The 51,438-nt window shown below is 73.3% G+C and carries 36 protein-coding genes (1 of these 36 running past the window's edge); 12 read left to right on the top strand and 24 right to left on the bottom strand.

All coding sequences use genetic code 11. The features are described from left to right. From sucC to ACF09J_RS22310, 5 genes are all read right to left on the bottom strand, one after another. Positions 1-902: ADP-forming succinate--CoA ligase subunit beta (gene sucC / locus ACF09J_RS22330; protein ID WP_392307174.1), on the bottom strand; the 902-nt coding region annotated here is incomplete at its 3' end. Between the two features lie 432 nt (positions 903-1,334). Further along, positions 1,335-2,447: a hypothetical protein gene (locus ACF09J_RS22325; protein WP_392307173.1), complete on the bottom strand. Its 1,113-nt coding sequence runs from the start codon at positions 2,445-2,447 to the stop codon at positions 1,335-1,337. Positions 2,448-2,552: 105 nt separating this feature from the next. Further along, the gene (locus tag ACF09J_RS22320; RefSeq protein WP_392307172.1) at positions 2,553-3,737 is read right to left on the bottom strand and encodes a VWA domain-containing protein; all 1,185 of its coding nucleotides are present in this window, start codon (positions 3,735-3,737) and stop codon (positions 2,553-2,555) included. After that, positions 3,734-6,145 carry a DUF5682 family protein gene (locus ACF09J_RS22315; protein WP_392307171.1) on the bottom strand — a complete coding sequence of 804 codons (2,412 nt, stop codon included), beginning with the start codon at positions 6,143-6,145 and terminating at the stop codon, positions 3,734-3,736. Before ACF09J_RS22315 ends, ACF09J_RS22320 begins: the two co-directional genes overlap by 4 nt. Positions 6,146-6,259: 114 nt before the next feature. Continuing rightward, a complete protein-coding gene (locus ACF09J_RS22310; RefSeq protein WP_392307170.1) occupies positions 6,260-7,411 on the bottom strand; it encodes an AAA family ATPase in 1,152 nt (383 codons plus the stop codon). A gap of 133 nt (positions 7,412-7,544) precedes the next feature. Here ACF09J_RS22310 and ACF09J_RS22305 point away from each other — a divergent pair, with 133 nt between their 5' ends. After that, positions 7,545-8,900 carry an SWIM zinc finger family protein gene (locus ACF09J_RS22305; protein WP_392307169.1) on the top strand — a complete coding sequence of 452 codons (1,356 nt, stop codon included), beginning with the start codon at positions 7,545-7,547 and terminating at the stop codon, positions 8,898-8,900. 254 nt (positions 8,901-9,154) lie between these two features. Beyond that, entirely contained in the window at positions 9,155-10,783 is a 1,629-nt protein-coding gene (locus ACF09J_RS22300; protein ID WP_392307168.1) for a DUF5691 domain-containing protein, read from the top strand. A 104-nt stretch (positions 10,784-10,887) separates the two neighbouring features. On the opposite strand, the gene ACF09J_RS22295 is transcribed toward ACF09J_RS22300, so the two are convergent. Beyond that, positions 10,888-11,304 (bottom strand): cobalamin B12-binding domain-containing protein, encoded by a 417-nt coding sequence (locus ACF09J_RS22295; RefSeq protein WP_392307167.1) that lies wholly within the window; start codon positions 11,302-11,304, stop codon positions 10,888-10,890. Between the two features lie 491 nt (positions 11,305-11,795). Between ACF09J_RS22295 and ACF09J_RS22290 the strand changes: the two genes are divergently transcribed. Together ACF09J_RS22290 and ACF09J_RS22285 are read left to right on the top strand one after the other, a co-directional pair. Continuing rightward, the gene (locus ACF09J_RS22290; protein ID WP_392307166.1) at positions 11,796-12,662 is read left to right on the top strand and encodes an esterase/lipase family protein; all 867 of its coding nucleotides are present in this window, start codon (positions 11,796-11,798) and stop codon (positions 12,660-12,662) included. 77 nt (positions 12,663-12,739) lie between these two features. After that, on the top strand, positions 12,740-14,338 hold the full coding sequence (locus ACF09J_RS22285; RefSeq protein ID WP_392307165.1) for a M23 family metallopeptidase: 1,599 nt from the start codon (positions 12,740-12,742) through the stop codon (positions 14,336-14,338). A gap of 12 nt (positions 14,339-14,350) precedes the next feature. On the opposite strand, the gene pcrA is transcribed toward ACF09J_RS22285, so the two are convergent. Beyond that, on the bottom strand, positions 14,351-16,831 hold the full coding sequence (pcrA, locus tag ACF09J_RS22280; protein WP_392307164.1) for a DNA helicase PcrA: 2,481 nt from the start codon (positions 16,829-16,831) through the stop codon (positions 14,351-14,353). A gap of 259 nt (positions 16,832-17,090) precedes the next feature. Here pcrA and ACF09J_RS22275 point away from each other — a divergent pair, with 259 nt between their 5' ends. Continuing rightward, on the top strand, positions 17,091-18,341 hold the full coding sequence (locus ACF09J_RS22275) for an NlpC/P60 family protein (protein WP_392307163.1): 1,251 nt from the start codon (positions 17,091-17,093) through the stop codon (positions 18,339-18,341). A 98-nt stretch (positions 18,342-18,439) separates the two neighbouring features. Then, the gene (locus tag ACF09J_RS22270; protein WP_392307162.1) at positions 18,440-19,402 is read left to right on the top strand and encodes a tellurite resistance/C4-dicarboxylate transporter family protein; all 963 of its coding nucleotides are present in this window, start codon (positions 18,440-18,442) and stop codon (positions 19,400-19,402) included. Between the two features lie 3 nt (positions 19,403-19,405). Here the strand turns inward: ACF09J_RS22270 and ACF09J_RS22265 are convergent, their stop codons facing one another. Then, on the bottom strand, positions 19,406-19,759 hold the full coding sequence (locus ACF09J_RS22265) for a hypothetical protein (protein WP_392307161.1): 354 nt from the start codon (positions 19,757-19,759) through the stop codon (positions 19,406-19,408). Between the two features lie 397 nt (positions 19,760-20,156). On the opposite strand from ACF09J_RS22265, the gene ACF09J_RS22260 reads away from it, so the two are divergent. Beyond that, on the top strand, positions 20,157-21,221 hold the full coding sequence (locus tag ACF09J_RS22260; RefSeq protein WP_392307190.1) for an NlpC/P60 family protein: 1,065 nt from the start codon (positions 20,157-20,159) through the stop codon (positions 21,219-21,221). A gap of 24 nt (positions 21,222-21,245) precedes the next feature. On the opposite strand, the gene ACF09J_RS22255 is transcribed toward ACF09J_RS22260, so the two are convergent. Next, positions 21,246-21,965 (bottom strand): LuxR C-terminal-related transcriptional regulator, encoded by a 720-nt coding sequence (locus ACF09J_RS22255; RefSeq protein ID WP_392307160.1) that lies wholly within the window; start codon positions 21,963-21,965, stop codon positions 21,246-21,248. Continuing rightward, the gene (locus tag ACF09J_RS22250; protein WP_392307159.1) at positions 21,965-23,254 is read right to left on the bottom strand and encodes a PspC domain-containing protein; all 1,290 of its coding nucleotides are present in this window, start codon (positions 23,252-23,254) and stop codon (positions 21,965-21,967) included. Before ACF09J_RS22250 ends, ACF09J_RS22255 begins: the two co-directional genes overlap by 1 nt. A gap of 222 nt (positions 23,255-23,476) precedes the next feature. On the opposite strand from ACF09J_RS22250, the gene ACF09J_RS22245 reads away from it, so the two are divergent. Together ACF09J_RS22245 and ACF09J_RS22240 are read left to right on the top strand one after the other, a co-directional pair. After that, positions 23,477-25,180, top strand: coding sequence for a PspC domain-containing protein (locus ACF09J_RS22245; protein ID WP_392307158.1), 1,704 nt, complete (start codon positions 23,477-23,479; stop codon positions 25,178-25,180). Then, complete coding sequence (locus ACF09J_RS22240; RefSeq protein ID WP_392307157.1) at positions 25,167-25,406, top strand: hypothetical protein; 240 nt, start codon at positions 25,167-25,169, stop codon at positions 25,404-25,406. The genes ACF09J_RS22245 and ACF09J_RS22240 overlap by 14 nt, the downstream gene beginning before the upstream one ends. A gap of 1 nt (position 25,407) precedes the next feature. On the opposite strand, the gene ACF09J_RS22235 is transcribed toward ACF09J_RS22240, so the two are convergent. The 3 genes from ACF09J_RS22235 to ACF09J_RS22225 form a co-directional block, all read right to left on the bottom strand. Continuing rightward, entirely contained in the window at positions 25,408-25,935 is a 528-nt protein-coding gene (locus ACF09J_RS22235; RefSeq protein ID WP_392307156.1) for a DoxX family membrane protein, read from the bottom strand. Between the two features lie 251 nt (positions 25,936-26,186). After that, the gene (locus ACF09J_RS22230; RefSeq protein WP_392307155.1) at positions 26,187-27,458 is read right to left on the bottom strand and encodes a hypothetical protein; all 1,272 of its coding nucleotides are present in this window, start codon (positions 27,456-27,458) and stop codon (positions 26,187-26,189) included. A 217-nt stretch (positions 27,459-27,675) separates the two neighbouring features. Continuing rightward, the gene (locus ACF09J_RS22225) at positions 27,676-28,476 is read right to left on the bottom strand and encodes a class II aldolase/adducin family protein (protein WP_392307154.1); all 801 of its coding nucleotides are present in this window, start codon (positions 28,474-28,476) and stop codon (positions 27,676-27,678) included. A gap of 195 nt (positions 28,477-28,671) precedes the next feature. Here ACF09J_RS22225 and ACF09J_RS22220 point away from each other — a divergent pair, with 195 nt between their 5' ends. Next, positions 28,672-29,145, top strand: a complete 474-nt coding sequence (locus ACF09J_RS22220; protein WP_392307153.1) for a pyridoxamine 5'-phosphate oxidase family protein — start codon at positions 28,672-28,674, stop codon at positions 29,143-29,145. A 12-nt stretch (positions 29,146-29,157) separates the two neighbouring features. On the opposite strand, the gene guaA is transcribed toward ACF09J_RS22220, so the two are convergent. Then, positions 29,158-30,738: a glutamine-hydrolyzing GMP synthase gene (gene guaA, locus ACF09J_RS22215; RefSeq protein ID WP_392307152.1), complete on the bottom strand. Its 1,581-nt coding sequence runs from the start codon at positions 30,736-30,738 to the stop codon at positions 29,158-29,160. A 376-nt stretch (positions 30,739-31,114) separates the two neighbouring features. Here guaA and ACF09J_RS22210 point away from each other — a divergent pair, with 376 nt between their 5' ends. Further along, positions 31,115-31,426: a chorismate mutase gene (locus ACF09J_RS22210; RefSeq protein WP_392307151.1), complete on the top strand. Its 312-nt coding sequence runs from the start codon at positions 31,115-31,117 to the stop codon at positions 31,424-31,426. 524 nt (positions 31,427-31,950) lie between these two features. Here ACF09J_RS22210 and ACF09J_RS22205 read toward each other — a convergent pair. The 8 genes from ACF09J_RS22205 to ACF09J_RS22170 all read right to left on the bottom strand — a co-directional run bounded on the left by ACF09J_RS22205 (position 31,951) and on the right by ACF09J_RS22170 (position 47,876). Continuing rightward, positions 31,951-33,747, bottom strand: a complete 1,797-nt coding sequence (locus ACF09J_RS22205; RefSeq protein WP_392307150.1) for a GMC oxidoreductase — start codon at positions 33,745-33,747, stop codon at positions 31,951-31,953. A 104-nt stretch (positions 33,748-33,851) separates the two neighbouring features. Beyond that, positions 33,852-35,465 (bottom strand): succinic semialdehyde dehydrogenase, encoded by a 1,614-nt coding sequence (locus ACF09J_RS22200; RefSeq protein WP_392307149.1) that lies wholly within the window; start codon positions 35,463-35,465, stop codon positions 33,852-33,854. A gap of 124 nt (positions 35,466-35,589) precedes the next feature. After that, a complete protein-coding gene (locus ACF09J_RS22195; protein ID WP_392307148.1) occupies positions 35,590-37,299 on the bottom strand; it encodes a serine/threonine-protein kinase in 1,710 nt (569 codons plus the stop codon). Between the two features lie 54 nt (positions 37,300-37,353). Further along, the gene (locus ACF09J_RS22190) at positions 37,354-39,027 is read right to left on the bottom strand and encodes a protein kinase (protein ID WP_392307147.1); all 1,674 of its coding nucleotides are present in this window, start codon (positions 39,025-39,027) and stop codon (positions 37,354-37,356) included. Positions 39,028-39,100: 73 nt separating this feature from the next. Further along, positions 39,101-40,726, bottom strand: coding sequence for a protein kinase (locus ACF09J_RS22185; RefSeq protein ID WP_392307189.1), 1,626 nt, complete (start codon positions 40,724-40,726; stop codon positions 39,101-39,103). 162 nt (positions 40,727-40,888) lie between these two features. Then, positions 40,889-43,549: a protein kinase gene (locus ACF09J_RS22180; protein WP_392307146.1), complete on the bottom strand. Its 2,661-nt coding sequence runs from the start codon at positions 43,547-43,549 to the stop codon at positions 40,889-40,891. A gap of 177 nt (positions 43,550-43,726) precedes the next feature. Continuing rightward, on the bottom strand, positions 43,727-45,835 hold the full coding sequence (locus tag ACF09J_RS22175) for a serine/threonine-protein kinase (protein WP_392307145.1): 2,109 nt from the start codon (positions 45,833-45,835) through the stop codon (positions 43,727-43,729). A gap of 334 nt (positions 45,836-46,169) precedes the next feature. Next, positions 46,170-47,876, bottom strand: coding sequence for a glycerol-3-phosphate dehydrogenase/oxidase (locus ACF09J_RS22170; RefSeq protein WP_392307144.1), 1,707 nt, complete (start codon positions 47,874-47,876; stop codon positions 46,170-46,172). A gap of 300 nt (positions 47,877-48,176) precedes the next feature. Between ACF09J_RS22170 and ACF09J_RS22165 the strand changes: the two genes are divergently transcribed. Continuing rightward, entirely contained in the window at positions 48,177-49,385 is a 1,209-nt protein-coding gene (locus tag ACF09J_RS22165; protein ID WP_392307143.1) for a nucleotide sugar dehydrogenase, read from the top strand. Between the two features lie 506 nt (positions 49,386-49,891). Here the strand turns inward: ACF09J_RS22165 and ACF09J_RS22160 are convergent. Then, the gene (locus ACF09J_RS22160; RefSeq protein WP_392307142.1) at positions 49,892-51,016 is read right to left on the bottom strand and encodes a GuaB3 family IMP dehydrogenase-related protein; all 1,125 of its coding nucleotides are present in this window, start codon (positions 51,014-51,016) and stop codon (positions 49,892-49,894) included. A 105-nt stretch (positions 51,017-51,121) separates the two neighbouring features. Next, positions 51,122-51,438: the 3' portion of an IMP dehydrogenase gene (guaB, locus tag ACF09J_RS22155; protein WP_392307141.1), read on the bottom strand. It continues 1,186 nt past the right edge of the window; the window shows 317 of its 1,503 coding nt (coding positions 1,187-1,503); the start codon falls outside the window, past its right edge — the gene reads right to left on this strand; its stop codon occupies positions 51,122-51,124.

Raw genomic sequence — 51,438 nt, 5'->3', positions numbered from 1 at the left:
TCCAGACCGTTCGCCATCACCTCGGCGGAGGCACCACCGCCGATGTCGAGGAAGTTGGCCGGCTTGACACCCTTGTGGGCCTCACCCGCGTAGGCAACGACGTCCAGGGTCGACATGACCAGACCCGCACCGTTGCCGATGATGCCGACCTCACCGTCGAGCTTGACGTAGTTGAGGTTCTTCTCCTTCGCGGCCGCCTCCAGCGGGTTCGCGGCAGCCTTGTCGTGCAGCTCCTCGAACTCCGGGTGACGGAACTCCGCGTTGTCGTCCAGCGACACCTTCCCGTCCAGGGCGATGACGTCACCGGAGGCGACCTTCGCGAGCGGGTTGACCTCGACCAGGAGGGCGTCCTCCTTGACGAAGACCTCCCACAGGCTGACCAGGACGTCGGCGACCTTGCCGGCGACCTCCGCCGGGAACTTGGCCGCGGCGACGATCTCCTCGGCCTTCGCCCGGTCCACACCGTCGATGGCGTCGATCGCGATCTGGGCGACGGCGTCGGGGCGGGTGGCCGCGACCTCCTCGATCTCCATGCCGCCCTCGACGGAGGCGATGGAGAGGAAGGTGCGGTTGGCGCGGTCGAGGAGGAAGGAGACGTAGTACTCCTCGAGGATCTCCGGAGCGGTCTCGGCGAGCATGACCTTGTGGACCGTGTGGCCCTTGATGTCCATGCCGAGAATGTCCGTCGCGCGCGCGACGGCCTCGTCCGGAGTGGCGGCCAGCTTGACGCCACCGGCCTTGCCGCGGCCACCGACCTTCACCTGGGCCTTGACGACCGACTTGCCGCCCAGCCGCTCGGTGATCTCGCGCGCCGCCTCAGGCGTGTCGATGACTTCACCGGCCAGCACCGGTACACCGTGCTTGGCGAAGAGGTCCCTCGCCTGGTACTCGAACAGGTCCACGCGCTTCCGTCCCTATCAGTGATCTCGCGGTTCGTTGGATGCGTGGGCGTGCCGCGAAGGGCAACGTGACGTCCGCTCTGGGTCACAGGGAAGGCGCACACGGTGTCCGAGCGCGCGGCATGTCCGTCTCGCAGGTTATCCCCGCTTACGGGGGTGGCCTAAATCGAGGGTCACACCTGAGCGGTGATACCTGTCACATGATGCCGCGCACTCTGGCACGGCGTGCCGTTGAAGCGGGGGCCTCACCGGGCTGGGGTTGACCGGGTGAGGCCCCCTCGTACAGCCCCGAGGGGCCGAGGGCGGGTGATCCCCACCCCTATGGGGACCGGCCTGCCCTTCCGCGAGGTCCCGTGCGGCACGGCCGGACGGACCGACGGCTTTCAGCCGTCCGGGCCCACCGGGCCCGCGGAGTCGGGTACTCTCCGCGTCCGGTCAGCCGGGGAAGACGGGGACGGCCTGGTACCGGTCCCGGGTGCCGGCCGCGGCAGCCCGGGCGGCGGCGCCGGGCACCAGCCGCAGCGGGGCCCGCTCGGGCAGCGTGACGGCGTGCCCGTCACCGTGCCGCGGGGTACCGGAGTCGGCCGCCGCGTGGTCACCGAGCACGCCGTCCGCACCACCGGCGGGGCCGTGCTGCCCGGGGAACCGGGCGAGCGGGGCGACGAGGCCGGCCCGGGGCGCGGGACGGGGCTCGACGCGCACGGTGGCGCCGCTGGTCCCGACGGTCGCGCCGGTCCGGACGGCCGGCCCGCCGGCGCAGCGAGGGCCGTAGGGAGCGGAGGGCGCGGAGGGCGCGGCAACGCCCTGCGCCGTACGGTCCTCGGGCGTGCCGGTGTGCCCACCGGACGTGGACGGGCCCGTGCTCCCGGCCGGCTGCCGCGGCTGAACCTCCGGAGCGGGGGCAACGGGCCCCGCCTGCGGCTCCCACGGCAACGGCAGGTCCGGCACAACAGGCAGATCGGGCACGACGGGCAGGTCGGGTACGACGGGCGCCGCCGGCGCCTCGGGCACCCCGCCCACCACGGCACCGACCACATCCCCGACCGGCTTCACGACCGGCCGGACCACGGACCCGACCACCACGCCCACCACTGGCTCGACAGGCTCGACGACCGGCTTCACGACCGGCCGGACCACTGACTCGGCGACCGGCTCGACCACCGGCCGCACGACACCTTCGACGACGGGCCGGACAACCGGCCCGGCGACCGGCTTCACGACACGCTCGACGACGGGCGCGGCGAGGGGTGCGGCGACGGGTGCGGCCACCGGCCGCACCACACGCTCGACGACTGGCTTCGCCACCCGGTCGGTCACGGCCGCGAGGCCGCCGGGCGAGGGCGAGGACGCGCGCCCCGGAACCGAGGCGGTCACCGTCCCGGTCAGGGGTGCCGCCGGTCCGCCGTCCGCCGCTCCCGCCTGCTGCCCGCAGACGAGTCCGAGGGCGAAGAACAGCCCCATCAGCAGCCCCAGTTGCAGCGCACGCCGTCCGGCCGCCGTACGCATCGCGCGTAGAGCGGTACCGGGCAGGGCTGCTGACCAGGTCAAGACAGGACGGTTCTTCCCGTACGGCGACAAGGATGTTGGGGCGTCGATCCTCGCACGGTGCTCCCAAGAGTGCGCAAGCCCTCTCCGGCCGGTGGGCGGCCAATGTCACACGGCATCCGGTATCGGAAGCGGCCGCTTCTCGATCGCCGCCGCCATCACCTCCGGGAACAGGTCGGGCGTGCAGGCGAACGCCGGTGCCCCGAGCGCCGCGAGAGCCGCCGCGTGCTCACGGTCGTAGGCGGGCGCGCCCTCGTCGGAGAGCGCGAGCAGCGTCACGAACTGCACGCCGGACGCCTTCATCGCGGCGACCCGCTTCAGCATCTCGTCGCGTATGCCTCCCTCGTACAGGTCGCTGATCAGCACGACAACCGTCTGAGCGGGCCGGGTGATCCGCGACTGGCAGTACGCCAGCGCCCGGTTGATGTCCGTGCCGCCGCCCAGCTGGGTGCCGAAGAGCACGTCCACCGGGTCGTCGAGCTGGTCGGTGAGGTCGGCAACCGCCGTGTCGAAGACGACCAGCCGCGTGCTGACGGACCGCATGGACGCCAGCACCGCCCCGAACACGGAGGCGTACACGACGGAGGCCGCCATCGACCCCGACTGGTCGACGCAGAGGACGACCTCCTTCTTCACGGACTGCGACGCCCGGCCGTAGCCGATCAGCCGCTCGGGCACGACCGTCCGGTACTCCGGCAGGTAGTTCTTGAGGTTGGCCGCGATCGTGCGGTTCCAGTCGATGTCGTGGTGACGCGGCCGGCTGATGCGCGCGCTGCGGTCGAGCGCGCCGGTGAGCGTGGCCCGGGTACGGGTGGCCAGCCGCTTCTCCAGGTCCTCGACGACCTTGCGCACCACGGCCCGGGCCGTCTCCTTCGTCGTCTCCGGCATCGCCTTGTTGAGCGAGAGGAGGGTGCCGACGAGGTGGACGTCCGCCTCCACCGCCTCCAGCATCTCCGGCTCCAGCAGCAGCGTGGCCAGCCCGAGCCGGTCGACGGCGTCCCGCTGCATGACCTGCACCACGGAGGAGGGGAAGTACGTCCGTATGTCCCCGAGCCAGCGCGCCACCGAGGGCGCCGAGCCTCCCAGTCCCGCCGCACGGTCCCGTCCCGTCCGTCCCGCCGACGGCTTGTCCCCCTTTCCGTAGAGCGCGGCGAGCGCCCCGTCCATCGCCGCGTCCCGCCCCGACAGCGCGCATCCGGTGCCGTCGGCCGGGCCGCCGCCGAGCACGAGCCGCCAGCGCCGCAGCCGTTCCTGGACCGCGTCCGTCACGTCGTGCCCCTCTTCCACGGTCATCCCGCCACCCCCGCGAGCTCGTTGCCCGGCCTCTCCCCGCCGGGACCGGGGCCGTCAAGGCCCAACAGCATCCGCAGCACGGGCAGTACGGCGTCCGCGCGCTCCTGGTCGAGTTCTGCGGCGAACCCGGGCACCCCGCCCGCCGGGCCCCCGGCCCCGCCGCCCTGCCCCGGACCGCGCCGGACCAGCTCCCCGAGCGTTCTGCGCACCCCCTGCTCGTACGCCGAGAAGGTGCGCCGCAGCAGCGGCAGCACGTCCGTGAACGCCTGCGCCGGCACGCCGGTCAGCCAGTCGTCGACGAGTCCGAGCAGCCGCTCGTCGTGCACGAGCAGCATCCCGCCCCCACCGCCGACGAAGCCCTCGATCCACGCGGCCGCGTCGGCCGGCGGCGTGCCCGGCGACAGCGCGAGGCCCATGAGCCGCGCCGCTCGCTCCTGCTCGACCTCCCCGTCGTCCAGCAGCAGGCGTACCGCGCGTCCGCGCAGCACCCCGGGGACGGTGTCCCGTCCGGACAGGGTCCGGAGCACTGCGTGCCAGCGGGCGCGCACTTCACCCTGCCCGGTCCTCGGGGTGTCGTCGAGCAGGGCGACCGCGCCGTGCACCGCGTCGACATGGCGCCGCATCTCCTCCGCCGCGCCCGCGTCCAGTGCGATGCAGGCCGGGGGCAGGCCGACGAAGATCCGCTCGGCCAGGCCGGCCGCCACCCCGGCCAGCGCCTCGGTGCCCGTGCCGCGCACGTCCCCGTAGCGCAGGGAGCGGACCAGGGCCGGCAGCGCCTGGGCGAGGTGCCCGACGTCCGCGTCGAGCGCCGCCCGGTCGGCGAGCACGCGCATGACCACGGGCAGCGCGTCGGGCAGTTCGGCGAGCAGGCAGCGCTCGGCGAGCGCGGTGACCTCGGCGAGGGCCTGAGCGGCCACGGCGTCCGCCTCCGCCCTGGCGGTCGCGGCGGCCGGCACGGTCGTCCCCCACACCCCGGCCTCGGCGACGCGCACCGACAGCTCGGGCTCCCAGCGCAGCCGCCAGCTCTCCCGGAACGTGCCCGTGCTGCCCCGCGAGACCACGGGCTCGCCCCAGCCCACGCCCAGCAGCCGCAACCGGTGGAGCAGCCTGCTGCGCCCGGCGTCGGTCTCCTTGCGCAGGTCGAGCTCCAGCTCCCGCTCCAGAGCCTCCGGTCTGAGCCGCAACCGCCGTTGCAGCCGGGCCAGATCGCGCTGCAACGGCACCGCGGGCGCCGCCTCGGGCACCGCTCCCAGCACGTCCCCGACCACCAGCCGGTCGTGCACCAGGGCCAGCGGCACCTCGGAGCCGTCGCACATCACGGCGCGCACCGCGTCCGTCGTCTCGCTCAGGCCCGCCAGCGGGCGGCCGCGCATCGCGGCGAGCGTCCCCGCCAGCCGCACCGCCTCGATGACATGCGCGGAGGAGACGATCCGGTCCTCCTCGCGCAGCAGTCCCGCCACCTTGGTCAGCCACCGCTCGACGGGCCGGTCCGGCACGTCGAACAGATGGGCGTACCAGCCGGGCGACTCGATGCCCGCGCCGTAGCCGGAGGCCCGGGACAGCCGCCGGTGGGTCCACGGCACCCAGGTCATGTCCGCCTTGACCTTGGGCAGTCCCTTCAACAGGGCCCGGTCGGCGGCGACGGTCGCCTTCCTCCGCAGCGCGGGCACGTGCCACGCCCCGCACACCACGGCGACGCCGTCACCGAACTCGCGCCGCGCCGCCCGCACTTGGAGTCGCATGTACGCCTCGCGCACAAGGTCCCGGTGGTCCTCCCCGCTGTCGTACGCCTCCCGCAGCGCGCCCATGGCCTCCTCCAGCACCAGGAACGGGGCGAACGCGTCCTCGCCGGCGCCCCGGTGCTCGACCACGTCCTCCCACCAGCGCTCGGGGTCGTCGTACCCGGCGGCCTCGGCGAGCGCGGCGAGCGGGTCGACGCGAACCGGGGCCTCGGGCGGGCACGCCCCCGCCGGGGGCTCCGCGGTCCCCTCCACCGCGGAGCCCTCCGCGTCGGCGCCGCCGTCGGCGGGCGGGCCGGCGTCGTCCCTGCCCCACGCGAGCGTGTGCGTGGCCGGCAGGTCGATGAAGCGGGCCGGGACGTCGTGCTCCAGTGCCCAGCGGACGGCGATCCACTCGGGCGAGAAACCGGCCAGCGGCCAGAACGCCGAGCGGCCGGGCTCGTCCACGGCGTGGGCGAGGAGCGCGACGGGCGGTCGCATGTCCTGGTCGGCGGCGAGCGGGATCAGCGCGTCCGCCTCCGGCGGGCCCTCGATCAGCACCGCCCGTGGTCGCGCCGCCTCCAGCGCGGCCCGCACCGCGCGCGCGGATCCGGGCCCGTGGTGCCGGACCCCGAGCAGCAGCGGCCCCGCGCCGGGCGGCCGGCCCCCGGCTTCCTCAACTTCCCTCACGCCGTCCCCTCCTCCCTCGTCCTCGCCCGCCGGTCCAGCTGGGCTCGTCGTCGGCTCGGGCCCGCGCCGTGCCGGCCGGCGGGTGTCCACCGCGGGTGGGCCGTCCGGTGCCGCTCACGCGCTCACCTCCCGGCAGGCCCGGTAGAAGTCCTTCCAGCCGTCGCGCTCGCGGACGACGGTCTCCAGGTACTCCTGCCAGACGACGCGGTCGGCCGCCGGGTCGCGGACGACGGCGCCGAGGATGCCGGCGGCCACGTCACCGGCCCGCAGCACGCCGTCGCCGAAGTGGGCGGCCAGCGCGAGGCCGCCGGTGACCACCGAGATCGCCTCGGCGGTGGACAGGGTGCCGCTGGGCGACTTCAGCTTCGTCCGGCCGTCGGTGGTGACGCCGTCGCGCAGTTCGCGGAAGACGGTCACGACCCGGCGGATCTCGTCGGCCCCGTCCGGGACCCCCGGCAGGTCGAGGGAGCGGCCGATCTGGTCGACGCGGCGCGCGACGATGCCGACCTCGGCCTCGGGGCTCTCCGGCAGTGGCAGCACCACCGTGTTGAACCGGCGGCGCAGGGCGCTCGACAGGTCGTTGACGCCGCGGTCGCGGTCGTTGGCGGTGGCGATCAGGTTGAAGCCGCGGACCGCCTGCACCTCCTCGCCCAGCTCCGGTATCGGCAGGGTCTTCTCGGACAGGATCGTGATCAGCGTGTCCTGCACGTCGGCCGGGATGCGGGTCAGCTCCTCGACCCGGGCGGTCATGCCCTGCGCCATGGCCCGCATGACCGGGCTGGGCACGAGGGCGTCACGGCTCGGGCCGTGCGCCAGCAGCCGGGCGTAGTTCCAGCCGTAGCGGATCGCCTCCTCCGGGGTGCCGGCCGTGCCCTGCACCAGCAGGGTCGAGTCACCGCTGACCGCCGCGGCCAGGTGCTCGGAGACCCACGTCTTCGCGGTGCCCGGCACGCCGAGCAGGAGCAGGGCGCGGTCGGTGGCGAGGGTGGTGACCGCGACCTCGACGATGCGGCGGGGGCCCACGTACTTCGGTGTGATCACGGTGCCGTCCGGCAGCGTGCCGCCGAGGAGGTAGGTCGCGACGGCCCACGGCGACAGCTTCCAGCGGGCCGGGCGCGGACGGTCGTCGTGTGCGGCGAGCGCCGCCAGCTCGGCCGCGAAGGCCTGTTCGGCGTGCGGGCGCAGCGTCTGCGCCTCCGGTGTGTTCGCGGGCGCGGAGTGGTTCTGGCGCACTTCGACGGGTGTCGGTTCGACGGACACAGACATGGCTGAGGCCCCCTCCAGCTCGGCCGGTTCGGATCTGTCACCAACCGTGCACCACGGCACTGACAATGCGTTCTGACCTGCGCGGACACGCTCGCCAGGCCGATTGTCAGTGGCAGGACCTACCGTCGACGACATGACTCAGCAGGGGGTGCGCTGGAGCGCGGACCAGGTGCTGGCACTGGCGCCTGACACCGCGTCGCGCAAAGCGGGGAGCAAACTCGGCGCGGCCGGGCCGTGGTCCGAGGCGGGGTGTTCCGAAGAGGGGGCGGTGTGGGGACTGTGCAAGGGCAGTGGCAGCACGCCGTACCGGACGGTCGTCGACCTGACGGGCAGTGCCGGACCGGTGTACAAGTGCAGTTGTCCGAGCCGGAAGTTCCCGTGCAAGCACGCGCTCGGCCTGCTGCTGCTGTGGGCGGGCGGCCACGGCGCGGTGCCGTCCGGGCAGGCTCCCGACTGGGCCGGGCAGTGGCTGGCGGCGCGCGGGGAGCGGACGGCGCGCGAGCGGTCGGACGGGGCCGCGGGCCCGGCCTCCGGTGCCGCTGATCCCCGGGCGGCGCTGCGCAGGGCGGAGCGCCGGGCCGAGCGGATCAGCGCGGGAGTGACGGAGCTGGAGCAGCGCCTGGCCGACCTGCTGCGCGGCGGTCTGGCCCCGGCCGAACAGGCGGGGTACGGGCTGTGGGAGGAGACGGCGGCCCGCATGGTCGACGCGCAGGCACCCGGGCTGGCGGGACGGGTACGGGAGCTGGGGGCCGTGCCGTCGTCGGGACCGGGCTGGCCGGTGCGGCTGCTGGAGGAGTGCGCGCTGCTGCACCTGCTGGGCCAGGGCTGGCTGGGCCGCGAGCGACTGCCGGAGAGTTTGTCGGCGACGGTCCGTTCCCGGGTTGGGCTGCCCGTCGCCGCGGACGGGCCCGCGGTGCGGGACCGCTGGCTCGTCCTCGCCCAGTACGACACCGAGGACGCGAGGCTGACCACGCGCAGGATCTGGCTGCACGGCGCCGGCTCCGGCCGTACGGCTCTGCTGCTCTCCTACGGCGCGGCGGGCCGGGCCCCGGAGCTCGCGCTGCCGGTGGGCCTGGCCCTGGAGGCGGACGTGGCCTCCTATCCGGGCGCGGGACAGCCGCGGGCGGCCCTGGGCGAGCGGTTCGCGCCCCCGGCCCCCACCCGGGTCCGTCCGCCCGGTGTGACGACGGCGCAGGCGGCCGCCCGCTACGGCGCTGCGTTGCGGGACGACCCGTGGGTGGAGTCGGTTCCGGTGACGCTGGCGGAGGTGGTGCCGATCCCGGACGGCGAGTCCTGGCAGCTGGCCGACGCCGCCTCCGACTCCGCGCTGCCAGTCACTCGCGCGGCCCGTGCGCGTCCGGGTCTGTGGCGGCTGGTCGCCCTGTCGGGCGGCGCGCCGGTCACGGTCTTCGGCGAGTGCGGCCACCGGGGCTTCACCCCGTTGACCGCCTGGCCGCAGGGCGAAGGAGGGATGGTGACGCTGTGCTGACGTTTTATCAACCATCCGTGACATCACCCCTGGCAGCAGGCTTGGAATGTCCGGCAAAGGAGTGACGTCACCGCACTACCCGGGGCACTGCGGCCACAGCGGGAACCTCTCACCCAAAAGGCGCAAAATGTCAGAGAGTATCCCATCTGAATATGTTTTCTCTTCAGCACCAGGCATTTGTTCCACCCCAGGGGAAACCCGGTCCATGTGACCCTTCAACCACTCCCGGGCAGCCGGCCACGGAAAGGAAGCTCATGATCAGGACCTCCACCCCGCCGGAGGCGCCCGCCACGGGCGCCTGGGAGGAGTTGGTCACCACCGCCCTGCTCGGCACGGACCGGCGCACGCCCCCGGTCGGCGCGCCCGGACGGACGGCGCCGGTGGCGCTGCTCGACGCGGCGGCCGTGGAGACCGTGCGGCGGCGTGCGGGGCTGCGCCCCGCGCCGGCGGGCCGGCGCCCGGAGCCCGCACCGCAGGATCCGCGTCCGCCGCTGCCCGCGGCCGCGGCCCGCAGGCTCGCCATGCTGCTGGCCGACCGGCCCGGTACGGCGGGCGGCCGCAGGGGCACGGCACCGGACCTCGTGGAACTGCTGCCCCAATGGCTCGCGGCGGCGAACGCCCACGGGTACGCCCCACCCCCGGAGGCGCTGCCCGCCCTGCTCGACGCCGCTCGCGGCCGTACGGACCTGCGCCCGGCCGCACTGGCCTTCGGCGGACCGCGCGCACTGTGGCTGGCGGGGCTGAACCCGGACTGGCGGTTCGCCCTGCGAGCGGCCCAGGGCTCCGCCGCCGCGCCGGCCGGCCCCGAGGGCGCCGACCGCGTCCGCAGGCTGTGGGAGGAGGGCCTGTTCGCGGAGCGGGTCGCACTGCTGGCGTCGATACGCGCGCGCAGGCCCGGGGCCGCACGCGAGCTGCTCGCCGGCTCCTGGGCCGGTGAGCGGGCCGAGGACCGGCTGATGTTCCTCGACTCACTGCGGACAGGGCTCGGCCCGGACGACGAGGCGTTCCTGGAGCACGCCCTCGCCGACCGCAGCCGCAATGTACGGTCCACGGCCGCGGAGTTGCTCTCGGCGCTGCCCGGATCGGCGCTCGCCGCGCGCATGGCGGCCCGGGCCGGCTCCTGCGTGGCCGTCGACCACATGCGCGGGACCCCGACGCTCGCCGTCGAGGCGCCGCACGAGTGCGACTCGGCCATGGAGCGCGACGGGATCGCCCCCAAGGCTCCGGCGGGGCGAGGTGAACGATCTTGGTGGCTCGGCCAGTTGGTGGAGGCGGCACCGCTCGGCACCTGGCCCGGACGGCTGGGCGGGCGCACACCGCGGGAGATCGTGGCCCTGCCGGTCGCGGACGGATGGCAGGGCGAACTGCACGCCGCCTGGTGCCGGGCGGCGGTGCGGCAGCGGGACGCACAGTGGGCTCGGGCGCTGCTCGGTCCGCCCGCCGCCCCCGACGCCGGCGGTCCCGGAGCGGTGTCCCTGGCCGAGCGAGCCAAACTGCTCGGCACGCTGGACGCCGCCGAGCGGGCCGACTGGGTGGCCGGATTCATCGCGGCGCACGGGCTGCCCGAGGCGTTTCAACTGCTCGGGGTCTGCGCGGTGCCGTGGGCGGCACCGCTCGGGCGGGCGGTGGTCGACGCGCTCAACATCGCGCGGGACGCAGGGAGTTACCCATGGAGTTTCAGTGGAGTGATGGGGCTTGCCGAGCGGTGCCTGGATCCCGCGGAGGCGAGTCGGCTCGACGGGCTGCTGGCGGTTCCGGACGAGGCGGAGGACGCGTCGCCGGGGGCCGGAGGGTACTGGGCGGAGGCTTTCCAGCGGCTGGTGACGACCTTGCGGCTGCGCTCCGCCATGGCCGAGGAACTGGAGGCGGCGCGGGCCGGCTGAGCACCGCTCCGGGTGACGGCGGGTCTCCCTGGGGGCCGTGCCCCCAGGACGGGCCGCTCGCACCCGGCCCGAGGCGGGAGATTCCGCGGGAGCCGCCGGGGCCCCTACGCCTCGGCGGGCTGACGGACGTTCGCCCTGACCCAGTCGACGATCGACTGGGTGGTCGCGCCCGGGGTGAAGATCTCGGCGACACCCTTCTCCTTGAGCGGCGGGATGTCGTCCTCCGGGATGATGCCGCCGCCGAAGACGACGATGTCCTCCGCGTCGCGCGCCCCGAGCAGTTCGATCACCGCGGCGAACAGCGTGTTGTGCGCGCCCGAGAGGATGGACAGACCGATCGCGTCGGCGTCCTCCTGGATCGCCGTGTCGACGATCTGCTCCGGGGTCTGGTGGAGCCCGGTGTAGATGACCTCCATACCGGCGTCGCGCAGGGCCCGCGCGATCACCTTGGCGCCCCGATCGTGGCCGTCGAGCCCCGGCTTGGCCACCACCACGCGGATCGGACCGGCTGCCACACCCATCACTGCCTCCATGAAGCGACTACATCCATCCGTACCGACAAGTACCGCACTCGCGGCACGGACACCCCGCACCACACCGGCCGGGGAAGTGAACGAACGTTATCGCCAGCATCCCGCACCCGGCAGTTTCACGACGCAGAGGGAGGGGGAAATCACATGGTGGGACACTCCCCCGAGTTCACCGGGCAGGGGGGACCCGCAGGCCGCGCATCGTTCCCCGTCCGCGCGGCCCGAGCGCCGCTCTCCCGTGCCGCGGCGCGCGGACCACTGCGGGAGCAGACACGACGGGAGCCGCAACGAGGTCGCCGCACCACCGCGCCGCAGGCCGCGCGCCGCGGTGGTGCGACGTATCGGCGAGGGCAGAAAGGGCACCCGGTACCGGTGGGGCACGGCAGCGCGAAGCCCGCCCGGCCGGCCGCACCCGCCGCGACTGCCCACGAGGGCACACGGGGGACAGGGCCGTCCTCCAGCGTGCCGACAGGAGGTCGGCCATGAAGGTCACCAGGGTCGCGGACCCCATTCTCCCGCTCTGCCGGTGCCTGCTGCCGTGCAGGCTGGCGGGGCTCTCACTGGCTCTGCTGAAGGCGACCGCCCTGGAGCTCGCGATCCTCGCGGGCCATCTCCTGCTCTATCCCTCGGGCATCGTCCAGGAGCGCCGCGGCGCCTCCGGCGCGGTCCCGAAGCCCGGCGGCGCCGCCCAGCTGCCGACCGAGGCCAAGCCGCCGGTCGTGCTGCTGCACGGGTTCATCGACAACCGCTCGGTGTTCGTCCTGCTGCGCCGCAGCCTCGCCCAGCACGGCAGGCAGCGGGTGGAGTCCCTGAACTACTCGCCGCTGACCTGCGACATCCGCACCGCCGCCGAACTGCTCGGCCGGCACATAGAGGAGATCTGCGAGCGCACCGGCAGCAGGCAGATCGACGTCGTCGGGCACAGCCTCGGCGGACTGATCGCCCGCTACTACGTGCAGCGGCTCGGCGGCGACCTGCGGGTCCGCACCCTCGTCACCCTCGGCACCCCGCACTCCGGCACCCGGGTCGCGCCGCTGGCCAACGCCCATCCGATCGTGCGGCAGATGCGCCCCGGTTCCGAGCTGATCGAGGAGCTGTCACGCCCGGCGCCGGGCTGCAGTACGCACTTCGTCAGCTTCTGGAGCGACCTCGACCACCTGATGGATCCGCTGGAGTCGGCCTGCATCCACCACCCCGACCTGAAGGTGGAGAACGTCCAGGTGAGCGGAATCGGACATCTCGCCCTGCCGCTGCACCCCGCAGTGGCGACCGGGATACGGCAGGTCCTCGACACCGCACGGCCCGGCGACCCGACCGCCGAGCGCGCCGGCGGAGTGACCGTCGCCTGACGGCCGACCTCCTGAGATCGAACGAAACTCGAACACAAAGTTAAAGCCGTCTCCACACACCGCCGAAACACGGCTGAATGCCCGTTTCCCGCCTCGGGGAAACCAGCGGAAGATTGTCGCGCCCTCGTACCGCCGGGTACAGTCGCCGCACTGCTCTGCCAGCCCCTGTTGTCGAGGCGAAAGAGAAGTTGGTGAACGACCGTCACCCGCCGGGGAGCGCGACCGCCCCGGCTCCGGCCTCCGATGCCGCCTCGACGCCCTACGCGTCGTACGACGGACAGGAAGCCGCGTACGGCGACTTCACCACCTACGGCGACTACGGCGCCACCGGTTTCCACACCGGCACGTACGCCCCGGCGAACTACGCCGCCGACCCGCTCCACGACGGCTTCACGGCCGGCGAGGCGCACACCACGGGTTCGTACGACACCGCCGGCTGGTCCGCGAACGGCCACCAGAGCGCGAACTACGACCCGTACGCGGCCCAGCACCACACCGCCTACGACACCGGCGCGTACGACACCGGCGCGTACGACACCACCGCCTGGGCCACGGGCTACCAGCAGCAACTGGCCTTCGTCCCACCGCAGTCCGCACCGGTCGACACCAGCGGCCAGTGGGACGCGCACACCTGGCTCCAGCCGGAGCAGACGCCCGCCGCCGACGCCACCCAGCAGTGGGACTGGAACGCGCAGGCCTTCGACACTGGCGCGTACGACGCCACGCAGTGGAACGGCGACGACACCACGACCGTCACCGAGAACGTCGACACGTCCGAGACGCACGAAACGCACGAAACGCACCAGCCGCAGGGCGACCTGGCCGAAGAGGAACCGGCCGTCACCGTCGAGCCGGACGCGGCCCCGCCGCTGCTCGACGACGAGGAAGAAGTCACGCCCGTCGCGCCCCCCGCCCCGCGAGCGGCCTCCCGCGCCGCGAGCCGTTCCCGGCGCCGCAGCCCGGCCAAGCGCTCCGCACTGCTCACGGTCGCCGTGCCCTCGGTCTGCGTGATGGGGGTCGCCGGAATCGCCGCCGCCTCCGTGGGCGGACTGACCGAGGACGGCAAGGACAACGCGGCGGCCATGCCCGACGCGCACCCGGTCAAAGCGTCCACCGCCAACAACAAGCTGGACACCCAGTTGCAGAGCCTGTCCGCGGGGGCGAACGACTTCGCCGACCGGGCCAGCCGGTACCAGGAACGCATCGACCTCAAGGCACAGCAGGACGCCGAGAAGAAGAAGGCGGCGGAGGAGGCGGCCCGTCTGGAGCGGTTGCGCCCCAAGTTCGCCGTCCCCGTCCTCCAGAGGGGCCTCAGCGCCTACTACGGCCAGGCCGGCGTGAACTGGATGTCCGTGCACACCGGTATCGACTTCCCCGTGTCGTACGGGACTTCGGTGCTGGCCGCCACCGACGGCACGGTCCGCACGCAGTGGAACAGCGCCTACGGCAACATGATGATCGTGACCGCGATGGACGGCACGGAGACGTGGTACTGCCACCTCTCCAGCTACCGGGTCCCCTCCGGTACGACGGTGAAGGCCGGAGAGCCCATCGCGTACTCCGGGAACTCCGGCAACTCCACCGGCCCGCACCTGCACTTCGAGGTCAGGCCCGCGGGCGGGGCGCCCATCGACCCGCTGCCGTGGCTGCGCAGCCACGGCCTCGACCCGACGTAGCCCCCGCTCCAGCTACAGCTTCTCCACCGGCGCGTACCGCAGCAGCAGCCGCTTGGGCTTGTCGTCGCCGAAGTCGATCGTCGCCTGTGCCTTGTCGCCCGTGCCCGCGACGGCGACCACCGTGCCCAGGCCGAACTGGTCGTGCGTGACCCGGTCTCCGACGGCGAGGGCCGCCACCGGCTTCTCCGAGGTACGGCGGGTGGCGAAGCCCGAGGCGCCGGACGCCGACGAGCGGGATCGGGACGAGGACAGCGAGGCCGCCACCGAGGACGCCGGACCGGAGGACGCGAAGCCCGAGCCGCCCGTACGCTTCCAGTCCACGTGCGTCGTCGGGATCTCCTCCAGGAACCGGGAGGGCGGGTTGTACGACGGCTGGCCCCAGGCGCTGCGCATCGCCGAGCGGGTCAGGTACAGCCGCTCCCGCGCGCGCGTGATGCCGACGTAGGCCAGGCGCCGCTCCTCCTCCAGCTCCTTGGCCTGGCCGAGGGCCCGCATGTGCGGGAAGACGCCGTCCTCCATGCCGGTCAGGAAGACCACCGGGAACTCCAGGCCCTTGGCGGTGTGCAGGGTCATCAGCGTGATGACGCCGTCGCCGTCCTCCTCGTCCGGGATCTGGTCCGAGTCGGCGACCAGGGCGACCTGCTCCAGGAAGTCGGACAGCGCGACCGGCTCACCCTCCCCGCGCTCCTGCTCGAACTCCAGGGCGACGGCGGCGAGTTCCTGGAGGTTCTCGATCCGGGTCTCGTCCTGCGGGTCGGTGGAGGCCTGCAACTCGCCCAGGTAGCCGGTGCGTTCCAGGACCGCCTCCAGGACCGTGGCCGGTCCGGCGCCCGATTCGACGATCGTGCGGAGGTCCTCCATCAGCGTGTTGAACCGCTTGACCGCGTTCGTGGAGCGCGCGGCCATGCCGTACGCCTCGTCGACGCGGCGCAGCGCCTGCGGGAAGCTGATCCTCTCCCGCTGGGCGAGTGCGTCGATCATCGCCTCGGCGCGCTCGCCGATGCCCCGCTTGGGCACGTTGAGGATGCGACGCAGCGGGACGGAGTCCTCGGGGTTGGCCAGGACCCGCAGGTAGGCCAGGACGTCCCGGACCTCCTTGCGCTCGTAGAAGCGGACGCCGCCGACGACCTTGTAGGGCAGGCCGACGCGGATGAAGATCTCTTCGAAGACACGGGACTGGGCGTTGGTGCGGTAGAAGACGGCGACGTCGCCGGCCTTGGCCTCGCCCGCGTCCGTGAGGCGGTCTATCTCGTCGGCGACGAACTGCGCCTCGTCGTGCTCGGTGTCGGCGACGTAACCCGTGATGCGGGCGCCCGCGCCGGCGTTGGTCCACAGGTTCTTGGGGCGGCGGGACTCGTTGCGCTCGATGACCGCGTTGGCGGCGGACAGGATCGTCTGCGTGGAGCGGTAGTTCTGCTCCAGCAGGATCGTCGTCGCGTCCGGGTAGTCCTCCTCGAACTGGAGGATGTTGCGGATGGTCGCGCCGCGGAAGGCGTAGATCGACTGGTCGGCGTCACCGACCACGCACAGCTCGGCCGGGCGCAGGTCGTCCTCGGCCGGCGGTACGTCCACGGGATGCTCGGCGGTGCCAACCAGTTCCCGCACCAGGGCGTACTGCGCGTGGTTGGTGTCCTGGTACTCGTCGACCAGGACGTGCCGGAAGCGGCGACGGTAGTGCTCCGCGACGTCCGGGAAGGCGCGCAGCAGGTTGACCGTCGTCATGATCAGGTCGTCGAAGTCGAGTGCGTTGGCCTCGCGCAGCCGCGACTGGTACAGGGCGTAGGCCTGGGCGAGGGTCTTCTCGAAGCCGTCGGTCGCCTGGGCGGCGAAGTCCTCCTCGTCGATCAGCTCGTTCTTGAGGTTGCTGATCTTGGCGCTGAACGACTTGGGCGGGTAGCGCTTGGGGTCGAGGTCCAGGTCACGGCAGACCAGGGCCATCAGGCGCTTGGAGTCGGCGGCGTCGTAGATCGAGAAGGAGGACGTGAAGCCGAGCTTCTTGCTCTCCCGGCGCAGGATGCGCACGCACGCGCTGTGGAAGGTCATCACCCACATCGCGCCCGCGCGCGGCCCGACGAGCTGCTCGACGCGCTCCTTCATCTCGCCGGCGGCCTTGTTGGTGAAGGTGATCGCCAGGATCTGGCCGGGGTGGGCGCCCCGCTCGGCCAGCAGGTACGCGATCCGGTGCGTGAGCACACGGGTCTTGCCGGAGCCGGCGCCGGCCACGATGAGCAGCGGGGCGCCGGAGTGCACGACGGCGGCGCGCTGGTTGTCGTTCAGCCCCTCCAGGAGCGCGGCCGGGTCCACGACCGGCCGGTGGGCGCCGTCGCGGTAGTAGGCGTCACGGTCCGGGGGCGCGTCGAACTTCCCGCCGAACAGATCGTCCGGAACCGGCTCCGGAGCGTGATCGTCCTCGGGCGGCGGCGGGGGCTCTTCCTCGTGGCCGCGGGGGGCCTGGAGATCCGCCAGGAAGCTGTCGTCAAAGAGGCTGCTCATCGCTCTACGAGTCTAGGGCGCCCCACCGACAACCCGTGGCCGCACCGGAAAGATCCCTGTTCGACGGGCCGAGACGAAGGTCACGAAAACGTATCGGACATACCGCGCACCAACCTTCACACACGCCACACAAGTTGGTTAGCGTGCGGTCGGACCGCATGATCGTCACCGGGGGACTCGCCTGACGACGCGGCCTCCGCGCAATCCACCCGCCCTCGACGGCCGACCGCCGGGCGGACGATGGAAGGAGTCGCCTCCCTTGGCGTCGCACAGCAACACGCGGCCCGCCGCTGCGTCCGGACCTGGCACGCGCGGGGCGGACGGCGCCGGGCCGAGCCCGGAGGAGGTCGAGAGGAAGCTCGACTACCTGTACGGCCGGGCGGGGTCGTCCACCGCACGGAAGGGCGCCGCAGAGAAGGGCGGCGCGGAGAAGGACAGCGCAGAGAAGGGCGGCGCCCAGAAGAAGGGGGCGAGGCAGCGCGGGCTGGTCGCCGCACTCCTCGACGACGTCGCCAGGCGCACCGACATGCTCGGCAGGGCGCGCGAGATGCTCGGTTCCTTCGCGGCGGCCCCGAACCGCAACGGTGACGGCACCCCCGAGACCGCCGCCCTGCTGCTCACCGAGACCCCGCAGGGCTACTTCGACCAGGCCCAGCTGATCAGCCGCCTGAACGCACGCCGCGAAAGCCTGGCCGACGGCCCCGGTGCGCAGCCGCCCGCGCCCGGGACCACGGTCACGGCGACTCCCGCGCCGACCGAGCCGCAGCACGACATCGCGGCGGCCAAGGCGGCCGTCCAGCGGAAGCTGGCACACGCGCGCGTGCTGCTGTCGGCGCACCATGCGCACGAGGCGATGCCCGCGACCGAGCCGGCGCCGCGGCCGCAGACGGCGAAGAACGCGCAGAACCCCACTGCCTCCCCTCCCCAGGACGACGTCGCGGCCCCCGGGGCCCCGACCGGAGTGTTTCCGGGGCAAACGGCTGACGTGTTCCCGGGACAGGCGGCTGACGTGTCCCCGGGACAGACACCCGGCCTGCCCCCGGAGCAGGCACCCGGCACCCCCACAGGACAGACACCCAGCATCCCCATGCCCCCGGAGCAGGCGGCCGGTGTGTTCCCGAGGCAGGCGTTCGGCTTCGCGGTGGCGTCCAGGGCCGACCAGGCCCTCGCCTTCGCCCGTGAGCAGATCGGCAAACCATATGTGTGGGGGGCGGCGGGTCCGGGGTCGTACGACTGCTCCGGCCTTACACAGGCCGCCTGGAAGGCCGCGGGCGTCACGCTGCCCCGCGCCGCCCGCGACCAGGCCCAGGCCGGTACGGCGGTCCCGCTCTCCGAGGCCCGGCCCGGCGACCTGGTCTTCTTCGCCTTCTTCGAGGACGCGGAGCACGTCGGCCTCTACGCCGGTGAGGGCGTGCTGATCCACGCGCCGAGGCCCGGCGACCGCGTCCGCGAGGAGCCCGTCCACCACGACGGCGCATCGGCGGTACGGCGGGTGGTGCGGCCGGCCTGAGGGCGGCGCGCCCTGTCCGGCGGCTGTCGGCGGGCGGTTTTTGCAGGCACCCGCGCGCGCCCCGCGCATGGGCGCGCGACGCTCCTTAGCATCGGGCCATGCCCGGCACCTCACCCTTGCGCGCCTGGTTGGCGCAGCGCCCACCGGCGGCCGGTGCCGCCGTGATGGCCACCGGCATCGTGTCGGTCGCCCTGCACATGACGGGCTACGAACTGCCGTCCCGCGTGATCCTCGCGGTGGCCTGCTTCGCCTGGCTGACGCTGGCGGCGGACTTCGTCCTGCGACTGCTGGGCGACCGGGCGCGGTGGATGAAGGATGCCGGGACGCCGGGCGCCCTCACCGCCGTCGCGGCGACGACCGTGCTCGGGACCCGCTTCTCGGCGCTGGGGTGGCAGACCCTCGCGGAGGCGCTGCTCGCGCTCGCCTTCGTGCTGTGGCCGGGGCTGCTGGTGCTGGTGGTCCGCAACTCCCGACGGCCCATGCCCGGAGCGGTGTTCCTGAGTTGCGTGGCGACCGAGGGCCTGGCCGTGCTCGCCGCCACGCTGGCCAAGGCGCAGGGTGCGGACTGGCCGGCGTACGCCGCGCTGGTGCTGTTCTGGATCGGCCTCGCGCTGTACGTCTTCGCGCTGTGCTGCTTCGACCTGAGGCAACTGCTCGAGGGGCACGGGGATCACTGGATCGCGGGCGGAGCCCTGGCGATCTCGGCACTCGCCGGCGCGCGGCTGATCACCGTCGGTTCGGGCAGGTACCTGTGGGACAGCGACGACAGCGGTGTCCTGCGGACGGTGACCCTGGCGCTCCTCGTGCTCGACCTGTGCTGGTACGCCGTCCTGGTCGTCGCCGAACTGGTTCGGCCCCGGCCGCGCTACGACGTGCGCCGCTGGTCGACGGTGTTCCCGATGGGCATGACGGCGGCGGCGAGCCTGTCCGTCGCGACCGCCGCGAACGTCCCGTCGGGGGGGCTCGGGGAGGTGCTCCTGTGGATCGCGGTGGCGGCGTGGCTGGCCGTCGCCGCGGGCGCGGTCCTGGACGCGCGCACGGAGCTCACGGCGCTGCGCTGACCGTCACGTCCACAACACGGCGATGAAGATGTTCGCCGTGGTGAGCAGGCCCACCAGGCCGAACAGGCTCTTGTCCACCTTCTCGTCGTCCCGCTTGACGTAGACGAGGCCGAGGATCACGATCAGCAGCGCCAGCTTCACGCCGATCTTGATGTTGTCGACGTGGTAGCCCTGGGCCTGGTTGAGGCCGACCAGGATCGCGCCGGTGACCAGCATGGTCAGCGCGCCGTGCAGCATCGCCGGCACGAACCGGGCCGTGCCCCGGCCTATCGCCTTCATCTGGGTGAGGAAGCCGCCGAGCAGTGCGGCGATACCGACGATGTGCAGGCCGACGAAGAGATGGATGAGTACGTCCATGGCTCGGGAGCCTAACCAGCGGCCTGCCCGCCCCCCTCACCGGCCCGTCCCGGGGGGCCCGCATATATGCGACCCATAGCACCTCGCCCGGCCCGAATGCCCCGGAAACCCCCGTATCGATCATCGCAGCACGCGAAGGCGGCGTTCCCGGAACGGGATCACGGTCACATACGGTCACACCGCGATCCCCTGACGCCACTTCCGTACATGACCTCACCCGGCTCTCACCGAGCGGCTTAGCTCCTCCCCCAGGTGACCGGCTTCACCGCCGCCCGGGCCAGGGGCGGCGGCCGGACACCACCGCCGAGAGGTCCGGCGGCGGGCTGCTCCCCTGTGCGGCCCGCCGCCGGACCAGGACCCCGCCTCCGTGGCCGGCAGAAGGGACGTGACGCTCCACGTGGCAGCGCACCGCAGGCTCCGACAGCGCTCGCGAGGCGGTGGCACCGTCCGTACGGCCGCCACGATCGCCCTCGCGGGCGCCGCGACGGCGACCGCTTTCGACGGCACCGGGCAAGCCGCCCCGCGTCCGGCGCCGGAGCAGATCAAGGCCACGGTGGACAGGCTCTACCGGGAGGCGGAGACCGCCACCGAGAAGTACGACGGCGCCAAGGAGAAGGCGGACACGGCCGAGAAGCGGCTGAATGCACTGGGCGACGAGGCCGCTCGCAGGCAGGAGAAACTGAACTCCGCCCGCGACGCACTGGGCACGGTCGCCGCGGCACAGTACCGGGACGGCGGCATCGACCCCGTGGTGCAGCTGCTCCTGTCCGACGACCCCCGGCAGTACCTGGACGGGGCCGAGTTCACCGAGCGGGCGGGCGTCCGGCAGACGGCCGCCGTGTCCGACGTGCGCCGGCAGCTGCGGGAGATCGGCCGGCTGCGTGGCGACGCGCGTATCGAGCTGACCTCGCTCAGGTCACGGCAGGCGGAACTGCGGCGGCAGAAGAAGATGGTCACCGGCAAACTGGACGAGGCCCGGCGGCTGCTGGCGGGACTGTCCCCGCAACAGCGCGCGGCGATCGGCCACGGCGGTGACACGGAACGCGCGACCCGCCACGGCAACGGCGCCCGGGACCCGCTCCTCGGCGACCCGGCGTCGGTCACCGCCCCCGGTGCCCGCGCGGCGGCGGCCGTCGCCTACGCCTACCGGAAGCTCGGCAGCCCCTATGTGTGGGGCGCGACCGGTCCCGACGCCTTCGACTGCTCTGGCCTGATCCAGGCGGCCTATCGCTCCGCCGGGGTCGCGCTGCCCCGCACCAGCTACGCCCAGATCAACGCGGGCCGCCGTGTCCCACGCTCCGCGCTGCGCCCCGGTGACCTGGTGTTCTTCTACTCCGGCGTCAGCCACGTCGGCATCTACGTCGGCAACGGCCGGATGATCCACGCCCCGAACCCCTCGGCCCCGGTCCGCCTGGCCCCGATCGACCAGATGCCGTTCGCGGGGGCGACCCGGGTGGCATGAGGGGTCTTCCGGGTCCTCCGGATGTCACACCAGCCGGCGTGCCGTCGCCCAACGGGTCAGCTCGTGGCGGTTGGAGAGCTGGAGCTTCCTCAGCACCGCGGAGACGTGGGACTCCACCGTCTTGACGGAGATGAAGAGCTGCTTGGCGATCTCCTTGTACGCGTAGCCGCGGGCGATGAGGCGCAGCACCTCGCGCTCGCGCTGGGTGAGACGGTCGAGGTCCTCGTCGACCGGCGGGGCGTCGGTGGAGGCGAAGGCGTCGAGGACGAAGCCCGCCAGGCGCGGGGAGAAGACGGCGTCGCCCTCCTGGACCCGGAAGATCGAGTCGACCAGGTCGGCGCCCGTGATCGTCTTCGTCACATAGCCGCGCGCTCCGCCACGGATCACGCCGATCACATCCTCCGCCGCGTCCGACACGGACAGCGCGAGGAAGCGGACGGGCCGCTCGGTGTCGGCGGTCAGCGCGGCGCAGCGCCTCAGCACCTCCACCCCGCCGCCCCCGGGGAGGTGGACGTCGAGCAGAACCACCTCGGGCCGGGTCGCGGTGATGACCGTGACCGCCTGGTCGACGTCCGCGGCCTCACCGACGACCTCCACGCCCGTCTGCTCGGTCTGGCCGATCTCGGCCTGGACCCCGGTGCGGAACATGCGGTGGTCGTCGACGAGGACCACGCGCACATGCCGCCCGCCCGCCCCCGCCGTCTCCGCTCCCGCCGTACCGTTCGCCTCGGTCGGGTCGCTCATCACGTGTTCTCCGCCCTCTCCATCTCCAGCTCGACCTCCGTGCCGCCGTCCGGCACGGCCCGCAGCCGGGCCGTCCCCCCGTTGCGCTCCATACGGCCGATGATCGATTCTCTGACGCCCATCCGGTCGGCGGGTATCGCGTCGAGGTCGAAGCCGGGTCCGCGGTCCCGGACGGACACGAAGACGGTCCTGCCCTCGACCTCGGCGTAGACCTGGACGGCGCCGCCCTCGCCACCGTACTTGGCGGCGTTCACCATGGCTTCCCTCGCGGCCTGCATCTGGGCGCCGATCCGGTCGTCGAGCGGGCAGTCGCCGACCACGACCACCTCTATGGGGACACCGTGCTTGTCCTCGACCTCGGCGGCGTTGCGCTTGACCGCCTCGGCGAGGGTGGCCGGTTCGTCGGCCTCGTCCTTGCCGTTGCCCTCCGGCTTGTAGAGCCAGGCGCGCAGGTCGCGCTCCTGGGCTCGGGCGAGGCGGCGCACCTCGCCCGCATTCTCCGCGTTGCGCTGGATCAGGGTCAGGGTGTGCAGCACCGAGTCGTGGACGTGGGCGGCGACCTCGGCCCGCTCCTGGGCGCGGATGCGCATCAGGCGCTCCTCGGAGAGGTCCTGGGTCATGCGCACGAGGTAGGGGCCGGCGAGCAGGGTTATCCCGACCAGGACGGCGAGCGCCGCCTGGAGGACCGAGCCGAGATGGGCGGCGGACCCCTGCATCACGAAGATGGCGGAGACACCGGCCGTGACCAGCAGGACACCCGCACAGGCGCGGGCCAGGGTGAGCGTACGGCGGCGGCGGCCGACCTCGACCCAGCGAGCCCGGCGGGCGTTGTCCGCCTGGCGCCAGACGAGGGCCACGCCCGCCGCGACCAGGACGGCCGGCAGGAGGTAGGCCTTCGCGCCGTTGCCCGGATTGATGCTGCCGACGAAGACCATCGCCACGACGACCATGAGGAGCAGGGCGACGATCTGGCCCTTGTCCGGCTTGCGGGCGACGATTCTGCGGCGGCCGTCCGGCGAGGTCTCGGTGGTGACGAGGGACGGCGGCTTCTGGTCGCCGACGCCGCCGACGCCGAGGGGCACGAAGAACCAGAAGGCCGCGTACACCAGCGCGCCGAGCCCATCGGCCATGAACAGGCCGACGAAGACCAGCCGCACCCAGACGACGGGCAGCCCGAGGTGCCCGGCGAGGCCCCGCGCCACTCCGCCGAGCCAGCGTCCGTCGCTGCTGCGGTAGAGCTTGCGCGGCGGCCGCGGGTCGTCGAGGGGCGCTGCTGCGGCTTCCGGCATGCCATTGATGGTCACACGCCCGGCGGTGCGGGGACATCAGGGTCCGCCCCCTAGACTCCCCTGATCTTCGACCTGCCCTCGAACCTGCCCTTGGGAGGGACCTTGGGCCGCGGCCCGGCGGGCCGGTCGAACGCATCCCCGGACACGGCTCAGGGGCGAATCAGGGTTCGCCCAGGGTCGTCCCGGCTCCCGCCACGGCCGCACGCCCGTCACCATGGACGCATGACGCATCACCGGCACGCCGCGAAGGGTCCGGAGCCCGGCTCCGGCCCGGGCCCGTCCCCGGGCACCGGGCCACGGGACGCCGTGCCCGGCGCGGGTGCGGGTGTGGGTGAGAGGGAGCAGGCGCGGGCGCCCGGACAGCCGGGCGCGCCGCACACGGACGAACGGCCGGGATCGGCCGACGGGACGGGAGGGGAGAGCGTGGCGGGCACGACGGGGGCGGCCGAACACCGGAACCCGGCCAGCGGGCCGGAGACCGGGACGGCGGGAGCCGGCACCGCTGCCGGGGCGCGCCCGGGAACCGACACGGCTGCCGGGGGGCGGCCCGGGGGCGACACCGCTGCCGGGGCGCACCTGGGAGCCGGTACCCCTGCCGGGGCGCAGCTCGGGGCCGAGACCGGATCGGACGGCACCGACGGCGTGCCGAAGTTCCGGCGGCACCGGGCGCACCGGATGATCGGCGGCGTCTGCGCCGGCCTGGGCCGGCAGTGCGACATGGACCCGGTGATCTTCCGGATCACGCTGGCCGTGCTGGCGGCGACCGGCGGCATAGGTCTCATCTTCTACGGCTTCGCCTGGCTCTTCGTCCCGTACGACGACGAGGACGAGAACGAGGTGCGCAAGCTCCTCACCGGCCGGGTGGACGGACCGGCGCTCGCGGCCGTGCTGTTCGCGCTGGTCGGCTGCGGGGTCTTCCTCTCCATGCTGGGCAACGGCAGCGTGCTGACCTTCGGCATCGTCCTGTCCCTGCTCCTCGCCGGCGCCGGGTACTGGTCGCAGCACCGCGGCGCCCACAGTCCCGACCCGCTGGCCGCCCAGGCCGCCGCCGACGCCCCGCCGGAAGCGCAGGCACCGCCGGTGCCCGCCATCCACGCCTCCTGGTGGCGCGACCCGATCGTCAAGGACGGCACGCACGTCGGAGGCACGGGCTATCTGTGGGGTCCCCGCGACGCGGGCGACCGGTACGGCCGGGATGGTCGTGATGTCGCCGCTGCCGTCAACATCGGCTTCGGCGCGCACAGCGGCACGCCCCGGGACGCGTACACACGTCCCGTGCGCACCGGGCCGCCCCGCCCGCACGGGATCGGCGGCTGGGTGTTCCTGCTGGCCCTGGCCGCCGGGGCCCTCGGCTCCCGCCTGACCTGGGACGCCCACGCCCTGGGCACCAGCCTCCAGGCCGGTCTTGCCTGCGCGCTCGCGGTCTTCGGCCTGGGCATAGCGGTGAGCGCGTTCCTGGGGCGGACGGGCATCGGTTCGATACTGCTGGCCCTGATCACCGCGGCGCTGCTCGCCGCTTCCACGGCGCTTCCGAAGGACATCACCACGCAGTGGGGGCAGCGCACCTGGCAGCCCGCGGCGACGGCGGACGTGCGGCCCGAGTACCGCCTCGGCACCGGGGAGGGCACCTTGGACCTGACCCGGATACACCTCGGCAAGGGAGCGACGGTGACGACGAAGGCGCAGGTGGGCGCGGGCCGGCTGCGGGTGATCGTGCCCGCGGGTGTGACCGTGCGGGCGAACATCGAGGTGGGGCTCGGCGACATCCAGCTGCCGGGCGACTCCTCACAGGACGTGGACGTGGCTCCGGGCCGGCACCAGCAGGTCACGCTGCCCGCGACCGTGGGCGGCAAGAACGCGGGGACCGTGGACCTCAAGCTCCACGTCGGCATGGGACAGGCGGAGGTGAGCCGTGCTGCGCCATGAGTTCCAGCCGGGGAAGCTGGTGTCCGGGCTCGCCCTCACCGGCGCGGGCGTGGTCTACGCGGGAGACGCGGCCGGCGCCTGGCACGTCCAGTGGTTCCTGCTGGTCCCCATGATCGTCGGCGGCCTGTGCCTGGGCGGTGCGGCGGCGGTGGTGAACAGGGCCGTTCGCAGGGGCCGGGCCGCCCGCCGGCCCCTCGGCGGGGCGGGGACGGGAGGGCCCGGCTGAGCTATCGGTACTCCCCCGCCCGGTGCCGTCGCCGCGCCCGCAGCGCGGCATCGGCGGAGAGCACCGGGGCGCCTGCGAGGACGAGGGGCAGCCAGGCCATCAGATAGGCGAGGTCGTTGCCGTAGTAGTAGGGGGTGGTGGCCCAGCTGACCGTGAGCCACAGGCTGAGGGAGATCAGCGCGCCGCCGAGCGCGGCCAGACGGCCGAGCAGGCCGATCAGGGTGCCGAGGCCGACGGCCAGTTCGGCGAAGGCGATGCCGTAGCCGAAGCCGACCGGGTTCTTCAGGGCCAGGTCGACCAGGGCCGGGACGGCGGAGGAGTCGCGGACCGCGCGCATCGTCTCGCCGATCGACCCGGCACCGGTGTCCTGCATGAAGCCGCTGGAGGTGAGCTTGTCGAGACCGGCGTAGACGAAGGTGACGCCCAGGAAGACACGGAGGGGCAGGAGGGCGTAGCGGGACGCTGTGTCCCGCCAGGTTCGGCTCGGGTCCGTCTGCATGGTCCGGGTGTCCGTACGAACGTGGGTCATCGCTGCGAGCCGCCTCTCACCGCCGTCGTATGTTCCCCTCGATCGACCATACGTATGCGAGGCAGGGCCCGCTCAATCCGACGGGGAGGTTTTTCCGGCTTCCGTGTGACTTCGGCTCATGCGCCCCAAGGACTCGGGGTGCTGACGGCCCTCCACAAAACGTCCCCACCCGATCCGCCGGAGGTGTCGCCCGCCGTCATCCAGTCCTACCCTGTCCCGTTTCTCCCCTGTCCCCTTTCTCCGCTGTCCCGTCACTCCGTCACGTCGATCGTGTACCGGTTCGTCTCCACGCCTGCCGCCGTGACCACCTGCACCTCGACCCGGCCCGGCTCCACGTCCGCCGGGACGGGCACGGTCAGTGCCGTGTCCGTGGGGTTGCTGAAGCCGCCCGCGACCGGGACCAGGGGGACATGCACGTTGACCGGGCCGATGCGGACCCTCATACGGGCCAGCCGGTCGGCTCCCTGCGCACCCGGCGGGACGAGCCCCGCGCCCCGGATCTCGATGTCGTCGCCGGTCCGGATCGGCGCGTCCAGGTCCCCGGCCTCCCGGGCCCGGACCACCGACAGGACGACCGGCCGGCCGCCGTCGGCGTACTTGCCCGCCAGGTAGGTCGCCGCCGACACCAGCACCACCACCGCCAGGCCCCATGGCAGGTCGGGCAGTTGGTCGGGGCGCCGGGCCAGGCGCACCGCGGCGAACGCCAGCGCGACGCCGCTGATGACCACGTACTGGATGTCCGTGAAGGAACCCCGTCCCGCGTCGTCGGTCAGCAGGTCGGCCGCCCGCGGCCGGTCCGCGCGCACCTTCTGGAGCCGCTGCCCCAGCACCCGCAGCCCGACCACCCGCCGCACCAGGACCGCGATTCCGCACACCACGGCGAGGACGGTGACCACACCGGCGCCACGGGCCAGGTCAAGACCGGCGATCAGGGCGTCGCGCTCGGTGTGGTCCGAGGCCGCGGCGAGCCGGCCCGCCAGCACCAGCACCGCGTACGCGACGAAGAGCACCCACCCGGCGGCCACCGCTCGGGATGTGGACAGCCGGTTGTCCTCGCCGATGACCGGGGCGAGCGCCCCGCCGCGCGCCCGGTGGAGCCAGGAAGCGGCCGTCAGCGCCCCGGCCACCAGAACGGCAGCCAGCAGTCCCGCCGTCCGGGCGGTGCTCCAGCCCGCCCCCACCGCCGTCAGCGCCTGCACCAGAAGCAACAGGACGACCGCCGCCCACACCGTGTACGCCGTCCAGCGCCACAGCCGCGCCAGCCAGGCCTCGCCCTCGGCCCGCCCGCGCTCCGCGACGAGTTGCGCCGACTGCGTCAGTTCCTCCGAGACCCACTGCCGGGAGGCCGACGCCGAGTGCGCCACGGCCGCCGGCAGGCCGTGGCCAGCGGCGAACTCGTCCCGCTTGAGAAGGAACGCGGCAACGGCCTGCCGGTGTCCCGCACGCGCCCCGTGCGGGCAGTCCCCGCAGGTGCAGCCGCCTCCATGGGCGCCCACGCCGCCTCTCGCCTCCTGCACCGCCACGCCCGACGCCCGCCTTCCCCGGATCCCGCGGCCCGGCCGCGACAACAACACCCCTATGCAGAAAGCGAATTGTGCCCTATGCCGCCCCGCTCGCATTCGTCAGGTCCGGTCAACGCGGGTGAAGCCGGCAGCGCCGTGTTGACCCGGCTGCGCCCGGCTGCGGGAATCCCCGTGGGGAGGGCGGGATGTCCCGATGTGTCCAGCGCGCCGAAGTGGTTCAGGTCAGCAGGTCGGGTTCGCTGCGGCTGATGTCCTGCCACAGGGGCTGGTAGTTGATCCACGCCACCAGGTCGCCACCGAGCTGCTCCCGGGTCGCGGCCGCCGGTTCGTGGTCGATCAGGACCGGCCGGCCCGCCGCCCGGGCGGTCAACTGGACCTGGCAGGAGCGTTCCATGGCCAGGAACCACCAGGCGGCGGCGTCCACCGAGTCGCCGACGGTCAGCAGCCCGTGGTTGCGCAGCACCAGCGCCTTGCGCGAGCCCAGCGCGGCCGCGATCCGGCGGCCCTCCTCCACGTCGACGGTGACACCCGTGTAGGAGCCGTAGACGGCGTGGTCCTCGTAGAAGGCGCAGCTCTCCTGGGTGATCGGGTCCAGGAGTTCACCGAGCGCCGCCAGGGCGCGGCCGTGCACGGAGTGGCAGTGGGCGACGGCGACGACGTCCGGGCGGGCGGCGTGCACCTGGGCGTGCACGGTGAACGCGGCCTGGTTGACGTGGTGGCGGCCCTGGAGCACCTGCCCGGTCTGGTTGGAGAGGACCAGGTCGCTCACGGTGACGTGCTTGAACGGCATCCCGAAGGGGTTGACCCAGAAGCAGTCGCTGAACTCGGGGTCGCGGGCGGTGATGTGGCCGGAGACGCCGTCCTCGAAGCCGTACCGCCCGAAGATCCTCAGCGCGCCCGCGAGCCGCTCCTTGCGGTACCGGCGTTCGTCGTCCACCGACTCGTGCATCGGCGGCATCGCGAACCGCAGCTTCTCGGTGGGCAGGGGCGGGGGCGGGGTGGGAGTGGGGCCGTGCATATGACCTCCGTCGCTGGATCGACGACGTACGGGCCGGAAGCTACCGCCGAACGGGCCGGGATACGAGCGCCGTGCGGTGAAGATGCCGGGCAGCACACCGGCTCCCCCGCCCTCGCTGCCGAATGCCGCCGACCGCGCGGCGGCTGCCGCCGAACCCCGACAGAGGATGTCGGGTATCAGCGTCACACTCGGGGCATGGCGACGAACTGGGCGGCCTTCGCCGCCGCGGAACCCGACCTGGCCGAGACCGTCGAGCGGCGGTTCGGGGCGTTCCCGCACCACGTCCTGGTGACCCTGCGCAAGGACGGCTCACCGCGCACCGCAGGACTCGAGGTGCGCTTCCTGAACGGCGAGCTGTGGCTCGGCATGATGCCGGGCTCGCTCAAGGCGCTCGACCTGCGCCGGGATCCGAGGTTCGCGCTGCAGGCGAACCCGGGGCCGGACACCGCGATGGCCGGCGGTGACGCGCGGATCGCCGGGCGGGCGATCGAGGTGGAGGAGCCAGGGGTGAAGGCCGCGTATGTGAAAGAGGTGGAACCGCCGCAGCCGTTCCACCTCTTCCGCACCGAGCTGACGGAGGTCGTACGGACCAGCGTCGAGGACGACACGTTCCTGGTCGTCCAGGTCTGGAGGCCTCAAGAGCCGGTGCGCACTCTCAGGCGGACGTAGACCGGGGCGGGGTCACTCCCACTCGATGGTGCCCGGCGGCTTCGACGTCACGTCGAGGACCACGCGGTTGACGTCCCGGACCTCGTTGGTGATGCGGGTCGAGATCTTCGCCAGCACGTCGTAGGGCAGCCGCGACCAGTCGGCGGTCATGGCGTCCTCGCTGGAGACCGGGCGCAGCACGATCGGGTGGCCGTAGGTGCGGCCGTCGCCCTGGACGCCGACGCTGCGCACGTCCGCGAGCAGGACCACCGGGCACTGCCAGATGTCACGGTCGAGACCGGCCGCCGTCAGCTCCTCGCGGGCGATGGCGTCGGCCTCGCGCAGCAGGTCGAGGCGCTCCTTGGTGACCTCGCCGACGATGCGGATGCCGAGGCCGGGTCCCGGGAAGGGCTGGCGCTGGACGATCTCGTCCGGCAGGCCGAGCTCCTGGCCGACCATGCGGACCTCGTCCTTGAAAAGCCGGCGCAGCGGTTCGATCAGCTTGAACTCGAGGTCCTCGGGCAGGCCGCCGACGTTGTGGTGCGACTTGATGTTCGCGGTGCCGGTGCCGCCGCCGGACTCGACGACGTCCGGGTAGAGGGTGCCCTGGACGAGGAACTCCACCGCCGGGCCCTCGTCCGCGATGATCTCCGCCTGGGCCTGCTCGAAGACGCGGATGAACTCGCGGCCGATGATCTTCCGCTTCTCCTCGGGGTCGTTGACCCCCTTGAGGGCGGTGAGGAAGCGCTCCTCGGCGTCGACGACCTTCAGCTGCACGCCGGTCGCGGCCACGAAGTCCTTCTCGACCTGCTCGGTCTCGCCCTTGCGCATCAGGCCGTGGTCGACGTAGACGCAGGTGAGCTGGGAGCCGATGGCCTTCTGCACGAGTGCGGCGGCGACCGCGGAGTCCACGCCCCCGGACAGCCCGCAGATCGCCCGCTTGTCGCCGACCTGCTCGCGGATGGCGGCGACCTGCTCGTCGATGACGTTGCCGGTGGTCCAGTTCGGCTTGAGGCCCGCACCGCGGTAGAGGAAGTGCTCCAGGACCTGCTGGCCGTGCGTGGAGTGCATGACCTCCGGGTGGTACTGGACGCCGTACAGCTTCTTCTCGTCGTTCTCGAACGCGGCGACCGGGACGACGTCCGTGGAGGCGGTGACCGAGAAGCCCTCGGGGGCGGCGGAGCAGGCGTCGCCGTGCGACATCCACACGTCCTGCTCGGCCGGGGTGCCCTCGAAGAGGGTGGAGGAGGGCTTGGAGACGGCCAGTCCGGTGCGGCCGTACTCGCGGGCCCCGGAGTTGTCCACGGTGCCGCCGAGGACCTCCGCCATGAGCTGGAAGCCGTAGCACATGCCGAAGACGGGGACGCCGGACTCGAAGATCGCGCGGTCGAGGCGGGGGGCGCCCTCCTCGTACACCGAGGAGGGGCCGCCGGAGAGGATGATCGCCGCCGGGTTCTTGGCGAGCATCTCCTGGACCGGCATCGAGCTCGGCACGATCTCGCTGTAGACCCGCGCCTCGCGGACGCGACGGGCGATGAGCTGGGCGTACTGCGCGCCGAAGTCGACGACCAGGACGGTGTCGGGGGCGGCGGCAGCGGGGGTCGCTGATGACACGGGGTGCCTTCCGGCGTCGGGGGTCCTTGTGTCTGTCGATTCTACCGAGGTGGCCGTGGGTCCCTCCCCGGGCGCCCGGGGACCGCCCGCCCCCGGGCCTGCGCCCGGGGTCCGGGGGCGGGGCCTGTCCATCCCTCGTCTCATCATGCGAACCGTGTTGGCCGCCGCGACCGGGCGCGTCATACTGGTCCTATGCTCGCGCAGACGACCTTCCTGTTTACCTATGGCGACCGGCCCACCGGCTGCCATGGTCGTGCTGCTTGAGCCACTGACAAGCGACTTCCCAGGCGCCCCGGGCCGACAAGGTCCGGGGCGCCTGGCGTTGTGGTCCTTGTCCGCCGGGGCACCGCATCCGACACCACCGAGGAGCCCCGCGATGACCGTCACCGCACCGCAGACCCAGACCCCGGCCGCCACTGCGCCGAGCGGTGCCCGCGCCGACGAGGCCGCGCATGTGATCACCGGCGCCCGGGAGCGCATCGACGCCCTCGACGACCGGATCATCGGCCTGATCCAGGAACGGATGGCCGTCTCCGCCGTGATCCAGGAGACCCGGATCGCCTCCGGGGGCCGGCGGGTGAACCTCTCCCGCGAGATGGAGATCCTCGGCCACTACAGGGACGCCCTGGGCAAGCCGGGCACGACCCTGGCGATGACCTTGCTCGAACTGTGCCGGGGCAGGGTCTGAACCCCTCCGCGGGGTCCCCTCCGTGCGGAAACCCCCGTACGGCGCTCTCACCCGTACGGCGCGTGACCGCCGCGCGGGCCGCCTCGTTGTCCCGGTGTCCGTGCCAGCCAGGGGCGGGCCCGAAAGAACCACGCGTGGATCTCCGGAGCGATGAGACGTGCGGATGCGCGCGTCGTGGGACCTCGCTCCAGGAAGTGACCGGACGGCAGGGGACAGCAGCCCGGTCACCCAGATAAACGGCCGGCTCCGGGGACGCCCGGGGCCGGCCGGCGGAACGGAAACCGCACAGGTCCGGATCAGCAGGAAGGGCCCCGCCGCCCATGGCCGCGGGGCCCTTCTCCTGTGCGCTCACGGATACGGATCCCCGATGATGTGACGCAGGACACACAGGAAACCTGCCGACCCGGGCGCAACCTTTCCCAGCCTCCCCTGGTCACATCAGCGGACGGAGGAGGACCTGTGCCAGGAGGGGGGTGCAGGTCCTCTCTCTTTCCGGTCTCTTTCGGGGGCTACTTCCCGGCCCTTCAGGTGGTTGAGGACTTCTTGGGCGGTACCGACGGCATCCCCAGGAACGGCAGCCTCAGGGCGCCGAAGGCGTCCGCCGGGACCGCTGGTTGCCGTGGCTCCACCGGCCGCAGACGCTCGTAGGCCGCGCCCTGCCGCGGGCGCGGGTCGGCCTCACCCTTGTTGGGCCAGTACGACATCGCCCGCTCGGCCTGGGCGGTGATGGTCAGCGACGGGTTCACCCCCAGGTTCGCCGAGACCGCCGCGCCGTCGACGACCGAGATGCCGGGGTGGCCGTAGAGGCGGTGGTACGGGTCGATGACGCCGGTCTCGGGCGAGGCGCCGATCGGGCAGCCGCCGAGGAAGTGGGCGGTGAGCGGAGTGCCCATGAGTTCGCCCACGTTGGAACCGGCGAAGCCGTTGATCTCGGCGGCGAGCGCGCCGGCGCCCTCCGTGGCGGCCCTGATCTGCTGCGGGTTGGGGGCGCCGTGCCCCTGGCGGGCCGTGAGCAGCCCCTTGCCCACGCCGGCCGGTTTCAGGTACGTGGTCAGGGAGTTGTCCAGGGACTGCATCACCAGGCCGATGATGGTCCGCTCCGACCAGCGGCGGTTGGACAGGGAGCGCAGCACGAGCACGGGGTGCCGGGCGGCGTTGGCCAGCCAGGCCGCCACTCTGGACGAGCCCTCGGCGTAAGGGACCTGGAGGATCGACAGGCTGCCCATCGCGTTGGAGCCCTTGCCGTAGCGGACCGGCTCGATGTGGGTGTTCCCGTCGGGGTGGACGGAGGACGTGATGGCGACTCCCCGTGTGAAGTCCGCCCTCGGCTTCCCGGTCGCCTTCCGGTAGCGCCGGTCGTCGGTCTGGGCGCCCACCAGCGCCTCGGAGTTGGTGCGGGTCAACTCGCCCAGCCGGCACGAGATGCGGGGCAGCAGGCCGCTCACCCTCATGCGGTGCAGCAGCGTCTGGGTGCCGTAGGTGCCGGCCGCCAGGACGACCCTGCGCGCGGTGAACAGGCGGCCCGCCCCCTTCTTCCTGTTGCCGGTGGGGAGCGTGGCGACCGCGTAGCCGCCGCGTGAGTCGTCCGTGACCGACACGACCGTCGTCATGGGGTGGACCACCGCGCCCGCCTTCTCGGCGAGGTACAGGTAGTTCTCGTTCAGGGTGTTCTTGGCGCCGTGCCGGCAACCCGTCATGCACTCGCCGCACTCGGTGCAGGCCCCGCGGTCCGGTCCGGCGCCGCCGAAGTACGGGTCCGCGACCCGCTCGCCCGGCTTCGCCCTCGTCGCGCCGTCGGCGTCCTCGCCGTCGCCGAAGAACACCCCGACCGGCGCCATGTGGAAGGTGTCGCCGAAGCCCATCCGCTGTGCGGCGGCCTTCAGATGGACGTCGGAGGGGGTCGTCGTCGGGTTGAGCCGCACACCGAGCATGCGCCGCGCCTGGTCGTAGTACGGCCCCAACTCGTCCTGCCAGTCGGTGATGTCGCGCCACTGGGGGTCGTCGAAGAAGGCTTCCGGCGGTACGTAGAGGGTGTTGGCGTAGTTCAGGGAGCCGCCGCCCACGCCCGCGCCGGCCAGCACCATGACGTTGCCGAGCAGGTGGATGCGCTGGATCCCGTACATGCCGAGCTTGGGGGCCCACAGGTAGTTCTTCAGGTCCCAGGAGTTCTTCGGCAGGGTCGCGCGGGTGAAGCGGCGGCCCGCCTCCAGGACGCCGACGCGGTAGCCCTTTTCCGTCAGGCGGAGCGCGGAGACCGATCCGCCGAACCCCGAGCCCACGACGATGACGTCGTAGTCGTAGCCATGGCCGTCTTGAGACACGTGCTCTCCTCGTCGGGAACCGGGTGCCGTCGGGGTTGCTGTCCAGGGGGTCTGTCCGAGGTGCCACCAGCAGGTCTGTCCGCGGTTCTGCCCAGGGCCGCGGTCTAGCGGAAGCGGAGCCGCTTCATCAGCTTCAGGCTGCGGGTCATGAACGCCGCGTATCCCTCGTCGTCCATGCCGAGCGACGGGGCCATGGGCAGCAGCCGCTGGTGGGCCACCGTCTGGGCCTCGGTGTACTTGAGGATGCCCTCGGAGCCGTGCCGGCGGCCGAGACCCGAGTCCTTCATGCCGCCCATCGGCGACTGGATGCTGCCGTAGGCGGGGGCGTAGCCCTCGTTGATGTTGACCGTGCCGGTGCGCAGCCGGGCGGCGATCTCGCGACCGCGTCGGGCGTCCTTCGTCCAGACGGACGAGTTCAGGCCGTACGGCGTGGAGTTGGCGCGTTCGATCGCCTCGTCGTCGCTCGCGAAGCGGTGGACGGAGACGACCGGGCCGAAGGTCTCCTCGGTGCACACGGCCATCGGGGCCTCGACCCCGTCGAGGATGGTGGGCTCGAAGAAGTACGGGCCGATGTCGGGGCGGGCGACGCCACCCGCCATCACCTTGGCGCCCTTGGCGACGGCCTCCTCCACGTGCCGGGTGACGATCGCCAACTGCCGCTCGCCGACCAGCGAGCCCATGTCGGCGCCGTACGCGAGGGACGTGCCGAGCCGCATCGCCCGCGTACGGGCCGCGAACCGTTCGAGGAACGCGTCCGCGACCGCCTCGTGGACGTACAGCCGCTCGATGGAGATGCACAGTTGACCGGCGGAGGAGAAGCAGGCGCGGACGGCTCCGGCCGCCGCCTTCTCGATGTCGGCGTCCGCGAGCACCAGCATGGCGTTCTTGCCGCCGAGTTCGAGGGAGACGCCGACCAGCCGGGCGGCGGCGCTCCGGGCGACTTCGCGTCCGGTGCGGGTGGAGCCGGTGAAGGAGACGTAGTCGGCGTGCTCGACGACCGCGGGGCCGACGACCGGGCCGTCGCCGATGACGACCTGGAACACCTCGGCGGGCAGTCCGGCCTCGATGAGCAGGTCGCGGGCCCACAGCGCGGTCAGGCAGGTCTCGGTGTCGGGCTTCATCACCACCGCGTTGCCGGCGACGAAGGCGGGCAACGCGTCGCCGACGGACAGTTCCAGGGGGTAGTTCCAGGGGGCGATCTGGCCCACCACCCCACGCGGATGGCGCAGTTCGGTGACGCGCGTGAGGGTGGGAATGGCGCCCGTGTGCCGCTTGGGCCCGAGGTAGGCGGCGGCGCGGCGGCCGTAGTGCCGGGCGGCGACGGCGACGGCCTGCACCTCCTCGTGCGCGTGCAGGCGGGCCTTGCCGGTCTCCAGCTGGATCAGGTCCAGGACCTCGGCCTGGCGGGCGAGCACCAGGTCGTGGAAGCGGAGCAGGACGGCCGCGCGCCGCCGCACCGGGATCCGCGCCCACACCTCCTGTGCGGCGCGGGCCCGTTCGTAGGCGCGGGCCACGTCCTCGGGAGTGGACTCGGGCAGGTCGGCGAGCTTGTCGCCGGTGAACGGCGTGTGGTTGGCGGTCCGGCCGGATCCGGCGACGCCCTTGGTGAGCCGGGCGACCAGGTCGGGGGTCACCACGTCGGTGGCGGTGCGGGCCCCCGCGGGGGCGGGGGCCTGGGGGTTGGTGCCGGTCTTCGCCGGGGCCTGCGCGTCCGTCATGAGGCGCAGGGTATGCCGGTCGGACGGCTTTGTGTACCCGTCAGTAATAGGGATTCACGGGTTTCACCGAGTGCTCACGGCGTGCCAGTGATCACTGGCAACGAATGCGCTGATCAGGGAGTTGTCACAGGTGGTCGAGGTCCAGATTGGCGATCGCCTCGCGCGCGACCTCGCGGCCGCGTTCGGTGAAGTCGCCCTTGCCGGGGTAGCCGACGGTGAGCTTGTACAGGTCGCCCCCGGAGGTCTTGTAGTAGAACATCCGCAGCTCGCGCGGCATCGGGTGCGTGCTGTCGTCGGTGGTGTAGACGACCGTGTTCTCGGCGGCCTGCTTGCCGCGGTACGTCGACTCCTTCGGGTGGGTCTCCGGGTTCTCGGGCATGTCGAGTTCGTAGCTGCCGGACTGCTTGTAGGTGCCGAGGTCGTCGTACATCTGGGCGGCGGCGGAGTCCTTGATGGTGCGGTCCGGTTCCTCGGACTTCCTCAGCAGGCGCAGCCCGACCGTGATGCTGCCGCTCCAGTCGCTGTAGGTCACCCAGTGCTTCTTGTCGTTCTTCCGGTCCGGCACCTGCCGCTGGTAGTCCTTCGGCACGGCGATCGTCGCGGCGACGTCCTTCTCCTGATGGGACGCCCAGCCCTCGGGCAGCGGCCCGGCGAACGGGCGGGCGATCAGGACGTACGCCGTCACCGCGGCCGCGACGACCGCGGCGCCGAGCCCGAGCCACGCCCCGCGCCCGAGCCGGAGGCCGCGCGGCCCGCCGGGGGCGCCCTCGGCGTACCGCACCACCTGCGTCGGTGCCGGGACGGGCGGCGCGGCGGCCGCCTCCAGCAGGGCGCGCACCCGGGCGGCGGGCGGCCGGTGCGCCGGGTCCTTGTGCAGCAGGCCGGTCACGGCCTCGGCGAGCGGGCCCTGCGCCGCGGCCGGCGGTGCGGGGGTGGCGTTGAGGACCGACTGGAGGGTGGCCGGGGTGTTGCTGCGGCGGAACGGTGAGACGCCCTCCGTGGCCGCGTACAGGACCACGCCGAGCGACCACAGGTCGGAGGCCGGGCCGGGGCGCTGCCCCAGCACCCGTTCCGGCGCGATGTACTCGGGTGAGCCGACGAAGCCGCCGGTGTCGGTCAGGTTGGTCTCGCCCTCGATCTGGGCGATGCCGAAGTCGGTGAGGACGATCCGGTCGTGCCGGCCGAGCAGGATGTTGTCCGGCTTGACGTCCCGGTGCAGGATGCCCGCGGCGTGCGCGGCCTCGAGCGCGCCGAGCACCTCCAGACCGATCCGGGCCGCCTCGCGGGCGTCCAGGGTGCCCTCCTGGAGCGCGGCGCCGAGCGAGCGGCCCCGCACCAGCTCCATCACGATCCACGGCTGCCCGTCGACGACGGCCACGTCGTGGACGTTGACGACCGCGGGGTGGTCGAGCCGGGCGGCGGCCCGGGCCTCGCGGCGCATCCGCTCGAAGGCGTTGGCACGCTCCCGCTCGGGAAGGTGGTCGGGGACGCGGGGCTCCTTGACGGCGACCTCGCGGTCCACCGTCTCGTCCTTGGCCCGCCACACGGTTCCCATGCCGCCGTGCCCGAGCTTGGCGAGCAGCCGGTAGCGCCCGCCGATCAGCCGGCCGGCGCCGGGGTCCGGCGGCTGCGCGGCGGCGGTGTCCCGCGGCCCAGGGGCAGCGCCCTGCGGCTCCGCGCGTGTGGCGTCCTGCGGCTGCCCGTCCCCGCCGCCCGGTGCGGGGGCGGCGTACGGGTTCTGCGGGTGGGACACCCGCGCCTGCGGGTCCGGCGGTTGCAGGGCGAAGGTCGTCGGATCGTCGGCCCCGTACTGGGCGCCCCCGTGATTGCTCATGGGTCCATCCATATCGCGACCGCCTCCACCGGCTCCAGCAGGGGGCGTATCCGGTCACCGACCCGTGACCTGCCGTGCGGCGAAACCGCCGACCGCGACGTCGAATTGCTCCTTGGCCTCGCGCACCCTGCCGACCGGCGCCGACACCCACACGTCGTACATCCGCCCGTCCTGCTCCCAGCACAGGTCGTAGGTGTGCCGCGGGCCCTCCGCCGCGCTGTAGCCGTTCCAGGTGAACTCCCAGAGGGCGGCCGGGTGTTCGCGGTGGGTGGTGGCGGTGACGCGGCCGTCGCGGTAGCCGGGGTTGGTGTCCGGTCCCGCGGCGTCGGCGCGGCGCATCACCGCGACCGGGCCTCCGCTCCCCGGTTCTGTGACCTTGATGCCGAGGCGGAAGGTCTCCCCGGGCGACAGGTAGAAGACCCGCTCGCCCTGCGGCTCACGGGTGAAGCCGTCCGGTACGGCGAGGGAGAAGCCGGCCGGGTCGTGCACCACGTGGTAGCCCGAGGGCACCGTGGTGCCGTCGGCGGCGGGCGGTGCGGACCGTGTGACGGTGACCGTGGAGACCGGGACGGGGAGCGATCCGGGCGGCGAACCGGCTGGTGGCGACGGCGTGTCCGGCCGGGAGGCGGTGCCGTCCGTGGCGCCCCCGCCCGTGTGCGGACCCGAACTCGTGGGCGTACCGCCACTGTTGCCGCCGCCCCGCATCAGCAGTGCCGCGGCGGACACGCCCGCCCCGGCCGTCGCGGCCACCAGCAGCGCGGCGACCAGCACGTTCCGGGTGGGGTACCGGGCGGGAGCCCGGGACGCGGGGTCCGCCGGAGCCGGAGCGGGCTCGGAGGGCGTGACGGGCACGTCGCGCCGCGTCGGCGTGCGAGGGACCGGCGGTTCCGGCGTGCGGCCCGACTGCAGGAAGGCGGTCAGCATCCGCTCCGCCTCGGCCGCCGTCAGCCGACGGTCCGGATCGCGCTCCAGCAGCCCGCGTACGACGGGCAGGATCGGCGCGGCCTGCGCGGGCGGCCGGATCTCGTCGAGGACGACCGCGTGCAGGATGCCGCCGAGCGAGTCGCGCCGGAACGGCGACTCGCCGCTCAGGGCGGTGCACAGCAGTGCGCCGAGCGACCAGAGGTCGGACTCGGGACCGGTCCTGGTCCCGGACATCCGCTCCGGCGCGGTGTACTCCGGTGAGCCGACGAAGGACCCGGTCTCGGTGAGCGTGGTCGCGCCCGCCATCCGCGCGATGCCGAAGTCGGTGAGCACGATCCGGTCGGTGCCCGACTCCACCAGGACGTTGGCCGGCTTGATGTCCCGGTGCAGGACACCGGCGGCGTGCGCGGTGCGCAGCGCGCTCAGCAGGGCGACGCCGATGCGGGCGCCCTCGGCGGCGTCCACCGGGCCGCGGGCGGCGATCCGGTCGGCCAGCGAGCCTCCATCGATCAACTCCATGACGATGTACGGGCGTTCGCCTTGAACGACGACGTCGTGCACGACGACGAGGTGCGGGTGCCGCAAGCGGGCGACCGCGCGGGCCTCGCGCAGGGTGCGTTCCCGCTGGAGCGCGGCCTCCTCGGCGGACAGGGTCTCGTCGAACGCGAGTTCCTTGACCGCGACCCGCCGTTCGAGGAGCTGGTCGGTGGCCCGCCACACGATGCCCATGCCCCCGCGGCCGAGCCTCGCCTCCAGGCGGTAACGGCCCGCGATGACACGGAAGTCGTCCCCCTCGATCCCCATGCGCCCCATCATGCCGCACGGCCGGGCCGCCCTCTGGGGCGCCGACCGGCCAACGACGGGGACCGGACGGGGGTCAGCCGGCGGTCGGCTGCCAGCTCTGGAGCACGGTCTGGAACTGCTTCCGCGTCCGCGCCCAGTCCTCCTCCGGCGAGGACATGTAGATCGCGTACTCCACGCCCTCACGGGAGAAGTACGTCTCCTCGATGGCGTGCCGCGGGCCGGGGAACGGCGTGTCCTTCGCCAGGGCCGTCCAGCTGTACTCCCAACGGGAGCCCGGGCAGTCGCGGTAGGTGTTCGCCTCCAGGGTCAGCCGGCGGTAGCCGACCAGCCGCTGGAGCCGCTGCTCCAGGTCGAGTTGGTGCTCGTGGCCGGTGGCGAAGTCCGGCGTGTCGTCCACGGCGACGCGGATGAAGTGCTTGCCCCCGTCGGGGGTGTAGTCGACCTGGTGGGTCGCCTCGTCGAACTCCTGCCGCTGCCAGCTCCTGTCGGGCACGGCGAGGCTGAAGCCGTAGGGGTCGTGGACGCGCACCCAGCCGTCCGGGAGACCGCCGGAGGCGTCGGTGGTCGGCGAGGGCGTGGTGGTCTCCGGCGGCGGGGTCGACTGGGAGGCGCCGGAGCCCTGCCGCCGGTCCTGGTCCCACTTCTGCAGCATCAGCGCGCTGCCGCCGCCGACGAGCGCGGCAAGGACCACGACCAGGATCAGGGTGCGGCGGCGTCTGGGCACCCGGACCGGGGAGTGCTGCGGCATGGGTCCGGTGGCGGCCGGGACGGGCGCGGGGTGCGGGGTCGTGGCGGCCGACAAGGACCCCGAGGCCGGGTACGCGGCGGTCTCCGGGGGGAGTCCGGCCGCCCGCGTGGGCACGTAGGCCTGCGCGCTGCGCGGCCGGCGGCCCTCGGCGGCCTCGGCGAGCATCTGCTCCGCCTGCGCCGCCTGCGGCCGTTCGGCCGGGTCCTTGCGCAGCAGGGCGGTGATGACCGGGGCGAGCGGCCCCGCGTGCCGCGGCTCGCGCGGCTCCTCGTCGACGACCGCCTGCATGGTGCTCAGCGGCGAGGTGCGGCGGAACGGCGACAGGCCCTCCACGGCGGTGTAGAGCGTGGCGCCCAGCGCCCACAGGTCGGAGGCCGGTCCCGGGTCGTGGCCGCGGACGCGCTCCGGGGCCAGGTAGTCGACCGAGCCGACCACCTCGCCGGTGCGGGTGATGGTGGTGTCGCCCTCTATCTGGGCTATGCCGAAGTCGGTCAGCAGGACGCGGCCGTCCTCGCCGAGCAGCACGTTGCCGGGCTTGACGTCGCGGTGCAGCACCCCGGCGGCGTGCGCGGCGCGCAGGGCGCGCAGCACCCACAGGCCGATCCGGGCGGCCTCCGCCGGGTCCATGCGGTCCCGCTCCTTGAGCGCGTCCGCCAGCGAGCGGCCCTCGACGAGCTCCATCACGATCCACGGGCGGCCGTCGTGCTCCAGCACGTCGTGCACCGTCACGACGGCGGAGTGGTTGATCCGCGCCGCGGCGCGTGCCTCCGCCCGGGTGCGCGCGAGCAGCACGTCCTGGTCGCTCTCGGCGACGTAGAGCGCGGCGGTCAACTCCTTGATGGCGACGGCCCGGTGCAGCACCTCGTCGTGCGCTCGCCACACCCGGCCCATGCCGCCGCTGCCGATGGCGTCGGCGAGCCGGTAGCGGCCCGAGAGGAGCAGGCCCTGCATCTGATTCACGTTTCCCCGCAGTCGTCTTGACAGGCTCAGCGTAGGGACCGGCCCCCCGGCTGGGAACCAGCGGGGTCCCAGGAGAGCCTCACTGTGACCGTTGTCGCTCGCCGGGGCGTGTGCGGTTCCGGCAGTTCGGGCGGTTCCGGCGGTCGCGGCGGTTCAGCCGGTGTACCGGTACGTCGCCGAAGCCTGCTCGTACAGCGTGGTCACCCGGTCCCGCTGGGCCTCGGGACCCCGTACCTGCACCACGTGGTACCTGCCGTCGATCAGGGCGGCCAGGTTGCGCACGTAAAGCTGCCGCCCGCTCCCGTCCGTCCAGGTGAACTGGCCCTCGGCCGTGGTCCGTCCGCCGACCTGGGTGGTCCGCAGGCCCGAGGAGGTGGCCCAGCTGGAGTCGCGGTAGGCCTGCAACTCCCGCTCCTCCTCCCGCTGGTACGCCATCGGGTCGCTGCCGAACTCGGCCGCGGTGTCCCGTCCGGGCACCACGATCAGCTCGAACGAGCCCTGGGAGTAGATCACTTGCCCCTGGTTGTTCCCGGGCGTACGGGTCCAGTCCTTGGCGACGGCGACCTGGAAGCCGGCGGGGTCCTTGCGCAGCGTGAAGCCGCCGCCGATGTCCGGCGCGGTCGTCTGCGCCTCGGCCTCGGCCGAACCGGCCGCCCGCGAGGGGCTGTCGTCCGACGCGGACGAGGACTCGCCGGGCTGCGGGGCGCCGTTCCCGCCGTCGCCGTCCGAGTGCGCCGGGGCGGGGCTCGCCTCACCGGCGGTTCCGGTGCGGTCGCCGGCCGCCGCGCCGTCGCGGTCGGCCTTCGGCATGAACAGCATGGCGTAGGCGACGGCGGCGGCCATCAGCAGCAGAACGAGCAGGAGCAGCGTGCGGCCCAGGCGCCGCGGCGAACCCGTCTGCCGCCTGTGCCGTGCGTGTGTGGCGGGCAGTCCGGCGCGCCGCCTGCGCACCAGCTCGCCGCGGCGCCGCACGACGGGCAGCCTGCTGGGGTCGGCGGGCGGGGCGGCGATGACGTGCGCGCCGGCCTCCGGCTCGGGCGCGGAGCGCACCAGTGAGCGCAGCCAGCCGCGCAGCTCCTCGAAGTCGAGGCGCTCGGTGGGGTCCTGGCGCAGCAGCGACTCCACGACCGGGCGCAGCGGCCCGCACTCCTCCGCGTACGCGGGCGGCTCGGCGCACACCATCTGCACCAGTTCGGCGGTCGACTCCTCCGGATACGGCGCGTGTCCCTGCACCGCCCTGAAGAGCAGCGCCCCGAGCGCCCACAGGTCGGTCGCCGGGCCGATGGGGGCGGCGAGCTGCCAGTTCTCGTGCACGGGCCCGGCCTGTTCCGGCGCCCAGCGCTCGGTCACCGGTCCGACCACGGCCATCCGCGCCTGCCGCGCCCGCTCGGCGGCCAGCGCGGTGGCGGGTCCCCGCCGCGGGGGGCTGCCGGCCACGAGGTCGCCCCAACGGGCCGGTACGCCCCCGGCGTCGTCCACCGCGCCCGCGCCGGGCCCGCCGCGCCCTTGTGCGGGCACCGTGTGGCCGGGCGTGGTTCCGGATCCTGCGGTGAGGGCCTGGTGCGTACCGGGGGCGTCGCCGGTGGGTGCGGGCGGGAGGAGCGTGCCCGCTCCGGGGTGGGAGGCGGTGCCGTTGTGGGTGGGGGGCCGGACGCCGTAGGGGTCGGCGATCTGGCCCGGTGGAGGGGTGGTGCTCCCGGCGGGCCGGGGCTCGCCCTCGACGGGCGTGCGGGCGCCGGGCAGTTCGGCGCGTGCGCTCTGCTGTGCCTCCTGCACCCGGGCGGCCGCACGCGCGCCGGCGCGGTACGCGGCGATCGCCCCGGCCCGCGCCGCCCTGATGTCCCCGCCGGTCTGAGGCGTCCGCCGCGCGGGCGCGCCGGGGGCGCCGGGCCCCGCGTCCGGGCCGGGCAGCGGCAGCGGTCCGGCCGCCCGCGCCTCGATCGCGGCCCGCCGCGCGGCCTCGGGGTCGACCGGCGGGGTGCCCGCGCCGGTCCCGGGGCCACCGGTGCCGCCTCCGCCCCCGAAGCCGCCCGAACCGCTGGTGACCTCGGTGAGTCCGCCGAAACCCGTCGCGCCCGCCCCGCCGGCCGTGCCGCCGAGGCCCAGGGGACCGCCCGGCGTGCCGGACGGGCCGGACGCGCCGTTCTCGTACCCGTCGTCCTGGGGCGGGACGGGGTCGTACCCGCACAGGGCCTCCTCCGCCGCGCCGACCGCGAGGCCGGTCAGCATCACGCGGCCGTCGTCGCAGACGAGGACCGTGCGGGCGGTGATGTTGCGGTGCACCCAGCCGTGGGCGTGCAGCACGCGCAGCGCCATGAGGATGTCGGAGGCGACCTCGGCCGCCCGGTACGGCGTCAGCGGACTCTCGGCGAGCAGTGCGGCCAGCGGCCGGGCGGCGACGAGTTCGCTGACGACCCACAGCGAGCCGCCCTCCGCGAAGACGTCGAAGACCTGGTCGAGCCGGGGATGGTCGGGGATCCGCGCCGCGGCCTGCGCGGCCTCGACCGCCCGCCGTACCGACGGATCGGCGGGCCGCCGGGTCGCCGGACGCGCGCCGCGGGCCTCGCCCGCCGAACGCCCCGTCCGGGCCGGCCCGCGCCGGGAGCCTTGGTCGCGCGCGGTGAAACCGTCGGGCAGCCCGTCCGCGTCGAGGACCTCCGCCTCGACCACCTCCGGCAACGGCACCTGCCTCAGCAGGACTTCCTGCCCGCTGTAGGTGTCGAAGGCCCGGGTCTCGGTCAGCTCGTACTCGTCGGACGGAGGCAGCGGCAGGCGGTAGCGGTCGGCGAGAACCCGGCCCGCATAGTCGTCCACGTTGCCTCCCCCGGCCGCACGGTCGGTCAATTCCGTTCGCCACGCGTCCCGTTCCCGATGCTTACGGTCCGCAATCACTCACGATACGTGCCGGAGGCAACTCGCAATGACGGGATGCCGGATCTCGCCCCGCGGAACCCGGAACCCCCGGGGACGCGACGGGGTCCGATCCACTCACTACTTCTTCGGCCGGAAGGTCTCCGTCAGCGTCTTCCAGGTGCTCTTGCGCAGGTCGCTGTCCCACGTCGCGGCCTTCGCGCTGTACATCAGCGCGTGCCCGAGGTGGTCGTTCACGACGAACCCGCGGTCGATCGAGCGGTACTTGGTGCCGCCCTCGGCGTAGGTGAACTCCCAGTCGGCGGTGTTCCAGTCGCGGTACTCGACCGCCGCTATGCGCACCCGCTGGTACTGGGAGCGCACCATGTACTTCTCCTGGTTGGTCCAGTCGGCCACCGGATCGCCCTTGGGCGTGGTCGTCCAGGCGACGAGCAGCCGCTGCCCGTCGGGACCGGTGAAGCGGACCCCGGCGGAGTCGGTGCTCGCGTACTTCCAGCCCTCGGGCAGCCCGATGGAGAAGCCCTGGGCGCCCTTGTACGTCGACACCGCGGGGGCGCCGTCGTCGCCGGAGCGGCCGCCGGAGCCGGAATCGGAAGCGGAACCGGAGCCGTCGCCCGACCCCTTGCCCGATGTCCCGGCGCCTGCGTCGGCGCCGGTGTCCGTGGCCGGTGTGCCGCCGGAGCCGTCGGCCTCCGTCGCGGAGCCGGACCGGTCCTGGCCCGGGGAGGCCTCGCCACTCGCGTCCTTCTTGGTGGAAGGGCCCGCGGACGAACCGGCGGTGGCGGACGTGCGGCCGGCCGCGTTCTTGTCGTCGCCGCCCTTGTCGTCACCGCCGAGCGTGAAGGCGAGCACGGCGCCGATCACGGCGAGCACCACGACCACGGCGACGATCACCAGCGTGCGCCGTGGCACCACGTCGGTGAGGGACGCCTTGGGCGTGGGGCGCGGCGGCAGGTCCAGGTCCGGCGGGGTCATCACGGGCCAGCCCGAACCGGGCCGTCCCGCCTGGCCGCCACCGGCTCCGCCGCCCGGGGCGGACGCGCTCTGTGCCCGGGCCGCCGGCGGCTCGGCTCCGGTCCCGCTCGCGGAGCCGGAGCCCGCCGGAGCGGTGCCGCCGGACGCGGACTCGGCGCCGGCCCCCGCTGCCGCCGCGGGGTTCGCCACCACGGCGGCCTTGCGCACCGAGCGCAGCGCCCCGCGAAGGCGGTCGCCCGCCTGCTCGCCCCGGCTGCCTCCGGAACCGGAACCGGAAGAGCCAGAACCGCCTTTCCGGGAACGCCCGTCCGCCTGCGCGGGCAGCGGGACGACCTTGGTCGCGTCCGCGGGCGGCTCCGGCTCGGCGGCCTTCGGTTCGGGCGCGTCGACGACGGCCTTGAGCATGGCCCGGGCGCCCGCGTCGTCGAGCCGCTCGGCCGGTTCCTTGTTGAGCAGTCCGTGGATGACGTCCCTGAGCGGGCCGGCGTTCCTCGGCTCCTCAAGGGGTTCGGTCATCACCGCGGTCAGGGTGGCGATCGCCGAGCCCTTGTCGTACGGCGGTGTGCCCTCCACCGCCGCGTACAGCAGGCCGCCGAGCGACCACAGGTCGGCCGCCGGTCCCGGCTTGTGCCCGCGGGCCCGCTCCGGGGAGATGTAGGAGGGGGCGCCGACGAGCATGCCGGTGGAGGTGATGGACGGGTCGCCCTCGACCTGCGCGATGCCGAAGTCGGTGAGGACGACCCGGCCGTCCTCGGCGATGAGCACGTTGGACGGCTTCACGTCCCGGTGCAGGATGCCCTGGCTGTGCGCGGAGCGCAGCACGTCGAGGACCGCGAGCCCGACCTCGGCCGCCCGTCGCGGCGTGAGCAGCCCGTCCTCACGGATGACTTCGGCGAGGGACTTGCCCTCGACGAGTTCCATGACGATCCACGGGCGGTCGTCCTCGTCGACCACGTCGAAGACGGTCACCGCGCTGGTGTCGCGGATGCGCGCGATCGCCTTGGCCTCGCGCAGGGTGCGCGTGATCAGGCGCCGCTTCTCGTCCTCGTCGATGTTCGAGGGGAACCGCAGCTCCTTGACGGCGACGGTCCGGCCCAGGGTCTCGTCCTCGGCCCGCCACACCGTGCCCATGCCGCCGCGGCCGAGCACGTCCCCCAGGCGGTAGCGCCCGGCGAGGAGACGCTCGCTACTGTCCTGCAGAGAGTCCTGACGAGTGTCCTGACGGGGTGTTCCCGCCCGCTCCGCGTCCGACATGCGTCCCCTCATGCAACCCGCCCTGACAGAGGCTCCATTGTCCCTCACCCGACGAGCACACGACGCCCAGGGGCCCCCTCGGGACGCTCCGGGGGCAGGGTCGAACGGCCCGTCGTACGCGCGGGAATGACGGGCCGTGACAACAGGGAAGCCTTGGGTGCCGACCCTTCGGACCATTCCGGCCATAACCTGCGCCGGACGTTCGCGGCACGTGTCGTGCGTGTCGTGCGTCTCGTGCGGGACGGCGGGCCGGACCTCAGCGGGTTCATAACGGCACGATCGGCGGATTCACGACGGCGCGATCGACGGGATCACGACGGCGCGATCGGCGGGATCACAACGGCACGATGTCCGGTGCTCCCAGCCGGGCCGCGTCGGCCGTCAGGTCGTCGGGCTGGCGCTGCGACTCCCGCTCGGCCTCCACCCGCTTCTCGTAGTGCTCGACCTCGCGTTCTATCTGGTCCTTGTCCCAGCCCAGCACCGGCGCCATCAGCTCGGCGGCCTCCCGGGCGCTGCGCGTGCCCCGGTCGAAGGTCTCGATGGATATGCGGGTGCGCCGGGTCAGCACGTCGTCCAGGTGCCGGGCGCCCTCGTGGGAGGCGGCGTAGACGATCTCGGCGCGCAGATAGTCGTCGGCCGCCTTGAGGGGAGCGCCCAGCGTCGGGTCCTCGGCGACGAGGGCGAGCACCTCCCGCGCCGCCGATCCGAACCTCCCCAACAGGTGCTCCACACGCACCACATGGAGTCCGGACTCGGCGGCGATGCGCGCCCGCGCGTTCCACAGGGCCGGGTAGCCCTCGGCGCCGAGCAGCGGGATCTCCTCGGTGACGCAGTCGGCGACGCGCATGTCGAGCCCGCGCACCGCCTCGTCGACGGCGTCCTTGGCCATCACCCGGTAGGTCGTGTACTTGCCGCCCGCGACCACGACGAGGCCGGGCACCGGATGGGCCACGGTGTGCTCGCGGGACAGCTTGCTGGTGGCGTCGGACTCGCCGGCCAGCAGCGGACGGAGGCCGGCGTACACGCCCTGCACGTCGTCGCGGCCGAGCGGCACCGCGAGCACCGAGTTGACGTGTTCGAGGAGGTAGTCGATGTCGGCGCTGGATGCGGCCGGGTGGGCCTTGTCGAGGTCCCAGCCGGTGTCGGTGGTGCCGACGATCCAGTGCCGGCCCCAGGGGATCACGAAGAGCACGGACTTCTCGGTGCGCAGGATCAGCCCCGTGGTGGAGTTGATGCGGTCCTTGGGCACGACGAGGTGGATGCCCTTGGAGGCCCGGACGTGGAACTGACCGCGCTCCCCCACCATCGCCTGGGTGTCGTCGGTCCACACCCCGGTGGCGTTGACAATCTGCTTGGCGTGGATCTCGTACTCGCCGCCGCCCTCCACGTCCCGCACCCGCGCGCCGACGACCCGCTCGCCCTCGCGCAGGAAACCGGTGACCCGGGCGCGGTTGGCGGCCTTCGCGCCGTACGACACCGCCGTGCGCACCAGGGTGGCCACGAAGCGGGCGTCGTCCATCTGGGCGTCGTAGTACTGAAGGGCGCCGACCAGGGCGTCCTTGCGCAGACAGGGAGCCACCCGCAGGGCGTGACGGCGGGTCAGGTGGCGGTGCAGCGGCAGGCCCCGGCCGTGGCCGCGGGCCATCGACATGGCGTCGTACAGGGCGACGCCCGACCCCGCGTACAGGCGCTCCCAGCCCTGGTGCTGGAGCGGGTAGAGGAACGGCACCGGGCGGACCAGGTGAGGGGCGAGGCGTTCGAGCAGCAGGCCGCGCTCCTTCAGCGCCTCGCGGACCAGCGCGAAGTCGAGCATCTCCAGATAGCGCAGTCCGCCGTGTATCAGCTTGCTGGACCGGCTCGACGTGCCCGACGCCCAGTCACGCGCCTCCACGATGCCGGTGGACAGACCGCGGGTGACGGCGTCCAGGGCGGTGCCGGCGCCCACCACGCCTCCGCCCACGACCAGGATGTCCAGCTCCCGCTCGGCCATGTGCGCCAGTGCCTCGGCGCGCTGCGCCGGCCCCAGTGTCGCTGTCCTCACCGCTGCCTCCCGCTGTCGATCGCGCCGGCCGCACCCGTCGGGCGAAGCCCGTTCCCGTCCCCCGTGCCTCTAGCGTGTCCCCCCGCCTCCTGCCCATGCCCAAATTCTGACCGGGTTGCCCGACTTCAGCCACCAGTCGCCCCCAGCCTGTGGACAACTCCGGGGGCGTACCGAGAAACACGCTGGTCAATCCCGCATAACGGTCATATTTACTCCTAGTCTGACATTGCGCTCGCTCGTCCTGTCCACAGGACTTGCGGACCTGCCACGCCTCGGTTATTGGGAAGGACGGCCCACGCCATGCCCGCAGATCTCGCCGTCATCGGACTCGGCCCGCTCGGTCTTCCGCTGGCCCAGGCCGCCGTCTCCGCCGGCATCCCCACCGTCGGGTACCGCACCGGGGACGAGTCCGGCTCTCTCAGCCCCGCCGAACTGCGCCGGATGCTCTCGGGGGGCTTCAGGGCGGCCACCAACCCGGCCGAGCTCGGCCGGGTGCGCACCGCGGTGATCTGCGCGCCGACCCCGCGGGGCGCGGACGGCGGGCTCGATCTGAGCCAGGTGGAGTCCGCTGCCCGCGCGCTCGCCGGGCACATGCGCCCGCACACCACCGTGCTCCTGGAGTCGCCCGTGCACCCCGGGACGACGCAGGAGTTCCTGCTCCCGCTGCTGGAGAAGGGCTCGGGGCTGCGGGCGGGCCGCGACTTCCACCTCGCCTACTCGCCCAGCCGTGTCGACCCGGGCAACCGCGAGGTCACCCCGGCCAACACGCCCAAGGTGATCGGCGGATTCACCCCGGCCTGCACCGAGTCGGCCGCGGCCTTCTACGGGCGGCTGACCGACAAGGTGGTGCGCGCGCGGGGACTGAGGGAGGCGGAGACGGTCCAGGTCCTGGAGACCAACTACCGGCACGTCAACATCGCCCTGGTCAACGAGATGGCCGTGCTCTGCCACGACCTGGGCGTCGACCTGTGGGACGTCGTGCGCTGCGCGGAGACCAAGCCCTACGGCTTCCAGGCCTTCCGCCCCGGCCCCGGCGTCGGCGGCCACGGCCTGCCGCAGGACCTGGCCGGCCACGCGGGCTGCGGGCTGCGCATGGTGGAACTCGCCGAGCAGGTCAACGGCCGCATGCCGCGCTACGTCGTGCAGCGCGCCGCCGCCCTGCTGAACGAGCACGGCAAGTCGGCCCGCGGCGCCCGGGTGCTGCTGCTCGGCGTCACGTACAAGGCCGACCTCGCCGACCTCCAGGGCACGCCCGCCGAGGAGATCGCCGTCCGCCTGACGGGGCTCGGCGCCTCGGTCAGCTACCACGACCCGTACGTGCCCACGTGGAGCGTCCGCGACCGGCCCGTACCCCGCGCGGACTGCCTGTACGAGGCGGTGGCCGACGCCGACCTGACGATCCTGCTCCAGCAGCACCGCAGGTACGACCTCCAGGGCCTCTCGGTGAAGGCCCAGCTGCTCCTGGACACCCGCGGAGCCGCGCCCACGGGGGCGGCGCACCGGTTGTGAAAGGGGCGCGCACGGATGCTTCGACCCCAACGGCTGGTGGCGTGCGGCCCCGTCCGCCGGTGCCGTACAAAACTGGCGGAGCCCACCGCAGCGGGCACTGCGGCAGGCCCCTGACCGCCAAACGGAGTGTCCGCCCCTAGTCCTTTTAGGGGTGGCCGCCCACACAGGTGGAGCCCACCGCAGCGGCCACTGCGGCAGGCCCCTGACCGCCAAACGGAGTGTCCACCCCTATTCCCTGTAGGGGTGGCCGCTCAGCCGCCGTAGATCCACAGGATGCACCTCCTCCGGAACTTCACCAGCCGAAGCCAGTGCTGCTCCAGCCGAAGCCGGATGCGGTCCCGACGGGTGGGCTTGCGGTGACGGCCCATGGGCGCGCCCCCTTTCCTGCACCCCCGTCCTGCTCTACGCGCCCCCACCTGCGCGGACGTCCGGAACACGCGAAGGGGCCCGGCCGTCCGCGTGAGCGGGTGGCCGGGCCCCTTCGTGGGGTGGTGGGTGCGGGGTGGTCAGCGCTTGTGCTGGGAGTCGCCCACCGTCACCTCGACGCGCTGGAACTCCTTGAGCTCGCTGTAGCCGGTCGTGGCCATGGCGCGGCGCAGGGCGCCGAAGAAGTTCATGGAGCCGTCGGGGATGCGCGAGGGGCCGGTGAGGACCTCCTCGAGGGTGCCGACCGTGCCGAGGTCGACCTTCTGGCCGCGCGGCAGCTCCTCGTTGACGGCCTCCATGCCCCAGTGGTGGCCCTTGCCGGGCACATCGGTGGCGCGGGCCAGCGGGGAGCCCATCATCACGGAGTCGGCGCCGCAGGCGATCGCCTTGGGCAGGTCGCCGGACCAGCCGACGCCGCCGTCCGCGATCACGTGCACGTACCGGCCGCCGGACTCGTCCATGTAGTCGCGGCGGGCGGCGGCCACGTCGGCGACCGCGGTGGCCATCGGGACCTGGATGCCGAGCACGTTGCGCGTGGTGTGCGCGGCGCCGCCGCCGAAGCCGACCAGGACGCCGGCCGCGCCGGTGCGCATCAGGTGCAGGGCCGCCGTGTAGGTGGCGCAGCCGCCGACGATCACCGGCACGTCGAGCTCGTAGATGAACTGCTTGAGGTTCAGCGGCTCGTGCGAGGACGACACGTGTTCCGCCGAGACCGTGGTGCCGCGGATGACGAAGATGTCGACGCCCGCGTCCACGACGGCCTTGGAGAACTGGGCGGTGCGCTGCGGGGAGAGCGCGGCGGCGGTGACCACGCCCGCGTCGCGCACCTGCTTGATCCGCGCGCCGATCAGCTCCTCCTTGATCGGCGCGGCGTAGATCTCCTGGAGGCGGCGGGTCGCGGCCCCGGCGGGCAGCTCGGCGATCTCGTCGAGCAGCGGCTGCGGGTCCTCGTACCGCGTCCACAGGCCCTCGAGGTTGAGCACACCCAGGCCGCCCAGCTCGCCGATGCGGATGGCAGTGGCCGGGGAGACGACCGAGTCCATCGGGGCGGCCAGGAAGGGAAGCTCGAAGCGGTAGGCGTCGATCTGCCAGGCGATCGAGACCTCCTTCGGGTCCCGCGTACGGCGGCTGGGGACGACGGCGATGTCGTCGAAGGCGTACGCCCGGCGGCCGCGCTTGCCGCGCCCGATCTCGATCTCAGTCACGTCTGTGGCCTTTCCCTGATGCGTTGCAGCGTCTTCCAGTATCGCCGACACCCATGGCAAGGGCGGCCCCGGAGGCTTCCGGGGCCGCCCTGCACGGCGTGCCGCCTACTTGCTGCTGTAGTTCGGCGCCTCGACCGTCATCTGGATGTCGTGCGGGTGGGACTCCTTCAGGCCCGCCGAGGTGATCCGGACGAAGCGGCCCTTGGACTCCATCTCCGCGATGGTGGCCGCGCCCACGTAGCCCATGGTCTGGCGCAGGCCGCCGACGAGCTGGTGCAGGACGTTGGCCAGCGGGCCGCGGTAGGGCACCTGGCCCTCGATGCCCTCGGGCACGAGCTTGTCGTCCGAGGCGACCTCGGCCTGGAAGTAGCGATCCTTCGAGTACGACCTCGCCTGGCCGCGGGACTGCATGGCGCCGAGCG

Origin of the sequence: Streptomyces sp. NPDC014889 (assembly GCF_043081205.1) — a bacterium.
Taxonomy (GTDB): domain Bacteria; phylum Actinomycetota; class Actinomycetes; order Streptomycetales; family Streptomycetaceae; genus Streptomyces.
The sequence above is the reverse complement of the archived record's forward strand: the minus strand, read 5'-3'. Positions and strand labels throughout refer to the sequence as shown.

What these genes read in the sequence shown, in the direction of transcription:
- ACF09J_RS22175 (WP_392307145.1), bottom strand. Translation starts at nt 45,835, where the DNA reads ATGTCGGACGCGGAGCGGGCGGGAACACCCCGTCAGGACACTCGTCAG.
- ACF09J_RS22245 (WP_392307158.1), top strand. Translation starts at nt 23,477, where the DNA reads ATGACGCATCACCGGCACGCCGCGAAGGGTCCGGAGCCCGGCTCCGGC.
- ACF09J_RS22270 (WP_392307162.1), top strand. Translation starts at nt 18,440, where the DNA reads ATGCCCGGCACCTCACCCTTGCGCGCCTGGTTGGCGCAGCGCCCACCG.
- pcrA (WP_392307164.1), bottom strand. Translation starts at nt 16,831, where the DNA reads ATGAGCAGCCTCTTTGACGACAGCTTCCTGGCGGATCTCCAGGCCCCC.
- ACF09J_RS22165 (WP_392307143.1), top strand. Translation starts at nt 48,177, where the DNA reads ATGCCCGCAGATCTCGCCGTCATCGGACTCGGCCCGCTCGGTCTTCCG.
- ACF09J_RS22250 (WP_392307159.1), bottom strand. Translation starts at nt 23,254, where the DNA reads ATGCCGGAAGCCGCAGCAGCGCCCCTCGACGACCCGCGGCCGCCGCGC.
- ACF09J_RS22290 (WP_392307166.1), top strand. Translation starts at nt 11,796, where the DNA reads ATGAAGGTCACCAGGGTCGCGGACCCCATTCTCCCGCTCTGCCGGTGC.
- ACF09J_RS22310 (WP_392307170.1), bottom strand. Translation starts at nt 7,411, where the DNA reads ATGTCTGTGTCCGTCGAACCGACACCCGTCGAAGTGCGCCAGAACCAC.
- ACF09J_RS22200 (WP_392307149.1), bottom strand. Translation starts at nt 35,465, where the DNA reads ATGACGGACGCGCAGGCCCCGGCGAAGACCGGCACCAACCCCCAGGCC.
- ACF09J_RS22320 (WP_392307172.1), bottom strand. Translation starts at nt 3,737, where the DNA reads ATGACCGTGGAAGAGGGGCACGACGTGACGGACGCGGTCCAGGAACGG.
- ACF09J_RS22265 (WP_392307161.1), bottom strand. Translation starts at nt 19,759, where the DNA reads ATGGACGTACTCATCCATCTCTTCGTCGGCCTGCACATCGTCGGTATC.
- ACF09J_RS22300 (WP_392307168.1), top strand. Translation starts at nt 9,155, where the DNA reads ATGATCAGGACCTCCACCCCGCCGGAGGCGCCCGCCACGGGCGCCTGG.
- ACF09J_RS22255 (WP_392307160.1), bottom strand. Translation starts at nt 21,965, where the DNA reads ATGAGCGACCCGACCGAGGCGAACGGTACGGCGGGAGCGGAGACGGCG.
- ACF09J_RS22225 (WP_392307154.1), bottom strand. Translation starts at nt 28,476, where the DNA reads ATGCACGGCCCCACTCCCACCCCGCCCCCGCCCCTGCCCACCGAGAAG.
- ACF09J_RS22185 (WP_392307189.1), bottom strand. Translation starts at nt 40,726, where the DNA reads ATGCAGGGCCTGCTCCTCTCGGGCCGCTACCGGCTCGCCGACGCCATC.
- ACF09J_RS22195 (WP_392307148.1), bottom strand. Translation starts at nt 37,299, where the DNA reads ATGAGCAATCACGGGGGCGCCCAGTACGGGGCCGACGATCCGACGACC.
- ACF09J_RS22305 (WP_392307169.1), top strand. Translation starts at nt 7,545, where the DNA reads ATGACTCAGCAGGGGGTGCGCTGGAGCGCGGACCAGGTGCTGGCACTG.
- ACF09J_RS22285 (WP_392307165.1), top strand. Translation starts at nt 12,740, where the DNA reads ATGCCCGTTTCCCGCCTCGGGGAAACCAGCGGAAGATTGTCGCGCCCT.
- ACF09J_RS22235 (WP_392307156.1), bottom strand. Translation starts at nt 25,935, where the DNA reads ATGACCCACGTTCGTACGGACACCCGGACCATGCAGACGGACCCGAGC.
- ACF09J_RS22295 (WP_392307167.1), bottom strand. Translation starts at nt 11,304, where the DNA reads ATGGGTGTGGCAGCCGGTCCGATCCGCGTGGTGGTGGCCAAGCCGGGG.
- ACF09J_RS22210 (WP_392307151.1), top strand. Translation starts at nt 31,115, where the DNA reads ATGACCGTCACCGCACCGCAGACCCAGACCCCGGCCGCCACTGCGCCG.
- ACF09J_RS22220 (WP_392307153.1), top strand. Translation starts at nt 28,672, where the DNA reads ATGGCGACGAACTGGGCGGCCTTCGCCGCCGCGGAACCCGACCTGGCC.
- ACF09J_RS22190 (WP_392307147.1), bottom strand. Translation starts at nt 39,027, where the DNA reads ATGGGGATCGAGGGGGACGACTTCCGTGTCATCGCGGGCCGTTACCGC.